The 57,671-nt window shown below is 59.1% G+C and carries 48 protein-coding genes and 6 pseudogenes (2 of these 54 running past the window's edge); 30 read left to right on the forward strand and 24 right to left on the reverse strand.

What is annotated here, in order from left to right; genetic code table 11:
• Nucleotides 1-734, forward strand: the 3' portion of a protein-coding gene (locus D3Y57_RS20040) for a DUF2853 family protein (RefSeq protein WP_162986967.1). 349 nt of this gene lie to the left of the window's left edge; 734 of the gene's 1,083 nt are visible here — the last part of the coding sequence; the start codon falls outside the window, past its left edge; the stop codon is at nt 732-734.
• A 305-nt stretch (nt 735-1,039) separates the two neighbouring features.
• Here the strand turns inward: D3Y57_RS20040 and D3Y57_RS04880 are convergent, their stop codons facing one another.
• Entirely contained in the window at nt 1,040-1,507 is a 468-nt protein-coding gene (locus tag D3Y57_RS04880) for a TonB-dependent receptor (RefSeq protein ID WP_121151860.1), read from the reverse strand.
• A 119-nt stretch (nt 1,508-1,626) separates the two neighbouring features.
• Between D3Y57_RS04880 and D3Y57_RS04885 the strand changes: the two genes are divergently transcribed.
• From D3Y57_RS04885 to D3Y57_RS04900, 5 genes and pseudogenes are all read left to right on the forward strand, one after another.
• Nucleotides 1,627-1,866: a hypothetical protein gene (locus tag D3Y57_RS04885; RefSeq protein ID WP_162986968.1), complete on the forward strand. Its 240-nt coding sequence runs from the start codon at nt 1,627-1,629 to the stop codon at nt 1,864-1,866.
• A gap of 1 nt (nt 1,867) precedes the next feature.
• The gene (locus tag D3Y57_RS04890) at nt 1,868-2,638 is read left to right on the forward strand and encodes an enoyl-CoA hydratase/isomerase family protein (protein WP_121151864.1); all 771 of its coding nucleotides are present in this window, start codon (nt 1,868-1,870) and stop codon (nt 2,636-2,638) included.
• An 80-nt stretch (nt 2,639-2,718) separates the two neighbouring features.
• Nucleotides 2,719-3,149, forward strand: a pseudogene (locus D3Y57_RS04895) (flavin reductase family protein).
• Between the two features lie 1,283 nt (nt 3,150-4,432).
• Nucleotides 4,433-4,891: pseudogene (locus tag D3Y57_RS20735) on the forward strand (autotransporter outer membrane beta-barrel domain-containing protein); the annotation flags it as partial.
• 95 nt (nt 4,892-4,986) lie between these two features.
• On the forward strand, nt 4,987-6,168 hold the full coding sequence (locus D3Y57_RS04900) for an autotransporter family protein (protein WP_162986969.1): 1,182 nt from the start codon (nt 4,987-4,989) through the stop codon (nt 6,166-6,168).
• Nucleotides 6,169-6,281: 113 nt separating this feature from the next.
• On the opposite strand, the gene D3Y57_RS04905 is transcribed toward D3Y57_RS04900, so the two are convergent.
• Nucleotides 6,282-6,890 carry a DUF4126 domain-containing protein gene (locus D3Y57_RS04905; protein WP_121151868.1) on the reverse strand — a complete coding sequence of 203 codons (609 nt, stop codon included), beginning with the start codon at nt 6,888-6,890 and terminating at the stop codon, nt 6,282-6,284.
• A gap of 94 nt (nt 6,891-6,984) precedes the next feature.
• Between D3Y57_RS04905 and D3Y57_RS04910 the strand changes: the two genes are divergently transcribed.
• Together D3Y57_RS04910 and D3Y57_RS04915 are read left to right on the forward strand one after the other, a co-directional pair.
• Nucleotides 6,985-7,230, forward strand: coding sequence for a hypothetical protein (locus D3Y57_RS04910; RefSeq protein WP_239025743.1), 246 nt, complete (start codon nt 6,985-6,987; stop codon nt 7,228-7,230).
• Between the two features lie 142 nt (nt 7,231-7,372).
• Nucleotides 7,373-7,852, forward strand: coding sequence for a GNAT family N-acetyltransferase (locus tag D3Y57_RS04915; RefSeq protein WP_239025744.1), 480 nt, complete (start codon nt 7,373-7,375; stop codon nt 7,850-7,852).
• 301 nt (nt 7,853-8,153) lie between these two features.
• Here the strand turns inward: D3Y57_RS04915 and D3Y57_RS04920 are convergent, their stop codons facing one another.
• Entirely contained in the window at nt 8,154-9,020 is an 867-nt protein-coding gene (locus tag D3Y57_RS04920) for a cytochrome-c peroxidase (RefSeq protein ID WP_239025745.1), read from the reverse strand.
• 125 nt (nt 9,021-9,145) lie between these two features.
• Nucleotides 9,146-9,664 carry a homogentisate 1,2-dioxygenase gene (locus D3Y57_RS04925; protein ID WP_121152124.1) on the reverse strand — a complete coding sequence of 173 codons (519 nt, stop codon included), beginning with the start codon at nt 9,662-9,664 and terminating at the stop codon, nt 9,146-9,148.
• Nucleotides 9,665-9,770: 106 nt separating this feature from the next.
• On the opposite strand from D3Y57_RS04925, the gene D3Y57_RS04930 reads away from it, so the two are divergent.
• The gene (locus D3Y57_RS04930; RefSeq protein ID WP_121151872.1) at nt 9,771-11,918 is read left to right on the forward strand and encodes a TonB-dependent receptor plug domain-containing protein; all 2,148 of its coding nucleotides are present in this window, start codon (nt 9,771-9,773) and stop codon (nt 11,916-11,918) included.
• Nucleotides 11,919-12,035: 117 nt separating this feature from the next.
• Here the strand turns inward: D3Y57_RS04930 and D3Y57_RS04935 are convergent.
• From D3Y57_RS04935 to ppk2, 4 genes and pseudogenes are all read right to left on the reverse strand, one after another.
• Nucleotides 12,036-12,247, reverse strand: a pseudogene (locus D3Y57_RS04935) (transposase); the annotation flags it as partial.
• 374 nt (nt 12,248-12,621) lie between these two features.
• On the reverse strand, nt 12,622-13,176 hold the full coding sequence (locus D3Y57_RS04940) for a DUF1003 domain-containing protein (protein WP_121151874.1): 555 nt from the start codon (nt 13,174-13,176) through the stop codon (nt 12,622-12,624).
• An 806-nt stretch (nt 13,177-13,982) separates the two neighbouring features.
• Nucleotides 13,983-16,202 carry a TonB-dependent receptor gene (locus D3Y57_RS04945; RefSeq protein WP_430739001.1) on the reverse strand — a complete coding sequence of 740 codons (2,220 nt, stop codon included), beginning with the start codon at nt 16,200-16,202 and terminating at the stop codon, nt 13,983-13,985.
• 565 nt (nt 16,203-16,767) lie between these two features.
• On the reverse strand, nt 16,768-17,694 hold the full coding sequence (ppk2, locus tag D3Y57_RS04950) for a polyphosphate kinase 2 (protein ID WP_239025746.1): 927 nt from the start codon (nt 17,692-17,694) through the stop codon (nt 16,768-16,770).
• 142 nt (nt 17,695-17,836) lie between these two features.
• Here ppk2 and D3Y57_RS04955 point away from each other — a divergent pair, with 142 nt between their 5' ends.
• The 5 genes from D3Y57_RS04955 to D3Y57_RS04975 all read left to right on the forward strand — a co-directional run bounded on the left by D3Y57_RS04955 (nt 17,837) and on the right by D3Y57_RS04975 (nt 27,927).
• Nucleotides 17,837-19,447, forward strand: coding sequence for an inorganic phosphate transporter (locus tag D3Y57_RS04955; protein WP_430738986.1), 1,611 nt, complete (start codon nt 17,837-17,839; stop codon nt 19,445-19,447).
• A gap of 631 nt (nt 19,448-20,078) precedes the next feature.
• The gene (locus tag D3Y57_RS20045; RefSeq protein ID WP_162986971.1) at nt 20,079-20,495 is read left to right on the forward strand and encodes a hypothetical protein; all 417 of its coding nucleotides are present in this window, start codon (nt 20,079-20,081) and stop codon (nt 20,493-20,495) included.
• Nucleotides 20,473-21,927 carry a Y-family DNA polymerase gene (locus D3Y57_RS04965; protein WP_239025823.1) on the forward strand — a complete coding sequence of 485 codons (1,455 nt, stop codon included), beginning with the start codon at nt 20,473-20,475 and terminating at the stop codon, nt 21,925-21,927. The genes D3Y57_RS20045 and D3Y57_RS04965 overlap by 23 nt, the downstream gene beginning before the upstream one ends.
• A complete protein-coding gene (locus tag D3Y57_RS04970; RefSeq protein WP_121151880.1) occupies nt 21,924-25,271 on the forward strand; it encodes an error-prone DNA polymerase in 3,348 nt (1,115 codons plus the stop codon). Before D3Y57_RS04965 ends, D3Y57_RS04970 begins: the two co-directional genes overlap by 4 nt.
• A gap of 379 nt (nt 25,272-25,650) precedes the next feature.
• Nucleotides 25,651-27,927: a glycoside hydrolase family 3 N-terminal domain-containing protein gene (locus D3Y57_RS04975; protein ID WP_121152128.1), complete on the forward strand. Its 2,277-nt coding sequence runs from the start codon at nt 25,651-25,653 to the stop codon at nt 27,925-27,927.
• Between the two features lie 9 nt (nt 27,928-27,936).
• Here D3Y57_RS04975 and mdoH read toward each other — a convergent pair whose 3' ends face one another.
• From mdoH to D3Y57_RS05000, 6 genes are all read right to left on the reverse strand, one after another.
• Nucleotides 27,937-29,772: a glucans biosynthesis glucosyltransferase MdoH gene (gene mdoH, locus D3Y57_RS04980; protein ID WP_121151882.1), complete on the reverse strand. Its 1,836-nt coding sequence runs from the start codon at nt 29,770-29,772 to the stop codon at nt 27,937-27,939.
• Entirely contained in the window at nt 29,769-31,274 is a 1,506-nt protein-coding gene (locus tag D3Y57_RS04985) for an OpgD/OpgG family glucan biosynthesis protein (protein ID WP_430738987.1), read from the reverse strand. The genes mdoH and D3Y57_RS04985 overlap by 4 nt, the downstream gene beginning before the upstream one ends.
• A gap of 88 nt (nt 31,275-31,362) precedes the next feature.
• Nucleotides 31,363-31,749 carry an efflux RND transporter periplasmic adaptor subunit gene (locus tag D3Y57_RS20740; protein WP_239025747.1) on the reverse strand — a complete coding sequence of 129 codons (387 nt, stop codon included), beginning with the start codon at nt 31,747-31,749 and terminating at the stop codon, nt 31,363-31,365.
• A complete protein-coding gene (locus D3Y57_RS04990; RefSeq protein WP_239025748.1) occupies nt 31,719-32,549 on the reverse strand; it encodes an efflux RND transporter periplasmic adaptor subunit in 831 nt (276 codons plus the stop codon). The genes D3Y57_RS20740 and D3Y57_RS04990 overlap by 31 nt, the downstream gene beginning before the upstream one ends.
• Before the next feature lie 4 nt (nt 32,550-32,553).
• Nucleotides 32,554-33,609, reverse strand: coding sequence for a TolC family protein (locus tag D3Y57_RS04995; protein WP_239025749.1), 1,056 nt, complete (start codon nt 33,607-33,609; stop codon nt 32,554-32,556).
• Between the two features lie 409 nt (nt 33,610-34,018).
• On the reverse strand, nt 34,019-35,920 hold the full coding sequence (locus D3Y57_RS05000) for an MDR family MFS transporter (protein ID WP_239025750.1): 1,902 nt from the start codon (nt 35,918-35,920) through the stop codon (nt 34,019-34,021).
• Nucleotides 35,921-36,078: 158 nt separating this feature from the next.
• Here D3Y57_RS05000 and D3Y57_RS05005 point away from each other — a divergent pair, with 158 nt between their 5' ends.
• Entirely contained in the window at nt 36,079-36,807 is a 729-nt protein-coding gene (locus D3Y57_RS05005; RefSeq protein ID WP_121151886.1) for a dienelactone hydrolase family protein, read from the forward strand.
• 161 nt (nt 36,808-36,968) lie between these two features.
• On the opposite strand, the gene D3Y57_RS05010 is transcribed toward D3Y57_RS05005, so the two are convergent.
• Nucleotides 36,969-37,757 (reverse strand): class I SAM-dependent methyltransferase, encoded by a 789-nt coding sequence (locus tag D3Y57_RS05010; protein WP_121151888.1) that lies wholly within the window; start codon nt 37,755-37,757, stop codon nt 36,969-36,971.
• A 79-nt stretch (nt 37,758-37,836) separates the two neighbouring features.
• Here D3Y57_RS05010 and D3Y57_RS05015 point away from each other — a divergent pair, with 79 nt between their 5' ends.
• Nucleotides 37,837-38,622 (forward strand): MmyB family transcriptional regulator, encoded by a 786-nt coding sequence (locus tag D3Y57_RS05015; protein WP_121152131.1) that lies wholly within the window; start codon nt 37,837-37,839, stop codon nt 38,620-38,622.
• 168 nt (nt 38,623-38,790) lie between these two features.
• Here D3Y57_RS05015 and D3Y57_RS05020 read toward each other — a convergent pair whose 3' ends face one another.
• On the reverse strand, nt 38,791-39,156 hold the full coding sequence (locus D3Y57_RS05020) for a hypothetical protein (RefSeq protein ID WP_121151890.1): 366 nt from the start codon (nt 39,154-39,156) through the stop codon (nt 38,791-38,793).
• A gap of 135 nt (nt 39,157-39,291) precedes the next feature.
• Nucleotides 39,292-40,389 (reverse strand): FUSC family protein, encoded by a 1,098-nt coding sequence (locus D3Y57_RS05025; RefSeq protein ID WP_121151892.1) that lies wholly within the window; start codon nt 40,387-40,389, stop codon nt 39,292-39,294.
• A gap of 206 nt (nt 40,390-40,595) precedes the next feature.
• On the opposite strand from D3Y57_RS05025, the gene D3Y57_RS05030 reads away from it, so the two are divergent.
• The 6 genes from D3Y57_RS05030 to D3Y57_RS05055 all read left to right on the forward strand — a co-directional run bounded on the left by D3Y57_RS05030 (nt 40,596) and on the right by D3Y57_RS05055 (nt 46,748).
• Nucleotides 40,596-41,051 (forward strand): MarR family winged helix-turn-helix transcriptional regulator, encoded by a 456-nt coding sequence (locus D3Y57_RS05030; protein ID WP_121151894.1) that lies wholly within the window; start codon nt 40,596-40,598, stop codon nt 41,049-41,051.
• A complete protein-coding gene (locus D3Y57_RS05035; protein WP_121151896.1) occupies nt 41,048-43,090 on the forward strand; it encodes an FUSC family protein in 2,043 nt (680 codons plus the stop codon). Before D3Y57_RS05030 ends, D3Y57_RS05035 begins: the two co-directional genes overlap by 4 nt.
• Nucleotides 43,087-43,293, forward strand: a complete 207-nt coding sequence (locus tag D3Y57_RS05040) for a DUF1656 domain-containing protein (protein WP_121151898.1) — start codon at nt 43,087-43,089, stop codon at nt 43,291-43,293. Before D3Y57_RS05035 ends, D3Y57_RS05040 begins: the two co-directional genes overlap by 4 nt.
• Complete coding sequence (locus tag D3Y57_RS05045) at nt 43,290-44,165, forward strand: efflux RND transporter periplasmic adaptor subunit (protein ID WP_121151900.1); 876 nt, start codon at nt 43,290-43,292, stop codon at nt 44,163-44,165. The genes D3Y57_RS05040 and D3Y57_RS05045 overlap by 4 nt, the downstream gene beginning before the upstream one ends.
• Nucleotides 44,162-45,556: an efflux transporter outer membrane subunit gene (locus D3Y57_RS05050; protein WP_121151902.1), complete on the forward strand. Its 1,395-nt coding sequence runs from the start codon at nt 44,162-44,164 to the stop codon at nt 45,554-45,556. Before D3Y57_RS05045 ends, D3Y57_RS05050 begins: the two co-directional genes overlap by 4 nt.
• A 247-nt stretch (nt 45,557-45,803) precedes the next feature.
• Complete coding sequence (locus D3Y57_RS05055; RefSeq protein WP_121151904.1) at nt 45,804-46,748, forward strand: DMT family transporter; 945 nt, start codon at nt 45,804-45,806, stop codon at nt 46,746-46,748.
• A gap of 30 nt (nt 46,749-46,778) precedes the next feature.
• Here the strand turns inward: D3Y57_RS05055 and D3Y57_RS05060 are convergent, their stop codons facing one another.
• On the reverse strand, nt 46,779-46,925 hold the full coding sequence (locus D3Y57_RS05060; RefSeq protein WP_162986972.1) for a hypothetical protein: 147 nt from the start codon (nt 46,923-46,925) through the stop codon (nt 46,779-46,781).
• A 53-nt stretch (nt 46,926-46,978) separates the two neighbouring features.
• Here D3Y57_RS05060 and D3Y57_RS20050 point away from each other — a divergent pair, with 53 nt between their 5' ends.
• A complete protein-coding gene (locus D3Y57_RS20050; RefSeq protein ID WP_162986863.1) occupies nt 46,979-47,140 on the forward strand; it encodes a hypothetical protein in 162 nt (53 codons plus the stop codon).
• A gap of 164 nt (nt 47,141-47,304) precedes the next feature.
• Nucleotides 47,305-47,674 (forward strand): annotated as a pseudogene (locus D3Y57_RS05065) (transposase); the annotation flags it as partial.
• A gap of 415 nt (nt 47,675-48,089) precedes the next feature.
• Here D3Y57_RS05065 and D3Y57_RS05070 read toward each other — a convergent pair.
• Nucleotides 48,090-48,602, reverse strand: a pseudogene (locus D3Y57_RS05070) (transposase); the annotation flags it as partial.
• A gap of 123 nt (nt 48,603-48,725) precedes the next feature.
• Here D3Y57_RS05070 and D3Y57_RS05075 point away from each other — a divergent pair.
• Together D3Y57_RS05075 and D3Y57_RS21540 are read left to right on the forward strand one after the other, a co-directional pair.
• A complete protein-coding gene (locus D3Y57_RS05075) occupies nt 48,726-49,736 on the forward strand; it encodes a GSU2403 family nucleotidyltransferase fold protein (RefSeq protein ID WP_121151908.1) in 1,011 nt (336 codons plus the stop codon).
• Between the two features lie 532 nt (nt 49,737-50,268).
• Nucleotides 50,269-50,463 (forward strand): helix-turn-helix domain-containing protein, encoded by a 195-nt coding sequence (locus tag D3Y57_RS21540; RefSeq protein ID WP_430739002.1) that lies wholly within the window; start codon nt 50,269-50,271, stop codon nt 50,461-50,463.
• 338 nt (nt 50,464-50,801) lie between these two features.
• Here D3Y57_RS21540 and D3Y57_RS05085 read toward each other — a convergent pair whose 3' ends face one another.
• Nucleotides 50,802-51,140 (reverse strand): hypothetical protein, encoded by a 339-nt coding sequence (locus tag D3Y57_RS05085; protein ID WP_162986864.1) that lies wholly within the window; start codon nt 51,138-51,140, stop codon nt 50,802-50,804.
• On the opposite strand from D3Y57_RS05085, the pseudogene D3Y57_RS21300 reads away from it, so the two are divergent.
• Nucleotides 51,077-51,501: pseudogene (locus tag D3Y57_RS21300) on the forward strand (LysR substrate-binding domain-containing protein). The gene D3Y57_RS05085 and the pseudogene D3Y57_RS21300 sit on opposite strands and share 64 nt — an antisense overlap.
• A 123-nt stretch (nt 51,502-51,624) precedes the next feature.
• Here the strand turns inward: D3Y57_RS21300 and D3Y57_RS20755 are convergent.
• From D3Y57_RS20755 to D3Y57_RS05100, 4 genes are all read right to left on the reverse strand, one after another.
• The gene (locus D3Y57_RS20755; RefSeq protein WP_239025752.1) at nt 51,625-51,951 is read right to left on the reverse strand and encodes a site-specific integrase; all 327 of its coding nucleotides are present in this window, start codon (nt 51,949-51,951) and stop codon (nt 51,625-51,627) included.
• 180 nt (nt 51,952-52,131) lie between these two features.
• Nucleotides 52,132-52,572: a site-specific integrase gene (locus tag D3Y57_RS20760; RefSeq protein WP_239025753.1), complete on the reverse strand. Its 441-nt coding sequence runs from the start codon at nt 52,570-52,572 to the stop codon at nt 52,132-52,134.
• Nucleotides 52,550-52,852 (reverse strand): hypothetical protein, encoded by a 303-nt coding sequence (locus tag D3Y57_RS20765; protein ID WP_239025754.1) that lies wholly within the window; start codon nt 52,850-52,852, stop codon nt 52,550-52,552. Before D3Y57_RS20765 ends, D3Y57_RS20760 begins: the two co-directional genes overlap by 23 nt.
• 201 nt (nt 52,853-53,053) lie before the next feature.
• Nucleotides 53,054-55,450 carry a TonB-dependent receptor gene (locus D3Y57_RS05100; RefSeq protein WP_121151914.1) on the reverse strand — a complete coding sequence of 799 codons (2,397 nt, stop codon included), beginning with the start codon at nt 55,448-55,450 and terminating at the stop codon, nt 53,054-53,056.
• Between the two features lie 218 nt (nt 55,451-55,668).
• Between D3Y57_RS05100 and D3Y57_RS05105 the strand changes: the two genes are divergently transcribed.
• The 3 genes from D3Y57_RS05105 to D3Y57_RS05115 form a co-directional block, all read left to right on the forward strand.
• The gene (locus D3Y57_RS05105) at nt 55,669-56,448 is read left to right on the forward strand and encodes an enoyl-CoA hydratase/isomerase family protein (RefSeq protein WP_121151916.1); all 780 of its coding nucleotides are present in this window, start codon (nt 55,669-55,671) and stop codon (nt 56,446-56,448) included.
• A gap of 9 nt (nt 56,449-56,457) precedes the next feature.
• Nucleotides 56,458-57,318, forward strand: a complete 861-nt coding sequence (locus tag D3Y57_RS05110) for an SDR family oxidoreductase (protein ID WP_430739003.1) — start codon at nt 56,458-56,460, stop codon at nt 57,316-57,318.
• A 161-nt stretch (nt 57,319-57,479) separates the two neighbouring features.
• Nucleotides 57,480-57,671, forward strand: the beginning of a protein-coding gene (locus D3Y57_RS05115; protein ID WP_121151918.1) for a TetR/AcrR family transcriptional regulator. The gene runs 450 nt beyond the window's last position; the window shows 192 of its 642 coding nt (coding positions 1-192); the start codon lies at nt 57,480-57,482; its stop codon lies beyond the right edge, outside the window.

A 57,671-nucleotide genomic window follows, 5' to 3' on the forward strand; every position in this document is an offset into this window, starting at 1 on the left:
TTGTCGAAAAGAGTGAAGGACCGGGCATCGCAACCCTCGGTAAAGCGGGCCTTGCCGCAGGAGCGATGGCAGCCGCGGGAGGCTTTGGCGGAAATCCATCCTCCGCTGGCGGTGTATCGCCCTCGTCCCCGAGGGACACAGGCGGGGTGGCCGCCAGAGCCTTTGCCAGCGAGTCGGGGATTGGTGCGCCCGTCGCAAAATCCGGCCTGATGCGCTGGCTGCCCTGGCTTGTTCTGGCAGCAGCTCTTCTGCTTCTGTTTCTCTATTTGGGCATGCACATGCGGAGAGCGACAGCGGCGAGCAATACTCCTGTCGTTCCCGCCACTACGCCAGCGGCCGACCTCTCAGCTACGCCTGCAGTCACTTCTCCAGCCGCAATTCCGACTGGTGCTGGCGTGGCTACGGAGGTTCGTGATGGCAAGCCAGCTGTGATCGTATATTTTGATACTGGTAAGGCCGATGTCGTACCGGCCTTTGGGGCGGCTGCGGCGTCACTCAAATCCTATCTTGGTAACAATGCCGGTAGCAAGCTGGCGATTTCAGGATTCAACGACAAGACCGGAAATGCTGCTGCCAATGCTGAGTTGTCTAAAAACCGGGCAAAGGCTGTTCAAACCGCGTTGGTTTCTGCGGACATTCCGGCCAGTTCGATCGAGTTGATCAAACCGTCTGATGCGACCGACACCGGCGCAATAAATGCCGAAGCGCGACGGGTCGAGGTCGTCGTCAAATAGAAAGTGCGAGGCAGTCGAACCGGCGTGTCGTTGGTTTGGCTGCCTACTTCGGCGATCAACTGGAGGGCGGGCACAAAAATAACTCTTTTCGTCAAGAAAAACCGCCCCATGTTACTTCGAACTGTACAGTGGTGCGCACCGGAAAGCGGGTCGCCCGCGCGATCCATGCGACACGCGTTCGGAATATGCGCTGTTCTTCAAAAGTGCTTGCGGAGAGTCTGTCTCAATTTTTTACCGTCTATCGCTGGCATTAACACAACTTGGCCGGCGCTTTTCGAAAAGCGCCGGCCAGTCTGCATTTGGTTTTAAAACTTGACCGAGAGCTCTGCGCCAAAGGTCTGCGGTTCACCTGGGATGACCGTGTTAAAACCGCCCGATGCACCTTCAACATAGCCAGCCTGATAATAGCCGCGGTTCAGCAAGTTTTTCGCATAGACACCGGCAGACACTTTGCTGCCCATGATTTCATTCCAGCTTAGGCGGAGTGAAACCATGGTGTAGCCTTTAATCTGGGTGCCCGGTGTGATTGAGTAATTGTTGTTCGAAAAGAATGACGATGTCTGCGAGAAAGTGTCACCGCGCAGATGGACGTTGCCCCAGTCTGTTGGCACTGGAAGGGTAACGTCGGCATATACCGATCCCGACCATTTCGGTGCGTCGGGATAAGAGTCGAATGGTACGATGAAGCCCGGTGTTCCTGTCTGCACTGAAAGATCGACCAAATTTTTCGTGTATTTGGCGTCGGTATAGGCACCGGCAAATCCGACCAGCAACCAGTCGGCAGGCTTGAAATCGCCATCCGCTTCCCGCCCTTGATCTTTGCCTGAGGTACGTTGACTGTGAATGCCGAAGGGGCTCCCGCTACCTCGACGAGAGCGAAAACACCAATGCGATGGACCTCGATATTCGACGGAGCAAGGTCACCCATTCCACTTTTGGTGGTGGTCCACATCGTTGCGCCGGACTCCATCTGGCCAGGATGGAAGCGATTGTGACGCTGCAGGAGTGGCTGGCCCGCATTCCTGCATTTCACGTCAAAGCGGGAACGAACCCCGTGTTTCGCTCGGGTATCATTGCGGCCGTGGACGATGTCCATTTCGAATGGGCACCAATAGCAGCGGCGGTAGGCTGAGTTGGCCGAGGTCGATTTCTGGTGTGAGGGGAGGGTGGCGCAGGTTCGGCTCAACCGTCCCGATCATCTGAATGCCATTACCGACACGATGGACGATCTTCTTGCGGAAGCCTGGGAGCGGATCAATGACGATCCTGACATCTGGTGCGCGATCCTGTCGGCGGAAGGTGAACGCTCCTTTTCGATTGGGGCCGATGTGTCGGGTGGCGGTGATCGCCAGCGACGAATGGCCTTTGGCGGCGGGCTGACCGGCATCGGCGGGCCACTTGTTACGTTGAAGAAACCTTTGATAGCCGCGGTTCAGGGCTTCTGCGTTGGCGGCGGGTTTGAGATGGCGATGTGCGCGGACATCATTATCGCCGCCGATACGACAGAGTTCGGACTGCCTGAAACAAAGGTCGGGATCATCGGCGAATGTGGGGTCGTGCACCGCATCGTCCGTCAGCTTCCTCACCACATAGCGATGGCGATGATCCTGACAGGCGAGCGTATGAGAGCTGAAGCTGCGGAACGGTTTGGCCTCGTTAATGAGGTCGTACCTCTTAGCGATCTGCCTGTAGCAGCGATCAGGTGGGCCGCGAAAATTAATGCAGCATCGCCGCTCGCTAATCAGGCAGCCAAGGCTGCGGCGTTAAGCCGACTGGACTATCCGCTCGAAGTCGCACTCGACACACAGTTCGAGGGAATCGAGCGCTATGCTCTGAGTACCGACAAGCGGGAAGGCGAGATGGCCATGAAAGAGAAGAGGAAACCAGTGTGGACGGGACGATAAAACTAGCCGAACCGATCGACGGAGCAACTTATCGGCGTGTGCTGGGACATTATCCAACGGGCGTGTGCGTCGTCACAGCCGTGGAAGCCGATGGGAAATGCGCGGCACTTGTGGTTGGATCATTCACTTCAGTATCCCTCGTCCCGCCGCTGGTCGCCTTTTCCCGGATCGCAGTTCGACAAGCTGGCCGCGCATCGAGCGTGCGGGCAAATTTTGCGTCAATGTGCTTGGTAGCCATCAGCAGGATCTCTGCCGCCGCTTTTCGGCCAAGGGCGACGACAAGTTCGTCGGGCTTGATTACGGGCTCTCTGCGAACGGGTCTCCGGTCCTCCAAGACGTTGTTGCATGGATCGATTGCACGCTCGAGGCCGTCCACGAAGCCGGCGACCACTTTATCGTTTTGGGTCATGTGCGTGAACTCGACATCGTTCGCGCCGAGCAACCTCTTGTTTTCTTTCGTGGAAAATACGGCGACTTTTCTCCTCTGCCTGGGGGCGAACCGGCCGCCTAGCGTTCCTCATCTACAATTTGAGACAGTTTTATAAAGAATGGCGGGTATCGAACTTTGAGGAACGGTTTTCCGACGTCGGTCACTTTAGAGACGGCCGCGAAGAATAGGCAGTTCTGCCAAAGACTTGACCACGACGGCATTCCGGGTTCAATGTCGTAGTCGCTGTTTAAAGGGAGCGGGCAGTGAAGGTATATTTCGATGCAGCCGTCGAAACCTTTTCGGAAGCAGGTTCGTCACCTTTGAAGCTTTTGCTTTCGGGGGCGGCTTTCACAGGTAGCCTGTTCTTCATTGCCGAACCGGCGTGGGCATCCTGCGATAATTATACGCCGACCGCGGGTCAGACCGTCACCTGCAATACTTCATCGCCCAACCCGACGACCATCAACGTCCTTGCCGCCACCGGCAGTACAAATGTCACCGTTACGAACGGGGCAGCGTCCAGCGTCACCATTTCGCGCACTACCAACCCCACAGCAATATCGGTCGACAGCAGCAGCGTAATCACCAACAATGGCATGATCTCGTTGGCAGGCGGCGGGGGCACCGGGGGTAATCGCGGTGCAGCGCTGGTCGGTACAGGTAACAACAACCAGATTACCAACGGTGCGCAAGGCGTCGTCAGCACAACCGGCACCTATAATGACGGTATGGCTGCTAATGGCAGCGGCAATATCCTCATCAACAACGGCGCGATCACCACCACCGGGCCGAACGCCTATGGAATGACCGCCGCCTGGGGGCAGACCAATACCGGCCAGTTGAACAACATGCTCGTCAACACCGGCTCCGTCGCGACCACCGGCAGTAACGCGCGCGCGGCCTCGATCCTGGGCGGGAGCGGCACGGTCAACAACAGCGGCACCCTGACCACCAACGGCAACAGCAGCACTGCGGTCTATATGCAGGGAAACAACGATCATCTTATCAACAGCGGCATCATTCATGCGACAGGTGCCGGTTCCGAGGGCGTATTCTCGAACACACTGAGCGCCAGCTTCACCGCGACGATCGACAATCTCGCAGGCGCCCAGATCATCAGCGATCAGGATGCTGCGCTGCGGACTCTGAACGGCAGCACGACGATTACCAATGCCGGCCTTATCCAGGGAACGAATGGCACCGCGCTGAACGGCGGCAACAGCGCGAACAGTAAGGTCACTCTCATCCTGCAAACCGGATCACAGATCGTCGGCCTCGCCGATGGCGGGGGTGGCACCAATCAGGTCCAGCTTCAGGGGACGGGAACGATCACCAACACCTTCGCCCGCTTCCAGACGCTTTATATGCAGGGCACGGACTGGACGTGGAATGGCAGCGGCACCTTTGCGGATAGCTATATCCAGAGCGGCACGTTCCGCTTGCAAAGCAACCTGACCGGTAATGTCTCGATCGCGACTGGCACCAGCTTGCTGGCTGGTAATGGTGCCAATCCGTCGATCACGCCCTATCCGGGCGGCCCTGCAATCACTGTGACCAATGCTGGCACTATTGATCTGACCAATGGCGGATCGGCGACCGCCAACAGCCTGACGATCCAGGGCAGTTATGTCGGTTCGAATGGAGCGCTGCTGCTGCGCACTCGACTTGGCGACGATAGCTCGCCGTCCGACCGACTGGTGATTTCAGGTGGTGCGGCATCGGGCACCACCGGCATCGGTGTTACCAATGTGGGCGGCGGTGGTGCCGCGACCGTCCAGAACGGCATAATGCTGGTGCAGGCAACCAACGGTGCGACGACGACGGCAAGCGCTTTTTCACTCAACGGGGGTTCGTTGTCAGTCGGCGCACATGAATATGTCCTGTTCCGGGGTGGAGTAACCAGCGGTACTGCGGACAATTGGTATTTGCGTTCGGAAATCATCGCATCGCCAATGCCCGCGATAATCCCGACCCCGACGCCGGCGCCGGGATCTCCGTCATTGCCGTTGCCCACGCCAGTTCCTCTCGCACCAACACCGCCGACGACGGAAAATCCCAATCCGCCACCCCGGTCGAGCCGACACCGATCATCCAGCCAGCACCGCCAACCCCCGGCGCGACCGCTCCTGTTGCCGCCGTCATCCAGATCTACCGACCGGAAGCGCCTGCGTATGCGGTGGTGCCGCTTGCTGCGCACCAACTGGCGCTGACCTCACTTGGCACCTTCCACGAGCGCCAGGGTGAACAAGCATCTCTGTCAGGGAACGGCGTGGTGTCTGCGATTTGGGGGCGCGTGTTCGGGCAGAAACTGGATCAGAAGTGGGGAGGCACCGTCAGTCCCGCTTTCGACGGAACGCAGGGCGGTTTTCAACTGGGAGTCGATCTTTTCGGCAAGACCTCGGATGGCGGCAAGGGGGATCATTTCGGCGTCTTCGCCGGCCGCGCATGGATGACCGGCGACATCCGGGGTTTCGCGCTTGGATGGAACAATCTGACCGTCGGCCGTCTTAAGCTCAATGGCACCAGCGTGGGCGGTTATTGGACACATGTCGGGCCGGGCGGATGGTATATTGACGCCGTCGCCATGGGTAGCTGGTATGGCGGGAGTTCGTTGTCGAGCCGTGGCGTTGGGATCGATACCGATGGTAAAAGCGTCACCTTATCGCTGGAAAGCGGCTATCCTATCAACCTTGCCCCAGGCTTGACCTTTGAACCGCAAGCGCAAATCATCTGGCAGCGGATGATGCTGGACAATACTAACGACGCCTTCTCGACCGTCGACTTTTCGACGACCAGCGCCTTCACCGGCCGGATTGGCGGACGCCTGCTGACGAGCGCCCATATCGGCGCGACGCTGCTTCAGCCCTATTTCAAAATGAACCTGTGGCGGGATTTCAACGCGCAGGATAGCATTCTGTTTGGGGGCAGTGATGCCGTGGTCACCCAGCGGGCGGCGACCGCCGTAGAACTTGGCGGCGGCCTTGGCGTACAATTCAATTCCTCTGTCAGCCTGAATGCCACGGGTGGCTATTCCACAGCGTTCGACCACAACAAACGTGAAGGCTTTCAGGGAACTATCGGCTTTCGCGTGGCTTGGTGATGCTACTGCTTGAGCCGTTTGATGACGGGGCGGAACTAAGGTCGATCCACGAACATCTTTCCGACGAAGAGGCCACGCAACAGTTAGGAAACTCGGTGGGGCAGATTATCGTTTCATTCCGTTACGGCTGGTAACGTCGTGGCAACGCGTCTTAGTCGACGCAGCACACGACGGAGCCAGATAATTGCCACTACGGCCATTGCGGCAAGAGCAACGGCAACAAATGCTGCCGAGGCCGGATGGCTATAGGCAAACCAAAGAAGTCCGGTGCTCGTCAGATCTTCGCCGGTAGAGAGGGCGACGTTGCTAAACGGCTCAGGAACGGTGTTGGCTATCGCGCGCGTTCCAGCTTTTGCTGTATGGGTCAAAAGCGACGCCCCGCCGCCTAGAATGAAAGCAATTACCTGAGTTGAGGGATCACGGGGGTCGATCAGCGCCAGCGCCAGCATCGCTCCGCCCAATGGACGGATGATCGTGTGAACAGCATCCCATATGCTGTCGATCCAAACCACTTTATCGGCAAGGAATTCGGCCAGGGCGGCACCCCCCGCAACGCCGAGCACTACAGGGTTCGCCAACACCTGCGGGGCGTGCAAATGTTCAGGGAGAGGCCAAATGCCGAACCGCAGGGCTAGCCCAGTCACAAAGATGCAAAGATAGAGCCGCCACCCGGAAAGCAGGCTGACGCTGGCGGCCATGCCAAGGATCTCGACGATACTCATCGGACAAGAGGTTGCATGGCAAACATCCAGAGGCAATCTAAACAATCTGTAATTGGGCTGTCATCACGTCATCGCTATCGTTGGATCACTATTCATGTGCGGCATTGATGCTGCAAGGAGACTCCCAATGGGTATTTTAGATATTGCCGAAGAAGCTGCCGGCGCATTTGCCGCCGATAAAGCTTTGGAAGCTGTCGATCCAAATGCAGGCTTTCTGGCTAAATCGGTTGCGGCTGTCGCAGGCTTCGAAGGCGTGTCCAAGGTGAAGGAATATATGGATCAAGGCGATGCCCCAGCAGCGGATGCTGAAGCGCCGGCTGATCCTCAATCCGACACTTAAAAGTGACGGGAGCCGGGGCCATTTGCTCCGGCTCTCCGGCCATGCGAGCCAAGTCCGTTCGCCCAATATTGATGGCTTTCCCCAGATATTACGGGCAACCACGGATGCTATGAGCCACGCCATAACGCAAATTCAGCCAATCGTGAGCAAGGCGACGGATGCGGATCTTGATGGGATCCTTGCGTTGCAGGCCAGCAATCAGATCGACCGGGGTGGAACGCTGTCGGCGAGTCTATCGCGTTCGCGCGTTTCTGCGATGATGCATGAGATGCCGTTAATCGTTGCGCGGCGCGAGGAACGTATCACCGGCTTTCTGATGACGACGACGAGAGAGATGAACGCCGACCTCCCCATCGTCCAGTCGATGTTCAAAGCATATCTGGGGGCGCCGGACGCCTATGTTTACGGCCCCGTCTGCGTCGATGCAGAGGAGCGTGGGAAGCGGTTGGCGCAGGTCATGTTCGAGGAACTGCGTGCGCTCGAACTGGGTCGCGAAGGCATATTGTTCATCCGAAGCGATAACGAAGCGTCATTAAGGGCGCATATTCGCATGGGAATGCGCGAGGTCGCCGAATTCGAGTTCAACGGCTTTGTTTTCTCGGTTTTTTCTTTCATTGGATGATTGGCTCTGACGATGATCCGCGTTTTCAGCTTATAGTTTACTGCGATGGCCCACGGCCACGTATCATATTGTGAAAGCTCGCTCATTTCCTGCGCGCTTCATCTTGCGGCCTCCGTGGGAATGCCGATCTAACGCTAATCCCCGTCTAAAGCCCTGCTACTTCGTACATTAACTTCACAATGCGCATTTCGTCGCGACAGACAGAAAGGAGATTGCCGTGTCCTGAGCTCTTGAAAACGATCATAAGAACCCGCCGAAGCTCGTTGCATGGAACTTCAATACTTTCCAGGTAGGGTAATTGTCATAGACGTTTACCACAGGCCTCGGTTGGCAGAGAAAAACGCTCATCCTTTACAAGACGGTAATCCGTCAGAGCGTTCATGAACGCGGATAAAGAGTCCATTTTCGATGCGGATAAAGTGGCCGTCCGGGGATGTCGACGCACGGCGTCCACCACCGTCTTTGCTGAGCCGTCGTGCAGATAAGGGCCGGTTAGCGCGACGTTCCTGAGGCTTGGCGTGCGGAAACGTCCGACATCGGCGAGGCGCCCCGTGATTTCGCCGAGACCCGGATCCGACGCCGAAGATGCGACCACCCTGTGGTATTTTCCATCACTCAGCAGCAGACCCGAATGACAAGCGCTGCAGTCGTGCGCAAAGAGCGAGGCCCCCCGCTGAGCATCTGGTGACAAAACGGCGCGATTGCCCCGTCGCCAGGCATCATATGGCGTATCGAGCGACACCAACGTCCGCTCGAACGCGGCCAGCGCCTTGGCGACCTGCGCAAAATCGATGGCTGTCTCGCCCGGAAAAGCACGCGCGAACATCGTGCGATAGCAGCTATCCTTGCCGAGACGACGAGCAATCTCATTCTCGTGTCCAGCCATGCCCATCTCGACCGGCTTCTTGCCGGTAATGGGTACCGCTGCCTGTCGTTCAAGCGATTGAATCTTCGGATTTCCCCACGTCAGCACCTTCATCCAGGCGACGTTGGCGAGTCCCGGTACATTGCGCCGACCGGGGTCGCCGTGCACCCCGCTGTGCGTTGCATTGCCGTCGGCAAAGGCGCGATGCTGCTCGTGGCATGTCGCACATGACATCGTGCCATCGATCGACAAATCGGCGTCGTAGAAAAGCCGCCGACCGAGTTCGGTTTTTTCTGCAGACATCGGGTTATCGTAAGGGACGTACGGCGGACGGACGTCTGCTGGCAAAACCCACTGCCACGATTGTGCTGTGGCTGCCATGAGCAGCGCCGCAGCCCCCAACAGAGCGAGGCGGGAGAAAGGACCGATCAGGGCAGCTTGGTGATTAACAGCGGAAGGTTTGCCGTGCCATTTCCGGCAATCTGCAAAACATAGTCGCCGGGCTGCAGCGTGAAATCGACCATCTTGCGAATGCCCGAACAATTGGGGCCATGACCATGACCGACCGACTCTAGAGACGTCGACCCTTTCAGTAGATCAAGCCAGGCACCCGATCCGATCGCAACCCGGTAGGTCCCAGGGCGATCGATAGTGAAGGCAATCAGGCCACCGTGACTGACAGATCCGCCCGGGTGTGCTGGGCGAACGGGATATGTTACCGCAGGTGTATCGGCTAGCGTGAGATTGACGGCGACCCCCGGTATTGCTCGCGCCGCCCCAAGCGATGCCGATGTCGTTGCGGCGATGAGTGGTTTTTTGTTTGGCCAGCTCGCCAATTCAGTCGGGATTGGCTGCGCATCCGCGGGGCAAAGCGGGGTCATTGGCACGGTCTGCGCCACTGCCGGTATCGCAGCCAACATCACAAACGCGAGTGTGAGGGTTTTCATGAATTGGTCATCCACTAGTAGGTCTATATCTGATGGTATACAGACTATCATCTCCGTCATATAGGCCGCGCGATACGCAAACAATGCATCGCAAATAAGGGGTTATATGCGCACGATCCTTCTCGCCACCGCAGCCGTTGTACTGTCTCCCGCACTGGCTTTTGCTGAGGACGCCACCCCCGCTGCGGGCGCGACCGCGCGTGCCGATGATGGCACAGCTTTTGGTTTGGGGCAGATTGTCGTCACGGCAACGCGTCCCGAGGGTATCGCAATCGGTGGCAACATACTTGGGCAAGAGGCAATCTATAGTTTCGACCGGGCCAGCCTCGACGAAGCTGCCAGCCTGATACCCGGTGTCACTTCTGGAAATAGCGGTGGATCACGCAATGAGCGGCTGATCTTCGTGCGCGGATTCAATCGGTTTCAGGTGCCACTGACGGTCGATGGCATTCGCGTCTATCTGCCCGCCGACAACCGGCTCGATTACGGGCGCTTTCTCACTCCCGACATTGCCGAGATCCAGGTGGCCAAGGGCTATGTGTCGGTTCTGAACGGTCCCGACGGGATGGGCGGCGCGGTCAATCTTGTCACGCGCAAGCCGACCAAAGACCTTGAGATCGAGGTCCGCGCTACGTTGAACCTTGGTCATGACGCCGAATATGCCGGTTACAATGTATTCGGGCTGGTCGGTACAAAGCATGATCAATGGTATGCGCAGGTCAGCTATGCCCGCAATTTCCAGGATCATTGGGACGTAGCCGAGGGCTTCAAACCGACCTCGATCGAAAATGGCGGCCACCGCGATCTGTCGCGCATCGAGGACTGGCGCGTGAACGCCAAGCTCGGCTTCACGCCTAACACTACCGACGAATATTCGATCAGCTACACCCGACAGGAAGGCACCAAACTCGCGCCGCTTCACATCACCGATCCGATTGCCGCACAACGCTATTGGACTTGGCCCGCGTGGAATCTCGACAGCATTTATTTCCTGTCGACGACTGCGCTGGGCGACTTCGCGACGCTGAAGACGCGTATCTACAGGAACACATTTTACAACCTACTCAGTTCGTTCAGCACGGCAGCCGAAAATACCCAGGCGACGCCAAAGGCCTTCAACAGTCCCTATCATGACAACGCGTTCGGCGGTTCTGCTGAGCTGGCACTCGACGTCTCGGCAATTGATCGCTTCACGTTTGCCGCCCAGTATCGCCGCGACGAGCACAATGAATCGCAGCAAAGCTTTTCGGCCACGACACTTCCCAACGGAACGACCGAGCCGAACCAGCGCGACCTTGAGGATACCTACAGTCTCGCCGCCGAAAATCGCCTGACGATAACACCCGACCTGACCTTCACCGCGGGCGTCGGCTACGACTGGCGCAACCTGATCAAGGCCGAGGAATATGGCGCACCGCTGGGCACAAACCCCAACACGACGCCAAGCACGCTTTACTCGTACCCGCTGAAGAACAGCAGTGCATGGAGCGCGCAGGGACAATTTGTCTGGCAGGCCGATGATGCGACCAGCCTGCACGTCAGTATCTCGTCACGCGCGCGCTTTCCCACGATTTTCGAACGTTTCAGCCAGAAGTTCGGGACCTCGATCCCAAACCCCGACCTGCGTCCTGAACGCGCGACTAACTACGAGATTGGCGGCGGCCGTGTCTTTGGTCCAGTGCGTGCTGAGGGGGCGGTCTTCTACAGTCACATCGACGATGCGATCGTTTCCTTCCCCACGCTTGCCTATAGCTGCACTGGCAGCGTCGCGGCGCCAACGACCGGTGCCTGTCCGCAGGTCAGTCTCGTTCAGAGCCGCAATCTTAGTGATGGCAACTACTATGGGGTTGAATTTTCGCTGTCCGCGCAGATCAGTTCGGCGATTCTCGTCGGTGGAAATTACACCTATACGCACCGCAAGCTAAACGACCCATCGAACGCAGCCTTCCGCCCAATCGACGTGCCCACGCACAAGGCATTCTTATATGCCGATGTCGCTCCGGTGTCCCGCCTGCACATCATCCCGAGCTTGGAAATTGCGTCGGAACGCTGGACCGTCACCGACGTGGCACCGATCGTCTATTATCGCACCGGTTCCTATATGAACGGTGGATTACGCGTTGACCTGGCGGTGTTAGACAAGGTCACAGTCGGGGTCGGCGTGAAGAACCTGTTCGACGACAATTACAGCCTGGTCGATGGCTTTCCGGAGCCCGGCCGCAGTTTCTTTGCGAGCCTTCGCGCAAAGTATTAAATGCGGATATCATACGCTTTTGGGGTGATAGGCTACTCTCGCTTAGGCGCGCATGACATGATCCCAATCCTGTTTTATCCACAAGTACGATGACATTTTGAACGGGTTGTTCGATACCCGCAACTCCGAAAACCATCGATAAACTGCACGCCAGGGCGGAAAGCTGTCGGACAGAAACCGCCATGGGCAGCCAGTCCGCAGCACATAGGAAATCGCCTCGACAATTTGGCGCATCGACCAGCGACGCCGTCGGCCACGGGGTCGGGGCGGCGGCCATACGGCTCGATCAGTTGCCACTCCGCATCTGTAAGATCACTTACATAGCGCAGGTTCGTGCGGCCATGCGGCGCTCGGGCGGGCGGGGGTCACATCGGTTCTTTTAGATCAGGTGTCGCAATCCTCTGGAATCATACCGGAGCCCGATCGCCCAGCCTCGTGACACCGCCGTTTCGAGACAGCCTCTAAGCTAAGCTAAGCTAAGCTAAGCTAAGCTAAGCTAAGCTAAGCTAAGCTAAGCTAAGCTAAGGCGAGCGCGACGAAGTGCGCTTGATGGGAACGGATTATGGGTGCAGGCGGCATCGATCCTTCCGGCGGTGGCGCGCATCGGCCCAGTAGCGACGGTGGCAATACGGGCACACGTCATCACATCAACCGATATCACGGAAATTGCAGCGCGAATGTGTCGCTGAATGTCAGTCCGCAACTAGGCTAGGGGCTCGGCTGCAGCGGGCGGGCTGCATATGCCAGAACGATTCAGGAGGTCAGTCAAATCCTGCACGGCCTTGGTAAGATAGATAACCTCAGTTTCGCGCAGTGCGTCGAGTTTCTGGTGAAGGGACTCGATTTCGAGTTCGGCCTTGACGTTGATCTGGTGGTCGGTTGCCGCTGCCAGCCGGTCGATGTCCTGCTGCCGGTTCTGGCTCATCATGATGAAGGGCGCTGCATAGGCAGCTTGAAATGAAAGCGCGAGATTGAGCAGGATAAATGGGTAAGGATCCCATTGTTTGATATAGGCGGTTACGTTTAGGATGATCCAAAAGAGCAGTATTGACGATTGAATGATGATAAATCGCCACGATCCCATTGCGGAGGCGACCTTGTCGGCAATACGCTGCCCCATGGTCAAAGCAGGCGCGGGGCGTGTTTCCCTGTCCGTGCCGAACGTGGCTCTCAACGCGCGCCTTGCTTCACGCAACTCTTTGAGAAGTCTGTCCTCCTTTTGATGAATCAGTCTTCCAGTCTCAGACGCGTTTTTCATCAGTCGGACTTTCAGTCATTAGGTCATAGAAGGTCGGCATTAAGATGGCGGACAACACGAGCCAACAGATACGATAAATCAGCTGTCACGATCGTCTCTCCCAAATGAAAACTCTTTAACCTGCCGGTCGGTTCAGGTTCATTTGGTCCACCACGCTACCCTCTCAAGCGGTGTCATTCCGTGTCATAATTATCTGTTTTATACCGGCCGATCCGGTACGCCCAACGTAAGCTAATCCCGTCAGTTCACCTCTCTCGTAAACGGCCATAGAGGTGCCCCCCGTCAATGCAGGCGCTCTATAGCCTCTAAATCCTGTTGTACCTCTGACAGCACCGATACGAGATCGGTTTGCGCCGGCACTAGAAATAAGGAGTCATACGGAAGTCCATCCGTTCGCGAGTGCGACGGGCGCCTAATCGGACAGCTCCCAAGCCTGGATAAGGCCGAAGCGTTGGCTCTCGTGAGTCCCGATCTCCCGCTCGCCAATCCATAGTTTAAGGTGGCGATCTAAGCGCCCGAAAATGCTGGTGCGTTCGCTACGGTTCCCTCCGGTACGCTCGTGCACCACACTCTGATGAGGGGATTGCGGTCGCCGAGGACATATAATCCGTTCCCAGCTTTTGGCTTCCTTCAGTTGTGGGTGGCGTCTCTCATCATCTCCATTTGACCCCTTTGATGCCGTCTAGTGCAAGTAACGGGGGATTTAATAACGCTTCCAGCGCGATGTCGCTTTCAATAGCGCGGAGCCTTCCCCGGGATGAGGAAACTTCTTCGCGAAGCTGGCATGCCTGACATCGACCAGGCCTTCAAAACTCATATCGCACATTGGCGAAAATACGCCGGGGCGGATTGTAATAGGCTTCGACAAAACCAAACGAGCCACGAGAGTCAAAACCCTCCTTGATAACTTGTCGGTTCGTCAGATTCTGGGCTTCCACTCCGAAGGACATTCCATTGTCGACCTTGAAATTGATACTGGCATTCAAGATAACATTGGGCCGCGCCTCCAGAAGCGAGGTATTCTGCACGTCGACGAATTGACGGTCCTGATATGCACCGTCGATGCGTAATGACGCGCCGACGTGCGGACTCAATGGTGCCGTGGCCGTGGCGCCGAGGCTGGCTGACCATGGCGGCGTGTGCTTGAGCTTCAAATTGCTGTAGTCGAGAACATTGCCGGCGGCGTCGTGTGAGAAATATTGCTGATAGCGGGCATTGAGATAGCCGACCGAGCCATCGAACGTAAGCCAGTTGTTCGCGCGCAGGCGGCTCTCGAATTCGAAACCCCAAATCCGTGCCCGTCCTGCGTTTTCCGTGCGTGCGACAATCCCGGTCGGTAGGGGGAACTGAACGACCACCTGCATATCTCGGTACTGATTGTAGAACCCGCTGATGTTGATCCGCAGCTTGCGTGAGAACAGGTCGGACTTGATGCCCGCTTCATAGCTCGTCAGTTTCTCGGGATCGAACCCGCCAATGGCCTCGGCCGATGTAGGGCGCCCATTGAATCCGCCGCTGCGGAACCCTTGCGAAACGAGGGCGTAAAGAAGCACATCGGAATCGATCTTGTAGTTGAGTGTGACCTTGGGCGAGAAATTGTGCCAAGTGTTTTGCAGATGATACCCTGGAATACCGGGTATTAAAGGAACATCAGCAAAAATGCGGCGCGCGGTTTGATCGAAGTCCTTGTGTTCCCAAGTGTATCGACCGCCGATGTCGAGCGACAATGCATTGGAAAGTTCGACCGTCGCGCTCCCGAACGCGGCAAGGTTCTTGGTGGTTTGAATCTGGTCGAAATCGATGTTGAAATCCAACGCCGCAGCTAGCGCCGGATCGAAGCCGGCTGCGATCAGCTGTGGATAGAGGCCATATGCTGTGACCAGCAGCGTCTGCTGATGGGCGCGCTCATAGAATCCGTAAAGGCCCAGCAGGGTCTTGACACGCCCACCGAACAGTTCGTGAGATACTTGAAATTCTTGTGAATATTGCGTGCTGTTTATGTGCTGCCGGTCGCCAGCAAAATTGACTGCTGATGCATCACCATCCCGTGCAAACGTCACGACACTGTTCCGTATCGCCGAAATGGACTTTACATGACCGCCGAGCGCCGAAAAATCCATCGTCAGGCTGCCGTCAACGCCATCGGCATTATCAATATTGAGCAGATTCGAGGTGCCGGTCCGCTTGATGCTCGCTGGAACGGTGCAACAGGGCGTCACGAAGGTGGAGAACAGCCCCGAGAAGAAGGTCGGCTCGAACGCAATCATGCTGTGCGCCGCAGAGTTCTGGCGCTGGTGGAGGCCGTCTACACTCAGGACAGCATCAAAATCGCCGGGATGCCAGCGAAGCGCCGCCCGGCCTCCGAGCTGATTCTGATTTCCCAGCGTGCCGCCCGTGTCGAGATGCTGCCAGCCGTCGGCGCGCCGACCCAGCACCGACACGATGTAGGAAAGATCCTGGCTCAGGCTGCCGTCATACGACGCCCGGCCCTGAAGGGACGCGTAGCTGCCTGCCTGAACGTCAACCTTGCCATGGTCCGACCCGGTCGGCTTCTGTAGCACGATGTTGATCGCCCCGCCGATCGTGTTCTTGCCGAATAGCGATCCCTGCGGCCCCCGCAGGACTTCGATACGGTCGATCCCGAGCAGAGAAGTCATCGCCCCGAACGGGCGCGCCTGGTAGACGCCGTCGACGAAGACCGCCACCGCGGGATCCGACGTTATGATGTAATCATATTCACCGACGCCCCGGATATAGGCTGATATCTGGCTGGACGTTCCCCCGGTGCCCGGCGTGAAATTGAGGTTCGGCGTACTCTGCTGAATATCAACGACCGACTGATAGCCACGCGCATCGAGACTCGCGCCTGAAAAGGCGGTGACCGACACGGGCACATCCTGCAATTTTTCTTCGCGCTTGCGCGCCGTCACGATGATGTCGCCGCTTGCAACGTCCTGTGACGTGGCATTTGTTTCTGGAAGGTCCGTCGTCATCGCAGTGGATTGGCCCCATGCGGCCGCCGGCACCGCAGCAAGGATGAGCAGACTGGTGCCGCACAATCCCAGTCGGCGTACCGTTATTTTGCGAGACATTTTGACCATCGATTCCCCCCGTATGTGCGCGCCTCTTGGGGCGTCTAATTTTGCGTATATATATAATCATTTTTCTGCGCAATAGATTGATTATCGCCGCAACTCATCATATTTTGCGGCATTGTATGTGCATCTCTGTGCGTCCCTTCGGCAATAAGCGGCAGCGCTATTGCGATTGCCAAAGGCGCGGTCGAACGCAGAGCGATAGGCTCGAGCAGTCAGGCGCGCATCGTTTGGACCGATAGATGATCGCGACATCGGATCCGGCTCCACTGGCCGCCTTTGCTCCCAGCTATTGGATGTTTCACGGCTGCTCTCTTCGTAATCGGCGTTGCGGCGTTGACGTTCACCAGCCTGCCATGGTTGCGGAGCACTGCATGACGGATGAAGCGATTTCGCTATGGCAAGCTTCACGGGCCGTTCTGGTGCCGCTTGTCGAAAGGACCGGCGACAATATGACAGGTATAGCGGTCTGTTGTAGCCCCAGTGAGTACCGGGCTTAAAATCGATCCGGTACATGCATCTCGGCGGGAACCGAGTGCCGGATATAATCGTCGTGGCGAACGCGCTCGGGCAATGTCACGGCAGACTTTGGAACATCCTCATACGGAATTTGATCGAGCAGATGCGCAATGCAATTCAGGCGCGCCTTTTTCTTATCGACGGCCTCGACCACCCACCAAGGTGCCTCAGGGACATGCGTCCGTTCAAGCATTTCCTCCTTGGCTTGTGTGTAAGCTTCCCAGCGGCTGCGTGACTCGACATCCATCGGCGACAGTTTCCACTGTTTTAGCGGATCATGAATTCGCATGTTGAAGCGGAACTGCTGTTCTTCGTCGGTGATCGAAAACCAATATTTGATAAGGATGACGCCAGAACGAACCAGCATCCGTTCAAATTCGGGTGCCGACCGGAAAAACTCCTCGCACTCAGTTTCGGTGCAGAACCCCATGACGCGTTCGACACCCGCACGGTTGTACCAGCTACGGTCGAACAGGACGATCTCACCCGCTGCAGGTAGGTGCGCGGCATAACGCTGGAAATACCATTGCGTCCGCTCGCGCTCGTTGGGGGCAGGTAGCGCGGCAACCCGACAAACCCGTGGGTTCAAGCGCTGGGTAATGCGCTTGATCGCACCGCCTTTACCTGCCGAATCGCGGCCTTCGAACACGACAACGACTTTCAGCCCCTTATGCTGAACCCAGTCCTGCAAGCGCACGAGTTCATGTTGGAGTCGGAAAAGCTCCTTGAAGTAAGTCCGCCGTTCAATTTGTTCGCGCTCTGGATGATCTAGCACGTCGACAAGCAGATTATCGAGCCGCGACTCGTCGATTTCCATCTCCAGTTCTTCATCGAAACTGTCGGCTAGTTCCTGCTTGATACGCTCCATATGGGCGGCAGAATCGTAATCGAACGTAAACGCCATGCCAGAAATCCTACTATTGTATGCCGATAATGGAGTGAAACCGTGACGTACGTGTGACAATCGTCCCCAATAACTGGGTGGCTGTCACTTTAGTTTCACATGCAGAAGTTAGGCGCAGATTAATCGTTTCAGGGGAATCCATTTGACTTTGATCGCCATCGACGCAGGCGCATCGCCCAAGCGGCCGAATTTCGACAACGGTTCGGGAAAGATGGGACTAATTGTCTTCGTCGGCCTTTTGATCGTCGGTGTCGTGTTTGCGGCGTTCAGTGTTTCGAGTGACATCGCCGCAAGCCACACCGGCACTGTCGCAATCGGAGCCTATTTCCTGCTCGGGCTCGCATTGCTGATCGCGCTCGGCTTTGAATTCGTGAACGGATTTCATGACACGGCCAACGCGGTCGCAACCGTGATCTACACCAACGCCCTGCCACCGACGGTTGCCGTCCTGTGGTCCGGGCTGTGGAATTTTCTCGGCGTATTGGTGTCGTCGGGTGCCGTTGCGTTCGGTATCATCTCGCTTCTACCGGTCGAATTGATCCTGCAGGTCAGCGGCGGCACCGGCTTTGCGATGGTCTTTGCATTGTTGATTGCGGCGATCATCTGGAACCTCGGAACCTGGTGGCTGGGTTTGCCGTCCTCATCCTCGCACACGTTGATCGGGTCGATCATCGGTGTCGGCCTCGCCAATCAGCTCATGCGTCTGTCGAGCGGAACATCGGGCGTCGACTGGGGCAAAGCCAAGGACATCGGTTCGTCGCTCCTGCTCTCACCGTTGTTGGGTTTTGCCTGTGCCGCCATCCTGATGGTTGTGCTCAAGACCCTTGTGAAAGCGCCTGCGTTGTACAAGGAGCCGGTCGGTAACAAACCGCCGCCTCTGTTGATCCGCGGCCTCCTGGTTTTGACCTGCACGCTCGTTTCGTTCTTCCATGGTTCGAACGACGGTCAAAAGGGTATGGGCCTCATCATGCTCATCCTGATTGGCACGGTGCCGACGGCTTATGCACTCAACCGCGCGATGCCGCAGACCGAAGTGGCGCATTTTATCGCCATTGCTCATCAGGCCGATGCGGCACTCATCGCCAGCGGGCATGGCGTTGCCGCACCTGCCGATGCGCGCGGTGCCGTTACCGCCTATGTCCAGTCGCATACTTTGACCCCGACAACGCTGCCCGCGATCGCCGCTCTTTCCGCCTCGATTGGCGATCAGGTCCAGCGTTACGGCAATCTGGCAGCCGTTCCAGCGGGTTCGACGGCCAACGTGCGTAACGATATGTACCTGGCGTCCGAAGCATTGCGCGTCCTCGATAAATCGAGGACGGTGCCCTTCTCCGATGCACAGGCGGCTTCGCTCAAGGATTTCCGCAAATCGCTTGATGCTTCGACGAAGTTCATTCCAAACTGGGTGAAGGTTACCGTCGCCATCGCATTAGGTCTCGGCACAATGGTTGGCTGGAAGCGGATCGTGATTACAGTCGGTGAAAAGATTGGCAAAACACACCTGACCTACGCACAGGGTGCCTCGGCAGAAATCGTGGCTGCGGCAATGATCGGCGCAGCGGACGGTTTCGGCCTGCCGGTATCGACCACCCACGTCCTGTCGTCAGGTGTTGCGGGAACGATGACGGCGAATGGTTCCGGCCTGCAATGGGGGACGCTGCGCAATATGCTGACCGCATGGGTGCTGACGTTGCCGGTTTCGATCCTGCTGTCCGGCACGCTGTTCTTTGTCTTCAGCAGGGTCTTCGGATAATTGTTCCTCTATCACAGACGATGACGGCCATCGACGTTGCGCGACCCTGGCTGATTTGGGGATATGATTTAATTAGGGTCGCGCATGAGTTGTTGGGTTCGATTGATCTTCATGCGCGGGCTTTGGTGTTAAATGGTGCGCTTGCAGGCGTGTTGTCGGAGCGTTGACTCTCTCCGGTATAAAAGGAGTATAGAACAAACCAAGAACTTATGAGTCGTCCCAGCCCTTCAGTCGCCGCGTTGCGAAGCCCTTTTGCTCTCGTCCAGCAGACCGATCTCTCGTGCGCCGGCTTTGCTGCACCCCCGGTTGCCCTGGGAGTGGCGGATGTGGATGCGCGACTTGGTGGGGGCCTGGCCCGCGCCGCGCTGCACGAATTCTTTGCCGCCGGGCCTGCGGATGTCAGCGCGCTTGCGGGCTTTGCTGTGTTGCTCGCCGTCCGTGCGCAGCTTGGCTCAAAGCCGGTGATCTGGGTGCGCGAGGACCGGGGGATCGCAATAACGGGCGGCTTTATGCGCAGGGACTGGTCGAACTCGGCGCGGACCCCGATCGGTTCACTATCGTCCATGCCCCCGACACGCTGTCGCTGCTGCGAGCAAGCGCGGACATCGTTAAATGCTCGGGTGTCGGGGCTGTGTTTATCGAACCGTGGGGAAAGGCGTCCGAGTTTGACCTCACCGCATCGCGTCGCCTGTCGATGGCCGCCGCGCGGTCGGGTGTCATGACATTATTGCTGCGGGCAGGGGCGGAACCGCACCCCAGCGCCGCGCTGACCCGCTGGCGGATCGGCTGCGCGCCTTCGACTCTTTTGCCGGACGAAGAGGCGTTGGACGGCGAATTCGACGCTTACGCTCCGGGCGTGCCAGCTTTTGACATCGAAATGCTCCGCCATCGCGGTGGATTGCCCAGTTTTACCGCCCGTCTGGAGTGGAATCGTGACCAAAACAGTTTTGAAGCCGCCCCATTCTTCAATCAAACGGCGCTATCTGGCGATCTATCTGCCATTCCTGCCCTCGGAACGGATACGGATGGCGGGTCTTGCGCCGCCTGAAGGCACACCGTTTGCCCTCGTCGAGAAAATCCGCGGGGCGATGCGCCTGACGGCAGTCGATGTCGCCGCACTGCGTCTTGGTTTGGTACCCGGCCTGACCCTCGCAGACTCCCGCGCGCGCGTTCCCGAGCTGGTCGTATCGGATGCGGCACCCGCCGAAGATGCCTTATGGCTCGACTGGCTGGCAGATGCTTGCGATCGCTATAGCCCCAGCGTCGCCATCGACCCGCCACAAGCCCTTATTATCGACATTACCGGATGTGCTCTGGAGGGCGACATCGTCGAAGATCTGAAGAAACGTATTATCCGTCAGGGGTTTACAGCAAATCTGGCCTGCGCAGTAACGCCCGATGCCGCAATTGCGCTCGCCCAATACGGTATGAACGGGATACTCCATTTGCCAGTCGCAGCACTTCGAGTTGACCCGGAAATCCACACCGCCCTGCGCCGCGCCGGGTTGAAAACCATCGGCGATCTCGCCGACCGTCCCCGCGCTCCGCTGGCTGCGCGGTTCGGGACGCCGTTGCCCCATCTGCTCGCCCGGTTGCTCGGCGAACAGGATGTCCACATCATTCCCCGTCGCGTGCCATCTCCCGTTGTGGTGGAGGTGCGGTTTGCGGAACCTATTGCCCGCACTGAGGATATGCTTTCCACACTCGAAAACCTTGCTCATCAGGTCGCCGGTGCTCTCATCGAACAGAGTGTTGGCGGTCGCTGTTTCGAGGCGGCATTGTTTCGCAGCGACGGGCATGTCGCGCGGCTGAAAGTCGAAACCGCAGGGCCGGTCCGCGACCCCGCAATTCTTGACCGGCTGTTCCGCGAACGGATCGATGCGTTGTCCGACCCCCTCGATCCGGGCTTTGGTTATGACCTGATCCGTCTTGCCGTTAGGGTCACCGAACCGCTTGCGCCCGAGCAGTTACGACTGGAAGGCGGTGCGCTTACTGACATTGAACTTGGGCTGCTGATCGACCGGCTCGGTACGCGACTGGGCAAAACGCGTATTCGTAAATTTGCGGCGGCCGACACCCATATTCCGGAGCAAGCCGCGTTCGAATTGCCGATTGTCGAGGTTGCCCCGGTTAGCGGATGGGTCCGTTCAGAGGAAGGCGAGCCGCCGTTGCGTCCCATCCATTTGTTCGACCCGCCGCACCGGATAGAGGTCATGGCGGGACTTCCAGATGGGCCGCCGCGCCGATTTCGGTGGAGACGCACCAGCCATGATATCACCCGCTACGAAGGCCCAGAACGCATCGCTGCCGAATGGTGGCGGCGGCGCGGCGGCCATGATCTTGGCGGTGGCGGCTTGACTCGCGATTATTACCGGGTCGAGGATATGCGCGGCCGACGGTTCTGGGTGTTCCGCCACGGTCTGCAAGGCGGCAGCGAAAAGGTTGATCCCGGCTGGTTCCTGCACGGCATATTTGCGTGACCGATTTTGCTGAACTCATCGCCGCGACCAACTATTCGTTTCTTCGCGGTGCCTCGCACGCGAAGGATATGGTCGGTACGGCGATAGAGTTGGGTTATCCGGGTATCGGCATTGCCGACCGCAATAGCGTGGCAGGGGTAGTCCGCGCTTACGTTGCCCTCAAGAATGCGCGCGAAAAGCGAACCGAAGAAGCTCTCCCCGATTTTGACTTCAAACTGATCGTCGGTGCGCGCCTCGTCTTTGCTGACGGGACACCCGACATCATTGCCTATCCCATGACCCGCAAAGGCTGGGGTCGCCTGACGCGGCTTCTGACAACGGGCAATCTGCGGGCGGAAAAGGGCGGTTGTATCCTTCGGTTCGACGATCTGCTGAACTATCTCGAGGATCTGTTGCTGATTGTCATGCCGGTCTGCACCGCGACGGAAGACAAGGCGAAAGCCAAGCCCCCCGAGTATGATTCAGGGCTGGATGCCAAACCCGCCCCTCTGCTTAGGCTGGTTCTCCCGCCGCTTCCTCACGGGCTTGGTTCCACGCTCTCTCGCCTTGCAGGCCATGCTCCCGACCGTGTTTGGCTGGGAGCAACCGCCGCTTATCGTGGAGATGATGCCCGCCAACTTGCCCGGTTAAATCGTATTGCACGAATTGCGGGTGTTTGCATGATCGCCACCAACGAGGCTCTCTATGCGACGCCCAAACAGCGACCACTCCACGACATCCTGACCTGTATCCTCAACGGCACCACCATTACGAATGCCGGTTACAAGCTTGAACCCAATGCAGAGCGCCATCTGAAATCGCCTGCCGAAATGAAACGTCTTTTCCGCAAATATCCGCAGGCGATTGTGGAAACGACACGATTGCTGTCACGCATCGACTTCACTCTCGAAGACCTGAAATACGAATATCCGCACGAACCGGTTCCACTGGGCAAAACGCCCAATGGCTGGCTGGTCCGCCTCACGATGCGAGCGGCGCGCGACCGCTATAAAAGAGAGCGTCTTCCCGAAAAATTGCGCGGCTTGCTCAGGGAAGAATTCAAACTGATCCGTAAGCAGAATTACGCCTATTATTTCCTGACCGTCCATGACGTTGTCGCCTTTGCGCGCCGCAAGGGAATATATTGTCAGGGTCGCGGATCGGCAGCCAATTCGGTGGTGTGCTTCATGCTCGACATCACTTCGGTTGACCCGATGGAGCACAGTCTCTTGTTTTCCCGATTTGTGTCGGAGGAGCGCAAGGAACCGCCCGATATCGACGTTGATTTCGAACACGAACGTCGTGAAGAAGTGATGCAATATGTCTATGATCGCTATGGCCGACACCGTGCGGGGATTGCCGCAACTGTAGCCCATTACCGTCCGCGCAGTGCGGTTCGGGAAGTGGGCAAAGTGCTTGGGCTAACCGAGGATATCACCAATCGTCTGACCTCGACCGTATGGGGCAGCTATACGACGTCGATGGACGAAAAACGGCTCCGCGAAGCTGGATTTGAGACCAACAATGTTGAAATCACAAGGCTGAACGGGCTGGTCCGGCAACTGATGAATTTTCCGCGCCATTTGTCGCAGCATGTCGGCGGTTTCGTACTGACCGAAGACCGTCTGGATGAAACGGTGCCGATCCATAATGCCGCGATGATCGACCGCACTTTCATCGAATGGGACAAGGACGATATCGACGCGCTGTGTCTGATGAAGGTCGATATATTGGCGCTCGGGATGCTGACCTGCATCCACAAGGCGTTCGACATGATGCGCGCCAATGGGCTGGGCGATCATAATCTGGAAGTGGACCTCCCTGCCGACGATCCGGAAGTTTATAAGATGCTGTGCAAGGGTGACAGTGTCGGCGTGTTTCAGGTCGAGAGCCGTGCACAGATGAATATGCTGCCGCGCCTGCGTCCCAAGGAACTCTACGATCTGGTTATTCAGGTCGCCATCGTCCGACCGGGGCCGATTCAGGGCAATATGGTGCATCCATATCTGCGGCGGCGACAGGGGATCGAGGAATGGAGTTTTCCGTCGCCTGCCAAACCTCATCCGCAGAACGAACTGCACGAAATCTTGGCCAAGACGCTCGGCGTGCCGCTGTTTCAGGAACAGGCGATGAAACTGGCTATCGTTGCGGCGGAATTCACACCAGCGGAAGCAAACAAATTGCGGCGTGCAATGGCGACGTTCCGTAATGTCGGCACGATGCCGCAGTTCGAGGAGAAGATGGTCGGTGGCATGATGCGGCGCGGCTATGAGGAGGAGTTTGCGCGACGCTGTTTCGAACAGATCAAGGGGTTTGGCAGCTATGGCTTCCCCGAAAGCCACGCTTTGTCGTTCGCGCGGCTGGTCTATGTTTCGTCATGGATCAAATGCCATTTTCCTAACGTATTCTGCGCGGCGCTGCTCAATTCGCAGCCGATGGGATTTTACGCGCCTGCTCAGATCGTTCGCGACGCGCAGGAACATGGGGTCGAGGTTTTGCCGGTCGATGTAAATTTCAGTATTTGGGACACTGAACTGGAGAGTGGCGCGGTCCGCTTGGGGTTCCGTCAGATCGAGGGCTTTCGAGGGGAGTGGGCGGAGCGCATTGTCGATACCCGGCCATTTGTCAGTATAGAAGGACTGGCGCGCGATACCATGATTCCGGGGCGTGCATTGCAGCTGTTGGCCGATGCCGACGCGCTTCGATCGCTGGCACTGGATCGGCGCGAGGGGCTTTGGGAGGTGCGCCGCACGCACAGCGATACGCTGCCACTGTTTGCTGCGGCTGATGCTCGTGAGCTTGCCGCCGAGCCCGAGGCAAACCTGCCTGTCATGCCGATGAGCGAGCATGTTGCCGCCGACTATCAGACGGCTCGTTTGTCGCTGAAGGGGCATCCGATGGCGTTTTTGCGTGAGACTTTCGCAGCGGAAAACATCCTGACTTGTGCCGCGACATCAGCGACGAAAAACGGCGCACGAGTGAAGACGGCGGGCGTGGTTCTGGTTCGCCAGCGTCCGGGCAAAGGCAATGCGATTTTCGTCACGATCGAGGATGAGACCGGAGTGACGAACATTGTAATTTGGGCGCGGCTTTTCGAACTTCAGCGGCGTGAAGTGATGGCTGCGCGGCTGATGATGGTCGAGGGGGAGCTTCAGCGTAGCTCCGAAGGTGTCGTCCATTTGATGGCCAGCCGGGTTTATGACCGGACTGACGAACTGAAGCAGCTATCCGAGGCGCATGATCCGATTTCGCTATTGTCGCAGGCCGACGAGTTCCTGCACCCTCAGCATCCACGCCATGCGGTCCCTCGTGGTTCGCACCCGCGCGATGCCCGGATTTTGCCGAAATCGCGGGATTTTCACTAATAACCTAAATAACCACGATTATCATTTTACTCAGACGAAAATAGTAATCGATCCGTTCAATCGAGCGAAGCGTCCCGGCTGCGGTGATCTCCCCTTTTAATTTATCGTTGCGTTAGGAGCGTAAAGAAGCGTTCTCCTTGATTGACCATGATCTGCTGCACTGTCGAGACCAACAGGCCGCTCGCCCGTCCACGTTGCGCGAATTCAAATGGGTCGTACCGGGCGGGAGGTTTTCGAGCGTCCGGGTGATCATGCCTTTGATCCGGACATCATTAAGCGCGCTATGAGGCCGCCCAAGCGCCGCTACGGCGCGGTTTGGACTCGGGTAGTCCATTTCCGATACGGTGCGTTCATCACTCCACTGATAGTCATGCAACCTATGAAATTGAATCGACGCGAGATCATATTAACGGCCACCGCGGGCGCCATGACTCTTGGTTTCCGAAGCAAGGCAATGGCTGCGACGGATGTGGAACGGGTTAACGACCTTATCGCGCGTATGACGGTTGAAGAGAAAGCGGGTCAAATGACTTGCCTCGCCGATTCATTTCGCCCCTTTAATCCGCCCAATCCTCAGGCCGGCATTCGAGACGAAGGACGGCTTGCCGCTGAAGTAAAGCGTGGTCGGGTCGGGTGCCTGTTCAATGGCTATGGTGTGGCCGGCGCGCGAAGGGCGCAGGATATTGCTGTAAAAGAGAGCCGACTTGGCATCCCGCTGCTTTTCGCGGGGGATGTAATCCACGGCTTGAAAACGGTATTTCCTGTACCGCTGGGAGAGGCATCCAGCTTTGATCCCGAGCTTGCGGAAAGAACAGCGCGAGCGGCCGCTGAGGAGGCAACGGCGGCAGGGCTTCACCTTACCTTTGCGCCGATGGTGGATATCGCGCGTGACCAGCGCTGGGGCCGCGTGGTGGAAGGGGCAGGGGAGGATGTGTATCTCGGTCGATTGTTCGCTGCAGCGCGCGTGCGCGGGTTTCAGGGCCGAAACCTGCGCCGTGCCGACAGCCTCCTTGCCTGCGCGAAGCATTTCGCGGCGTATGGAGCGGTGTCGGCCGGTCTGGAATATGGCAGCGTGGATATCTCCGACGAGACATTGCGCGAAGTCCACTTGCCGCCCTTCGGAGCAGCCTTTGCCGCAGGGGCGGTCATGACGATGGCGGCGTTCAATGAAATCAACGGCGTTCCCGCGACCGGCGATCGCGAGCTGTTGACCGACATCTTACGCGGCGAGATGCATTTCCGCGGTTTCGTATTTTCCGATTATACCGCCGATGAGGAACTGATAGCCGGCGGCTTTGCCCATGATGCGCGTGATGCGGCTCGCCTCGCCGTGCAGGCGGGCGTCGACATGAGCATGCAAAGTGGCCTTTACATCGATCATTTACCCGAACTCGTGAAATCGGGTGCTGTCCCGATGCAGGTTGTGGACGTCGCGGTGCGCCGCATTCTTTATGTGAAAACCATGATCGGCCTGTTCGACAACCCTTATCGGTCGCTCGACCCGGCTATCCAGAAAACGAGAATAGCGACATCGGAGAAACGCGACCTTGCGAGAGAGGCTGCGGGACGATCTATCGTCCTTTTGAGTAATGCTGGCATATTACCTTTATCACCGATCTCCAATCAGCGGATCGCGCTGATCGGTCCGTTCTCCGAAGATCGCGATAATCTGTTTGGGCCGTGGGCGTTTTACGCGGATCAGGGGAGCGGGATCGATATTGCCAATGGGTTGCGCGCGGCACTGCAAAATCCCGATAGCCTGACGGTGACGCCGGGATGCCATGTCGAGGCGGAGATCAGCGGCGGACTGGCAAAGGCCGTCGCCGCAGCAAAGGCTGCCGATATCGTCATACTCGCCATCGGTGAATCGCAAATGATGTCGGGCGAGGCGCAGAGTCATACGGTGATAGAAATCCCTGCCGCCCAGCAGGCCTTGGCCGAAGCGGTCGCGGCGACAGGGAAGCCAGTCATAATTATACTCTGTCATGGCCGTGCGCTCGCCCTGAATGGCGCAGTCGCTAATGCGCAGGCAATTCTGGCAACATGGTTTCTCGGTAGCGAAGCGGGGAACGGCATAGCCGATGTCTTGTTTGGGAAAGTCGATCCGTCGGCCAAGCTACCCGTCAGCTTTCCCTGGGAGTCCGGGCAGGAGCCTTTTTTCTATAACCGGAAATCGACGGGTCGACCGGTGGTATCCAATGTGACCGAATATAAGGCGCGTTACAGCACGACCGACAACAGTGCGCGTTTTCCCTTCGGTCACGGCCTGACGTATGCCGATTTCGTTCTGGATAACCTGCATCTGAGCGACACCGCTTTGCGATGGAACGATTCAATCGAAGTCCGGGCACGGCTGACCAATCGGAGTACCCGACGTGCCTCGGAGGTCGTCCAGCTTTATATCCGCGACCGCGTTGCCAGCCGCACGCGCCCAATCCGTGAATTAAAGGGCATAAAGCGTGTGACCTTGAGCGGCGGCGAAAGCATTTTTGTGCGATTTTCGCTTTCCCGATTCGACTTACAGTTTGTGGGCTATCGCAACCAGGTCATTGCAGAACCCGGCGTGTTTGACGTTTGGGTGGGTCAATCGTCCGCAGATGGGTTGCATGCAGAATTTACCTTATATGCTGAGGCGGATAATAAGGGACAGAAGTAACGCCGAGCATTAAAGTTCGCCGAACAAGTTCCGATCCATTAGGGGCACTTGCGGCTCAGGGCTTGGCACGCGCGGGGCTTCGGTAATGCCCGGCTCTGGCACGCGGAAGAAGCGCGCGGCCGCCGCCCGGCTGCCCAATGCCTCGCTCGAGGTCAGACTGATCAGCCAGGGCGAAATAAGCAGACCGACGATGATCGGCGAAAGCCACAGCGCGGTCGTCGTGTCGAAAAAGGCGGTCGCGGCGAGCGCGGTGCCCAGCAACAAATGTTCGCGCAAGTCCGGCAACACCTCACGCACGGTGATGCGCCGCGCGCCGCGGACCTGGGTGTTCCAGCTCGCCGATATGCCAAGTAGCAGGCCGAGCAGCGCCTTGGTCTGCGTGACCATCGTAATGGGCGCGAGCAGCATGCCGAGCACAATCTCAACCGGCACCGTGCGCAGGATCGCCCCCGCGCCGCCAAAGCTGCGCCGCCGGTCGCGGTCGGCCAGCATCCATATCGTTCCCATCAGCTTGGGGCCGAACAGCAGCAGCACCGTCAGCGCCAGTACGCTGGGCGGCGCCAACGTAACGAAACTGCCAGTGCCGCGTGTTGCCATCTGGCCGATCATCGTCAGGATCAGGAGCAGCCAGCCCGGCGAGGTGAGGTAGGCCGATGCGCCGATCAGCAGGTGGAGGCGACTGGCCCAGTGCAGGCCGAATGATCCGAGCAGTTGCAGGTGCTGCAAATTGCCCTGCATCCAGCGCCGGTCGCGGATCGCCATATCGACGATGGTGGGTGGGAACTCCTCGTAGCTGCCGCCGATCATCACCATGTGCACAGCCCACCCGCGTCGCCGCAGCAGTGCCGATTCGAGCATGTCGTGGCTCAGGACATGGCCCCCGAACGGCGCCTTGCCGGGAAGTTCGGGCAGGCCGCAGGATTCGGCGAAGGCGCGCGTGCGCACGATCGCGTTGTGGCCCCAGAAGTTTGCTTCCGAACCCGACCACCATAGCAGTCCAGCGCTGGCGATTGGACCGTAGGCCTCGCTCGAGAACTGCATCCAGCGCTGGAAGAGGGTGCGCGCGTGGGTGATCATCGGCACCGTCTGTAGCAGGCCAATCGAGGGGCGCTCCTCCATGATCGAGGCCATGCCGACGATGGCGTCGCCGCTCATCATCGAATCGGCGTCGAGGATTAGCATGCACTCGTAAGACGCGCCAAAGCGGCGGACCCATTCCGCGATGTTACCGGGCTTGCGCGCGACGTTCTTCTCGCGGCGGCGGTAATAGAGTTTGATCGGTGCTTCGGCCGCGAGCTCGCGCCAGGCGGCTTCCTCGCGTTTGCCGTGGAAGGGGTTGGAATCGCTCAGGATGAAGAAGTCGATCCAAGGTGCGCCACCGGACGCGGCGATGGAGTTCGTCATGGCGCGAGCACGAGCGAAGACCTCCTCGACGCTCTCGTTATAGACAGGCATCAAAACGGCGATGCGATGGCGCAGGCTGGAGGCAGGACTGGGCAGGACGGTGAAGCCGGGATGCTCGCCGGTAATGAGCTTGAGGAAGCCGATTGCGGAGGAAACGAAGCCGAAGGTGATCCAGCAAAAGAGAGGCACGAAGAATACCAGCAACGTGACTTCGACCCAATCGAGCCCGTCACGCGATAGCTCCATACGCACTGTGCTGGAGGCGGCAAGGCCGATCACTGCGGTCAGCGCCAGCAACAGCAAACGTTTGACCAGCATTCCGTGCGGGCTGGTCAGAACTTCGCGTGCGCCGGGCGGGTTGCCGTAAAGGTTCTGCACCGGCATCACGAGGGGCGCTTCGGCGGGCAGCATCGGCGGGCTTGGCAGAGCGGTCATGCTCATGTCTCGATCGCCTTGATCACGGTTTCGCTGAGTGCGGTGTTCCCACGCTTGAGAAACACGCGAAACTGGGGCTGGCTTACGTCTTTGCTTCTCACGTCGATCATGACGCGCCAACGCGCGGCGGCATGCGCGATTGGGTAAGCGGCGGCGGATACAATCGCTCCTGTGGGAAGGTCGGTTTCGGGGACAACGCCGCTGGTGCGATCCAGCCCGGTGAGCGCCGGTCCCGCGAAATCGAAGACGAATTTACGCACGCCGGCCGCGGGAGGAGCGCCGGGGATGCCGCCGGGTCCGTCGTAGATATCGACACAGCGCGAGGCCAGGTCGGCGGTCGGGTCTTTTGATGTCCAAGTTAGCCGATAGGCGAAGTCGCGTCTTTCCCCCGCGCGAGCCGGCCGGTCGCCCCGCCAGAACATTGCGATATTGTCCATCGTCTCACTCTGCGTCGGCATCTCGTAGAGGCACACCGCGCCGGCGCCCCAGTTGCCCTTGGGCTCGACCCAGAGCGAGGGGCGGCGATCGTAGAACACACCATCGTCCTGATAATGGTCGAAGGTCTGATCACGCTGCAGCAGGCCGAAGCCTTTCGGAGATGACGCACGCAGCGAATGCAGTTTGGCGACCTGTGGATTCTCGAGCGGTCGCCAGATGCGCTCGCCATTGCCGGCCCAGATCGCGAGACCGTCGGAATCATGGATCTCGGGCCGCCAGTCGCGTCGGCCCGGCGGGGTCGACTGGTCGTACCAGAACATGCTGGAGGCAGCGGCGAGGCCCAACTGCTCGACGTTCTTGCGCAGGAACAGCGTCGCGGTGACGTCCTGTGTCACGCCGTTCTGGCCCTTGCGGCAGTCGAAGGCATAGGCACCGACAAGGCTCGGGCCGTCTAGAAGGGCATGAACGCGGATCGTATCGGCCCCGGTCTGCTCGATCCAGAAGTGGGTAAAACCTGGAAACTCCTCACCCTTGGCAAGGCCGGTGTCGATGGCGATGGCGCGGGCCGACAGGCCGTATTGATCGCGCGATCCCGAGGTGCGGAAATAGCTCGCCCCCTGAAAGGCGAGCCAGTCGCTATGGTTCGAGGAGTCCATGACGCGAAAGCCGACCGGGTCGGTGTTCTGGTTGCCGATGAACAGGCCGTCGGTGTCCACGATCTCGCGCGCCTGGCCGCTTTCCACCACGGCGATGCGCACCGGCTTGGGTGCCGTACCCCTGGTCGCCGGAAACAGACGAACGTTGCCAGCGATGGCCTGCGCGTCACCGTACGTTAGCCGAACGGCGGCGTCGTAATCGGCAGCGGCACGCGGGGAATCTGGCGTTTCCGCAAAGGGTATGCGCGAAAGAGCCTGAGCGCGGGCAACCAGCCAGTCCCAGGAAAACGGCGTTGGCGCGCCCAGTCGACCGGCTGCGGCAGTGGCGATTCCGCCGGGCAAGGCGCTTGCCGCCGCGAGCGCCGCGAAAAGTCTGACAGCCGTACGGCGCGTTATCTGCGCGTTGTTTAACAAAACGGATTCCCTCTTGTATCGCCGCAATGTCGACGTGGTGGCCTGATGCGATACGCCCGAAAGGCCCTATTGTTGCACGGTAAACCTGTCAGTGGTGTGACCGTTCCGAACCGCTCCTTGCGTCTCGCCAACCGATGATCGCCCGATCGCCGGGCTTGAGGTCGTTGGCGAAGACTTCGACGCGCTTGCCGTCGCTTCCTCCTACGGTGACGTATATCCGCCGCGGGTCGCCATGTTCGAGCACGTATATCCGCTCGCGCCGTGCTTCCCGCCGATCTTCCTGCCGATCGACCGGCTCGAACGCAAGCGCAGCTTCTGGCACGAGCAGAACGTTGCGCCGCTCGGGTAGGTCGACCTCCACCGTCGCGGCCATGCCGGGGCGGACCCATGGGTCGGGGCGTTCTATGGTGAAGAGCGGGCGCGGCGGGTTGCCCTGCAGCGGTGTCAGCGTGGCCGATTGCGGGGCGTCGGGCATGGTATCGAAGCGCACCTGTGCCAGAGCGCTCGCCTCGATCGGCGCGCCTGGCCGGGGGTCAGCGGCACTTCGATAGTCAGCGGCGCGAGTCCTGCGGCGATGGTGAACAGCGGTTGGTTCTCGGTGACCGTTTGCCCCGCCTGAACTTCGCGCATGACCAGCGTGCCCGTGATCGGCGCGCGCACTTCGGCGCTGGCCAGCTGCGTCTGTTGGTCCTTGAGCTGGAGCTTTGCCGCTTTGACCTCGGCCCGCGCGGTTTCGACGCCGAGTTCGGTTCGCCGGGCTTCCACGCGTGCGCCTTCGATTTCGTTCAGCGACGGCGCGCGACCGCCCGACCGCTTCCACACGCTCTCAAAGCGGGCGAGGCGTGCGCTGGCATCCAGGGTGGATATTTTCGCGGCCTCCAACGAGGACTGCGCCACAAGCAGGCGCGACCGCCCGATCGCAACTGCGCTCGCGACTTGACTGGCATCGAGCATTGCCAGCACTTCGCCCTTCTCGACCTTGCCGTCGCTCTTGCCAGTAATCCATGTGACTCGCCCGCGGATGGCGGCCGTGACCGTGACTTCGCCCGAGCCGCGCACCTGCCCACGTTCGGACACCCGGGGCACGAGGTTCCCCATTTCCACTGGGGCGGAGTAGTATGGCGAATCCTCGCCGGTGACGAAACGCACGAAAAATGCCAGTGTCCCCAAGGCCGCCAGCGCCAGCACCAGCAGACTGAGCCAGTGGCGCATGGCACCGCGTGGCGCGGCATCGAGCAGCGCGTCGAGCGGAGAATGCCTGTCTTGCTTGCTCACAATATCAGTCACAGTCGGCAGTCACCGTGATCGTTTCGTCCTTGGTGGGCGGCTCGGCGGCGACCGTCGGAGCGAGGCCCTTGCGAGCCCACGCGGGGTCTTGTTCGGACCACAAGTCCAGCGTCGCCATCACTCGGCTTGCCCTGGCATTGACGAACGCGAGGTTCACCGCCGTGACAGCGGCTTCCGCGACGTAGAGCGTGGCAAATTCGCCGGCTCCCTGTCGATAGGCTCCGCGCGCATCCCTGACAGTCCGGCGCGCGTCCTCCAGGGCCTTCGCTAGACGGGCTTCCCGCGCCACGTCATCGGCCAGCGCGACGCGGCGCGGATTGCCGGGGTCCGTTGTCGCCAGCAGGTCGATAGGTGAGGTGAGGATCGTGCCGGGCGTCCCCAGCTTGCCAGCGAGAGCCTCGGGCGTATCGCCAATCATGCCGGCCAGTTGCGATATGGCGTCGCTCAAGCGGCTTTGCGCGAAGCCCAATTCGCCTTCCGCTGCTTGGTCTTGCGATCGCGCCAATGCGCCGTCGATGGCCGAAACCAGTCCAGCCTCGCGACGGAACTGGGCAACTTCAGCATTGTCTTTGTACTGATAGCGCAAGCCGCTGCGCAGGGTGACTTCCTCCTGAAGGCGTCGAACCTCCACATAGGCGAGCGCGATCTGCCGAGCCAGATGGGCGCGCCGCACGACTACGCGTTGGACCCGCTCTTCGCGGGCATTGGCGCGGGCCTCTGCCGGCGCCTTCTGGTCGGCGCCCAGCAGGTGGTCCAGCCTCGCCCCGATCCATTTTGCCTCCTGTGCGACTTGAAGATCGTATCGCCGCAGCCCGGAGACGCGGCAGGTAATCTCTTGGTTGAAAGCGAGTCCTTGTTGCACGAGCGTCGCGAGAACCGGATCGCCCGCTTCTCGCCACCACTCCGGGGCTGCGGGCACATCCTGCCTGAGAGCGGTCGTCGCGAAAGGGGAACTGGCGACGCCGCGCGGCTGAGTGCATCCCGCGCTCGCAAGAACGAGCATCGCGCCCGTGGCGGCCAGAGGCAGTGTTTTAAATTTGGTCGTCACGGACAACGCGATAGCACCTGAAACCTGCGAAGCAATCTCGCTTCGACAGCGCACGTCGCAATGGGCCACTGACTGCACCGCGTCGACCTTGTTGGATGATCGTCATACAGCCGCCCATCGATTGCGCTATAGCGATTTTGATCGGATTAACCATCGCCGGAAAAGCGTCGGGCAGCGTCAAAGGCGGTATAATCCAGTTTCGCGACGTCATGAATGCTGGAAGTACCCACACCGAGATTATCGACCGAAATCAAGAACCAGCCACGAGCCGCCCGGTTGCTTGAATAAATGTCGATGTGCCTGAGCACTTCGCTTTACCAGACATCAAACCTGACGTTGCGTATAGCGGATATCTCTTGCCAAACTTATCTGTGTTGATGTGACATGATCGATCGCCAGTTGGATCGGGTTACGAAATTGCCGCCCGGGAGCTGGCCGGCAGTTCGGCGACCAACTCGCGCGCCAGGCCGTTGAGCATCGCCCTGACTTCGTCGTGATCTTCCGGTGACCAGCGTTTGAGGATTTCCGCGAGCCGCGCGCGATAACCCGCGACGACCTGCTCGAAAGTCTGGAGACCTGCTTTTGAGACCACCATCTTGCCGTCGCCTTCGTACGTCAGAAGACCTCGATCGATGAGACGAGAGGCGATCGGCTCAAGCTCTCCATCCGCGAGATCTTTAGGCGATCTGTCCGCATCCCGACAGAGCTGTGCCAAGAGCCAGATCTCATCGGGCGCAAGCGAGACATTGGCTTGTTCAGCGATACGCCGATAGGTCTCCCAGCGATGCTCGCGCAGACCCAGTCGCGTGACGATCTGCTCCAGTTCCTCGAGCGAGGTCGCGTCGTGTGGCATCGCGAAGCTCTCCCCAATCGTCTCCGATCGTTCGCCGCCCTGCAACGGAACTTCCTTGAGAAACCAGGTAAGCAAGAACGCAAATGCTGCAATCACCGCCGCCGAGAGGAACACCGGTTGGAGCGCGGCGGTGAACACCTCTAAATACACGCTGCGGACTGCGGGTGTCAGCGCCGCCATGCCCGCTGCGTTGCTTGCGTTGGGCAGTACGGCTCCGGCCGGCATCCGACTGGCGAGGCCGCTCGCAAGGTTCGCGGCGAAAATTGCGCCGAACAGCGATACACCGACCGAGCCCCCGGTCGAACGGAACAGGGTCGTGCCCGAGGTGGCGACGCCCAGATTGCGGTAGTCGACGGCGTTCTGCACGGCCATAACCAGCACTTGCATGACCATACCGAGACCGAGGCCCAGCACCAGCATGTAAGCGGGGGCTGCCCATAAGCTGCTGGTCGTTCCCAGCGTAGAGAGCAGGCCCAGACCAATTGTCATAACCGCAGTGCCAATGATCGGAAACAGCCGGTAGCGGCCAATCCGACTGATGATTTGTCCGCTGACGATTGAAGTGACGAGCACGCCACCCATCATCGGCGTCAACTGAAGGCCGGCGGTGGAGGGGCTGACTCCCTTCACCACCTGCAGGTAGATGGGCATGTATGTGACCGACCCGAACATCGCCAGCCCGACAATGAACCCGACTGCGCACGCGACGAGGAAGGTTGGATTGGTGAAGAGGGGCAATGGCAAGATCGGCTCAGATGCCCGCTGCTCGACCATGATAAAGCCGACCAGCGCCGCAAGAGCGAGTGCCGCCAGCCCAAGGATCATGGGGGAGTTCCAGGGATAAGTATGGCCACCGAGGCTGGTGAACAGGACGAGCGCAGTCAGTAGGACCGCCATCAGCGCTGCACCGGCTACGTCGATCGCCGGTCGCCGCCGCTCGGCCGGCGACGTGAAGGCAATGGCAATCACACTCAGAGCGACGAGTCCGAGCGGCAGATTGATGTAGAATATCCAGCGCCAGTTAAGATGCTCGACGAAGAAGCCGCCGATCAAAGGTCCGAGCACGGTCGAGACTCCGAACACGCCCCCGAAAAAGCCCTGATAGCGGCCGCGGTCACGCGGTGGGATGATGTCGGCGATAGCTGCCATGGTCGTCACCATCAATCCACCGCCGCCTAATCCTTGAATTGCGCGAAAAGCAATCAGCTCGCCCATCGAGCGACTGAGGCCGCACAGTGCCGAGCCAGCCAGGAACAACAGGATCGCACCCTGCAGCACGATCTTGCGTCCGAACAGGTCCCCGAGCTTGCCATAGAGCGGCGTGACGATGGTGGTCGCCAGCATATAGGCGGTGACGATCCACGAGAGATGCTCCAGTCCACCGAACTCGCCCACGATCGTAGGTAGCGCCGTAGACACGATCGTTTGGTCGAGTGAGGCCAGCAGCATCACCAGCATGAGTGCGCCAAAAATTAGCCGCACCGATTGCGGCATGGGGAGTGACGGAGGCGCGACCGATGTTTCCTTGGACATTCTGACGCGATCCTCTCCGTTGCTCGCTGCATCCTTGCGGTCTAACCTCCGTCGAACAAGAACTGGTTCGAGGCAAGCCGCAGATGCACACCACAATCCTGACCTACGACGCCGATGCTCTCCAGATGGAGAGCCATCTGTATATTGACGCTGCGCGCGAGGGACGCCGCCCGGGCGTGCTTGTGTTTCCGGAGGCCTTCGGCCTTGGCGATCATGCAAAGTCGCGCGCCGAGCGTCTCGCTGGACTTGGCTATGTCACGTTGGCGTGCGATCTTCACGGAAACGGCAAGGTTTACAATGAACTTGACGCAGTGATGGGATTGATAAATCCGCTGCGCGAGGATCCAAAACGCACCCGTGCACGCGCGCGGGGCGGCTTGGACGCTCTCCTTGCCCGACCGGAAGTCGATCCTGCACGGGTGGCGGCGATCGGCTATTGTTTCGGCGGCACGATGGCCCTCGAACTCGCGCGTGGCGGGGGCGCAATCGCCGGCGTGGTCGGCTTCCATAGCGGGCTGGCGACCGTTTCGCCGGACGATGCGAAGGCGATCACGGGCAAAGTGCTTGTCTGTACTGGGGCCGACGATCCGGGCATTGACGCCGCACAGCGTACGGCTTTCGAAGAGGAAATGCGCGCTGGTGGCGTCGACTGGCAGATGAACGTTTATGGCGGTGTTGTGCACAGCTTTACCAATCCAGCCGCCGATCGGCTCGGGCGCCCGAACTTCGCGCGCTACGATGCCAAGGCGGACGCGCGGTCCTGGACGGAGATGCAGGCGTTCTTCGATGAAATCTTCGCCGTGGCTGCCTGATGGCTACATTGGTGTAGTGGCTTGCCATCCAGACTTCACTCGTTGCCGGCAATGCCTGAAACGGGAAAGCCGCTTTCGATCAAAACAGAGCCGGTCGTGGCGCGTTTTTTTGCCCACAAAGCCGGACACCGCGAGACAAAACCTTCGATCCGTGTCCCAACTCAAGCGGCGGAACTCCACCTTGCTCTGCAAGCAGCAGCCTCGATCTGTATTGTGTCGAGTGTGAAGGAACCGTCCGATTCAATCTCGTAATATGTCGTAGTTTCGGTCGAGGCGCTCTGTTGAAGTGATCGAATTGCCGCTCGATGTGGTTCGAGTGTTTGCATACGCTCGACCCAAGTCGCATAGTCCATGCGAAGCCGCCGCGTTTGTGTGTTCCGCACGCGGAAACCGGCACGCGCCAGTGCAGCCTCCCATTCGAACCCTGTATAATTGCGAACATGAGAGGGATCGCGAAGTAACTCCACGGCTTGCAGATGGGTGTCGAGCACAGCAAACCCTGGGGACACCACGTCGATGAACACGGCGGTCGAACCGGGTTTCAATACCCGCCTTGCCTGTCGCAACCCAGCCTCGAAATTGTGCCAGTGATGGGCGGAAAAGCGGCAGGCCAGGAAGTTGAACGACGCGTCATCGAACGGAAGATTTTCGGCCGACGCGACGCACGTCTCGATGTTTGACAAGCCCCGTTCGCGGGCGGCGTCGGATACGGCAATCATCATCTCGGCCGAAAGATCGACGGCCTTCACTGAGACTGCATGGGACGCAAGCCGATAGGCGACATGCCCCCCTCCCGCTCCAAGGTCTATCGCCCGCTCGGGATTTTCACGGCGGGCCACAGTCTCCAGCGCAGCGAGATCGTCGCCGCCAGCATGGACGGCGCTTTGCACATAAGCATCGGCGCGAGAACCGAACTGATCCTGAACAACAACATTATGCAAACGGGTCATGGGCATCCTCCTTAACTCTTAGAGAGCGCCTCCATCAGCCTATTACAATATGCAATCTTATCCTGTTATAATGTATCCCATGAAGAGCGAGGAACAGCGTCGGCTACTCGGACAGTTTGTCCGCTCACACCGCGAGCGTGTCGTTCCGGACCTACCGACACGTAGACGCCGGACGCCCGGATTAAGGCGAGAGGAACTTGCAGTGCGTGCCGGCATCGGTGTTACCTGGTGCGCTTGGATCGAGCAGGGACGTGATGTCAGCGCGTCACCCGAGGCGCTGGCCAGACTGGCTGCTGCTCTCGCATTGACCCCGGCGGAACGAGCTTATCTCTTCGAACTGGCAGGGCGCCGCGATCCCGACACATCGCCACCGGGTCCAATTTCCGAGGCACCGGAATCTGTGGCGGCGCTGGTCAAGGCATTGGTTTACCCAGCCTATGGACTGGACAGGTTGTGGAATGCCCGCTGCTGGAACAAGGCTGCTGAACATCTATTTGACGGCTGGTTGGGCGAAGGACAGCAGAAAAACCTGCTACGCTACACTTTCACCATCCTGTCGGTCCGCGATCTGCTTCCCGATTGGGAGGGTAGCGCCCGCCGGTTGCTTGCCGAATTTCGCGCCGATTATGGCCATGCGCTGAACGATAGGAACATGGGCGAGTTTGTCGATCAGATGAAAGACGAATCCGATCTTTTCGCTCGCGAGTGGGATGATCAGTCCGTCATGGCGCGCGAAGGAGGTTCGCGAACCTTCCTTCACCCCACGGACGGCCCGCTCACCTACGAGCAGCACACTTTCAGTCCGGCGGAGCGCCCCGATTACAAGCTGGTGACGCTAATTCCGAACACGCAACGTCAGTTTTGACAAGGGTTGCGCCTGAAAGCTGACTGACTGAAATCCACCCCCTGCCGCTATTCGTCCACTCCGGTCAAAGGCGGGCCAAAATGAATAACTTCTTCGGGCGGCGCGAATTTTGACCTGAAGAGTAAAGATTGAGCGCTGCACGATCTTAGTTAAGCCGGTTCAATCGGGTTAAGAAAACGCCAACGCTGCCGCCACCATTGCAAGTCCAATCAGGATGGCACCCGCAATCCAGCGGCCTGCTGAGATAATGGCCGCACGGGAATCTCCGTTCGTGACCGGGGGATCAGCCTCCAGGCGGCGCATTGCCGCCCGCACCAGACGTGGGCCGTCATCGCCAATTTTTGCGAGTTCCCAGGCCAGCGTTTGCACCGTGGGTGTCCCACGCTCGGGCGAGAGTCTCGCCCGCACGATCCGCACGGTTGCACGACGTATCGCTGCCGAAAACAGAGTGCTAAGTCCAAAGGTGGAAGCAATCTGCAAAATTTCGGTTAAGCGATTTCGATCACGCGTGGCCGCGATGAGGGTTTTGATCATTTTTTCCTAGATAGAGACGCAACGACCAAATCGCGAACATTCGCGCTCTGGATGGCGCAAACCGTGCGACCGAAGCAGAACCTCCAGTGTGTTATTCGAGCGAGCGTTGCGGGCGGTATCGAATAACCGGAAGTTTCAGATTACGCCTGGTTCTTCGGAAGGGGGTGGCGGACCGATGGCCGTGCGTGATGGGCTAAAGACATGCCACAGGATCAGGACTGGCTCGAGCACGGCCATGCCGATCAGGATACCGGACAAGCGTTCGAGTGCGGGTGCGATGGCCACATTGGCATAACTGTCCGGCACAAGGGTAATGAGGATCGCCAACGTGAATTGCATACCGAAATAGCGATAGGCGTGATGGCCATTTTCCAGATGGCGTCCGATAGCGACGCCGACAATTGTTCCGAAAACGAGCACCGCCGCTGACCCCTGAGCTGTGAACAGGAAACACGCTGCGAGCACAGCGCCGGCGATACAGCCAACGAAACGCTGCAATATCCGTATGTTCACTGGCCGGAAGGCACTTGGTCCGATGCCCCCGACAGGCACCAGCATCACTGCCATGATTGTGACGGCCGACTGCGCAAGGGCTGGGACGTGCAGCCATGCCGAAAGGATGATGAGGGTCGCCAGCGCCGTGCCACCTTGTGCCGCATGACGAAAAGCATTCGGATGCCAGCCGGGCTGTTGCTGGGCGGCAGTTCGGCTCGCTGGCCAATAACGGCGCAAGGTGAAGCCCGATGCAAGGCTGACCACCATGCACGCCAGTGTCCCCGCGACCGTTTCCAAAATCCGTGTCTCGACGAATTCGATGAGCGCGATTTGAGGGTGTTCGATTTTGTCGAACAGTACCATTGCGAAAGTCAGCCCGAAGAATAGCCACGCATAGGCGCGTTTTGCGGTGATTGCGGCATAAAGGCTGGCCGTTCCGACCAGCATCAAAGCCAGAGCCGCAAATGGCCAGTGGGGGGCGAGCATCGGAGTTACCAGCAGCGCCAGCAACCCGCCGCCGACCGTTCCTACAACCCGCAACGTGCCGCGTGAAAGTGTGTCGACCACATGGCCTCGCATCACCATGTAACCGGCAAAGGCCGCCCAGGAAATATTCGTGGCACCGATCAAATGCGCAACCAGAATGGCCAACAGGACCGAAAACACGCATTCGAACTCATCGACCCTCCGGGCGTCGATGTGGCGGGTCAACGTCGCTATCAGCTTCCCCTTGGTCATGTTTCTCAGTGGTAGGAAGCTGGACGAAGGTCAACGTACCAACGGCAGAATAGCGATGAAGCACGGCACTGCGGAACCCGCCTCACGACTTGAGGCTACCGCGATGTTAGCGCATGAGAATGGGCTGGCCGTCGTTTAGCACAATACCGATCCACATCCATCATGAGGGATTGCGTAAATCCCCGATTTTATTACTTAGGATGCTAATGACATCCAAACGATTCCAGCTCGAGTCGAACTATTCGCGGACGCTGCTTCCGCTTGCCCGATTGTGGCGGCAGGCCGCGGATCGAGCGCTGAGCGGAATGGGCGTATCCGCAGCATCCGGCTGGGCGTTAGTTCAACTCGGACGGCTTGGCGACGATGCGCGCCAGACCGATCTCGCGCGGGAACTGGATGTTACCGGCGCTTCGCTCGTCCGTGTCGTTGATCAGCTTGTCGCGGCCACGCTCGTGAACCGCCGTCCAGATGAGATCGATGGCCGGGTGACACGTGTATATCTTACGCAAAAAGGGCTCGATCTGTTTGCTGAGATCGAACGCGTATTTGCAGATCTGCGGAAGGATATGCTGATCGGCGTTTCCGATAGTGATCTGGCGATTGCGATTGACGTGGCTGAGCGTCTTGCTGCCCGCTTTACGCGCCAGCGGATAGTAAAGTGACCAATCGATTCGGCGCAGCCGAAGCCCTTTTTACAACAAAATGCTTCATTGCGGCGATGCTCGCCTATTATGTAGCGCTCCGCATTGGCCTGACCCGGCCTTACTGGGCGGTGACGACCTCGTATATCGTCGCGCAGCCGCTGGCAGGTGCGGTGTTGTCGAAGGCGGTGTTCCGGGTTGCAGGAACAGTACTGGGCGCGATCGCTGCAGTCGTACTCGTACCAAATCTGGTCAATGCGCCTGAGCTGTTATCGCTGGGACTCGCGCTATGGCTGGGCTTATGCCTTTACATATCGTTGCTCGATCGGACGCCACGCGCCTATGTGTTTCTACTTGCTGGATATACGGCCAGCATTATCGGTTTCCCATCGGTTCTGGCACCGAACGACATTTTCCCGACTGCGATTTTGCGCGTTCAGGAGATCACGATCGGCATATTATGCGGTAGCTTGATTCACGGTTTTGTCTTTCCACAGACGGTTACGGCGACATTGCTGGCACGGATCGACGCTATTCTAACTGATGCTGAGCAGTGGTCGCGGGATTCTCTGGCAGGTGTTTCCGATGTCGCGCTGGATCAGGATCGGCGGCGACTGGCGCTCGATATCAATGAGCTTCACCAGCTTTCCATTCATTTGCCGTTTGATACCGCGCGCCTGTTGCCGCGCGTTCGCACGTTGCGGGCATTGCAAGCCGAACTTTCGATGCTGTTGCCGCTCGCGAGTGCGGTCGACGATCGGATTGTCGAACTGATGCGCGGCGCGGATGCTCCCCGGCCCGAGGCGATGGACCTGATCGAAGATGTGCGAGCATGGCTACTCGATCCACGCAAGGCGATCGAACGGGGCGCGATTGCCGACGCGCTGATCGAACGCGCGCGCTTATTGGAGCCTGTCGTCGGCGATACTCTTATCTGGCGAGATGCGCTGCGCCTCAGCCTGTTGGCGCGGCTTGCCGATTTGATCGACGCACACCGTAACGCCCGCGATCTGCGCGATCAAATGCGTTCTCCATCCCGAAACCCGGTGATGCCGGGGGTGGCCATCTTACTGGCCCGCAGCGCGCGGCGACCGCTGCATCGTGATCACGGGATCGCGCTGCGGGCAGCGGCCGGCACGGTTGTAACGATTCTGCTGGGATGCACTTTCTGGATTGGGACCGGATGGGCGGACGGAGCAGGGGCGGTGCTCATCGCTGGGGTGTGTTGCGCGTTGTTCGGCAATAGCGACGATCCCGCACCATCGATCCTGATGTTCTTCTATGGCACGCTCATCGGTCTGCTAATGGCTGCGATCTATGCATTTGCGATCCTCCCGCGCGTGACCGATTTCGTGACGCTCGTCGCGGTTCTAGCGCCTGCGCTGCTGCTCATCGGCAAGTTCCTTGCGCGACCGAAGACAATGCTGCTGGCGCTTGGTATCGTGCTTGGCGGGTTGAACACGGTTGGCCTGAACGACCGCTATGGCGGTGGCTTCGATACGTTCCTCAATGGCGGCATTTCGCAGTTGGTCGGGACGTTGTTCGCGGCTGTAACCGTCGGATTGTTTCAGACGATCGGTGCCGAGGCCAGCGCGCTAAGGCTGATTCGAGCCGGATGGCGCGAACTGGCCGAGCGCAGCGATGCACCCGGTCCACCAGACGCCGCGGGATGGATTGCGCGGATGCTCGACCGGATCGGATTGCTGGCACCGCGCCTTGCGTTGCGCGGCGAAGATCCCGGTAAGCCGGTGCTCGATGCCCTCGCCGATTTGCGCGTGGGTGTATCCGTCGGCGAATTGCGGCAATTGCGGTTGGACGGGACGGCAGAAGAAGCCGCGACGATCACGCCAGTCCTGCGCGGCGTCGGCGCGCATTATCGCGCGCTTCGTCCCGGCGAGCCTATGATTCCCGAAGAGCCGCTGCTGGCCGGAATTGATGAGGCGATCAGAGAGCTTTCTCATAGTGACGTGCCTGACAGTCGCCGTGCAGGCGTATTGGCGTTGACATCGCTCCGGCGAAACCTGTTCCCAATGGCCCCTGGCTACGGAGTGGCGACATGACGGGGGAGATTTCCATCGCCGGGGTGTATCTGCCGACGCTGTTGTTGCTTAGCGTCGCGGCAGTGATGTTGACGGGTCTTACCACGCGTCTGCTATCGTTTTTCGGAGCCTATCGCGTGGTCACATATCGGCCGCTCTTCGACCTAGCTTTGTTTGTCATCATCCTCGGTCTGTTGTCCCTTTTCACCGGAACCTCGTCATGAAACCGCTGCCCGCCGCGCTTGCCCGTTCCGCTGTTACGTTGCTGATCGTTATCCTCGCCGTGCTGGTCGCCCTGTGGCTGTGGCGGCGATACGAGACCGATCCGTGGACGCGCGACGGGCATATTCGCGCCGATGTGGTACGTGTGACGCCAGATGTGGCAGGCCTCATCACTCAGGTGGCAGTTCACGACAATCAGTTGGTGAAGCCCGGCGACATATTGTTCGTGGTCGATCGCCCGCGCTTCGAATTGACGCTCGCCCAGTCCGACGCAGCGATTGCGAGCGCGCGCGCGACGTTGTTGCAGGCGGGCAGGGAGGCTCAGCGCGATCTGGCTCTGGGTGATCTGGTTGCCAAGGAAACGCACGAGCAGAACGTCGCACGCGTCGCGACTGCGTCGGCCGCCCTCGCGCAGGCGCAAAGTGCGCGATCAACTGCGGCGCTGAATCTGGCTCGCACGACGGTGCGCGCGACGGTCAACGGGGTCGTCACCAATCTGGACCTGCATCCGGGTGACTATATCGCGGCGGGGACACAGGCGATGGCACTCGTCGACAATGACTCCCGGCGCGTCGAAGGCTATTTCGAGGAAACCAAGCTCGGCAGCATCCACATCGGAGATCCAGTCATCGTCCATCTTATGGGAGAGGCGCAGGCGTTGCACGGTCGTGTCGACAGCATTGCCGCCGCCATTAATGATAGCGAGCGTACTAATACGACCAACCTGCTGCCCAACGTTAATCCCACCTTTAACTGGGTGCGACTGGCTCAGCGTATCCCGGTTCGGGTGAAACTGCTTCAGGTGCCCAAGGGCGTGCCGTTGATTGTCGGACGCACGGCAACGGTGACGATCCTTCCACGGGTGCGGACATGAAGCGGATTGCCGGCCTACTGACGCTTGCCCTGGCAGGATGTACTGCAGTGGGACCAAATTATCGGTTGCCGAACCTCGCTGCCGTTAACAAACCGGCGGCCACGGGAAAGTTCGCGAGCGGTAGCGAGAAGGCGTTTGCCGAAGTTCCGCTGCCTGATCACTGGTGGCAGCTTTACGGCGACAGTCGGCTCGACGGTTTTGTAACCGAGGCGTTGGCGGCGAACACCGACCTGCGCGCGGCCGATGCGAATTTGCGCCGCGCCGATGCCGTGGTCACAGAGGTCGCTGCGGGGCGTAGTTTGTCGACATTGCTTGGTGGCGGGACGTCGCTCGACCGCCTCTATACGACGGGCGGTAAACTGCCCGGAAAGCTCGATTATAATTTGGGTATTTCGCTTGCCTATCCGCTTGATCTTGCGGGCCGCATCCACCGCGCGATCGAGGCTGCACAGGGCGATGCAGAGGCCGTTACCGCCGCGCGCGACAATGTGCGCGTGATGGTCGCGGCCGAAACCGCGCGCAGCTATGCCGCAGCGTGTATGGCCAACGTGGTGCTGGCAGCCAACAATCGCGTATTGACCTTGCAACGCCAGACATTGAACGTGACCCAGCGATTGCAACGTGGCGGACGCGGGACCGCCTTTGACGTAACACGCGCGCGCAGCGCGGTGGATCAAAGCGAGGCGCTTATCCCGGCGGCGATCGCGACGCGCACGGCCGCGCTCTATCGTCTGGCGACGTTGATGGGCCGCGCGCCTGCGAACTATCCAAGGGATGTCGAGACTTGCGCTCGCCCACCGGCTTTGACTCGTCCGTTGCCGATCGGGGACGGTGCCGGGCTGATCCGCCGCCGTCCCGACATCCGCGCGGCTGAACGTGCTCTGGCGGCGGCAACCGCACGAATTGGCGTGGCAATGGCATCGCTGTTTCCCGATGTCTCTCTCGGCGGATCAGCAGGGTTCATCGGACCACTGTCGTCTCTGGGTTCGGGCAATGCGTTTAATCTGAGCCTTGGGCCGTTGATCAGCTGGAGCTTTCCAAATCGGCCCGTCGTGCGAGCGCAAATTGTGGAAAGCGGTGCCGCCGCAGACGCGGCGCTTGCTCAGTTCGATTCGACAACTTTGGAGGCCCTGCGTCAGGCAGAAACCGCGCTGTCGGCCTATGCACGCGAAGGTGACCGCAACGCATCGCTGACGCGCGCGCTGGCAAGTGCAACGACCGCAGCCAGCCAGGCCGGTCGACTTTATACCTTTGGGCGCACCGACTTCCTTTCCCTCCTCACTGCCCAGGCCGTTTTGACCACAGCGCAGGCAAATCTCGCCGCATCGGACGCGCTGCTGATCGATCGGCAGGTCGATGTATTTAAAGCGCTTGGTGGGGGCTGGCAGTGAGTGCTTGTCGTCGATGGTGCCCCCGAACGGGCGGCCTTATCGTTTAAGTATGGTAAAAGGGCTGGTGATGGACCGATCCCTTCGATCGCGGTGGGGCGACGCTACCATCAGCACTTTGACCTCCACGGAATCAATAGGTGAGCCGTCTGGCGCGCAATGGGGACAGACTTGCGCACACGAGCAACCCAAGAGGGGGCCTACAAGGTATTTTCTCGACACCTCTCGCAGCGGTCTCCAAAGGCGTCACATGCTCACCGTCGCCCCAATATTATTCGTGCTGATGTGGTCGACCGGCTTTGTCGCCGCACGCGCGACAGTACCACATGCCGCGCCCGAGTTGATCCTCGCCGTTCGGATGCTGCTCTCTGCTGCGCTACTCGGAACGCTGGTGGCGTTCGCGCGCGAGAGCCTGCCGCGAGGCAGGCAGCTGGCGCTGCACCTGGTGGCGGGTGTGCTGCTCAATGGTGTCTACCTGTGCACCAGTTGGTGGGCAATCCAGCGCGGCATGCCTGCCGGCATTATGGCGCTCCTCGGCGCGCTGCAGCCGCTTGTAGTTGCAGTCGCCTCCTTTGGTCTGCTCGGCGAACGATTGGTGGCGCGCGCCTGGATGGGACTGGGTATTGGACTTGTCGGCGTTGCGTTAGTGCTGGCACCGCTGTTGATGCACGGCGGGCACACTGCGGTGCCATTTGTCGTGGCCGCTGCCGCGGTGGCATCAATCGTTGCCATGGCAGCAGGCACGATGATTCAGCGCGGATCGATCTGCGGCGACCCGATGCGCATTTCGGGTGCAGTGCAAAATCTCGGCGGCGCGATCGTTGCCACCTTGGCGACGGTCGCGATCGGCGACTATCGCTGGGATGGCGCCTTGGCATTATGGCTGGGGCTTGGCTGGTCGGTGCTTGTGCTTTCGGTCGGCGCGCTATCGTTGCTGGTGTGGATGACGCGCCACCACGGTGCGACGCGGGTTAGCGTGCTGTTGCTTTTGGTGCCGCCGCTGGCGGCTGTAGAGGCGTGGATCCTGTTCGGTGAGCGACTGGTGTCGGTTCAACTCGTCGGCTTTGCTCTGGCGCTGGGAGGAGTGTTGCTCGCGCGAATGAAGATGACGCGCCGCACTTTAGGCGCGCCTGTCGTTGCAGATCAGGCAGATGAACAGCGCCAGCCTATTACTCCTGCCACAGGGATTTATTGACCTTCTTGCTTCGTTTACGTTGCCGCAGTTTCACTCAGCAACGTCGGGCAGATAGCGTCGCCCGGTGCTGCTCGACAGCAGCAATTCTCCGAACCAATAAGGGCCGCTTTCCAGGATATCGAATGCAACGGCATGGAGCGTAAAGCGGACAAAGTACTTCAGTTTTAGGCGATACACAGATCGTTCATGTGAATAACGCGAGATGGCAACTTCCACTTGGGAGAATGTAAATGCGTATGTTGAAAATTGTTGGCTTGTCGATCGCTGCTGCTGCCACGCTGACGGCCGGTATCGCTCCGGCAGTAGCCCGCCCCAATCATAAGCCACACAAGGTCTGCAAGGTCGAGCGTCATCATGGTCACGCGCAGCGCGTCTGCCACTGGGTCCGTTGAACTATCGGGTGCCCGGTTCAAGCCGGGCGCTTCAGAGTGCGCCGATCCGGCGAATGACCACAAACTGGTCAGAACGTGCGAAAAGTTGGTTTGGGATTCCGTCAGGGTTGTGACCGGTGTATGCTTTCATCATAGCGTATATCGATGATCATGCGCGGGATCAGATGCTGCTCTTGCCGACAGTAGTCGATGATTATGTAGCAGCAGATAACCGGTTCGGTTCATCGAAGCATTTGTCGATGAGCTGGATTTGAAGGAAACAGGCTTCCTTCGATCGCGACCCAAGACGACCGGTCGCCCCGGTATGATCCGGGCGATCTGCCCAAGCTTTACCTGTACGGCTATCTGAACCGGGTTCGGTCGAGCCGGCGTCTGGAAGCCGAAGCGGTCCGCAACTTCGAAGTCATAGGGCTGCTGCGTGGGATCCGGCCGGACTTTAAGACCATCGCCGATTTCCGCCGCGACAACCGGGGTGCCTTAGAGGCGGTGTTCCGGTCGTTTGTACTGCTGTGTCGCCGGCTCGATCTGTTCGGGTGCGCTAATCGGGGGTGCCGAAATGCGGACGAATTTGAAAACGGACCGTCTGTTTTTCGGACGTCGGCGCGGCAGCTTGAAAGCGGAATGTCCGACTTTGGTAATCGAGAGTCAGCTTGTGTGAAGGGTTTCGAGCGCTTGCGTACAAAAGCCTCCAATGCAGGAACCCGCGGGCCGCAAGAGCGGTGTTATGGGGAAAGAGGATTTTGGTTGGTCTTAGTCGTGCTACGCGCGGCGCGGCTGCGCGAGCGGAGGGTGGCGTAACCGGGTGTTTTGGACACGAACGATGGGCCCATGCAGACTATCACGGTGGAACATTGGGTGATCGGCGCAACGTCCCCGGGACCGGGCACGAGCGATCCCATTGACCGTCGCGTGGTAATCGCGGTCATATTGCCGAGCGGTCCATGCCGGGTCATGGTGCCAGCTCCCGGGCTTGTGCGGTCGATTGCGGCGGTGCGCGCGGCTGACACCAGCGGGCGAAGGACTCGATGATCGTCATGTGTCCACCGCAACATGGGCATGGTGAACGGGCGTCGGCAGGCGCGTCGGGTTCGGGATCGTCTGTTGGTAGTGGGACGGCCAGCAGCGTGCGAGCGAGCGCGAGGCTGTCTTTGCGCGCCGGCTTGGCATAGACAACCCATGGCTTTTTTCTGACCGGCGCAATGTGACGCAAGAAGGCGCGACGATCGGACCAATGCGCCATGCTGCCGTAAAAACGTAACTTGTCCGCGCCGTAGAGCGCCAGCAATCGGGTAAGGAACAGACGGCGGAACAGCTTGCCCAGCACGCGCACCGGCAGGAGGAAGGCGGGACGCGAAAATATCCAGCGCGTGCCATCCGGAGCAATGCCACCGCCCGGCACAATCATGTGCACGTGGGGGTGGTGGGTCAGTGCCGATCCCCAGGTGTGATGCACGGCGGCGATGGTATCCCGCAATTTTACGGTTTAGCAAAATGTAGGATATCCTCATTTTAGATTTGATAATGCCCAGTCGAGATGTAGTATTTATCCCACATATTTTTAATAGTATAATTCGTGGGATAATCTATGACGATCGTGACATCATATACCGACGAGCAGGCGCGAGCCCTCATCAATGTGAGGCAGCGTTATGAGGTGTGGATGGACGTTGAACGGGAACTTGCGCAGCTTCCCTATGATCTGCGACGAAAAGTAATCAGCGGTCGCGCCTATCTTTATAAAATTCACGATCGTGGTGGAAACGGAACAAGCCTTGGGCCGTGGTCAGACGACAACGAGGCACTTTTCGAAACGTACCGCTCCAAAAAGCAACAGGCCAAAGTTCGCCGGGAAATAAGCAAGGCCGCGCTCGATGAGTCCGGTCGCCTGGCCCGTGCTTTGCGGCTGCCAATGCTGGCCAGCGCTGCAGGACCGATCCTGCGTGAGGCGGACCGGCGTCGGCTCCTTGGGACAACAGTGCTCATCGTGGGCACAAACACAATGGCGGCATATGCCAGCGAGGCGGGTGGAATTATCCGGACCATGCCTGACGAAACCGAAGATTTAGACATGGCCTGGACCGAGAGCGATATCAACGCAAACAACGATCAGGTCCTCTGGCAACTCCTGAAAGCGGTCGATCCCACCTTTACCGTGAACACAGAAAGGACCTTTCAAGCGCGCAATGCCAAGGCCTATGAGGTTGAAATCCTCGTTGCACCTTCCAGGGCCGCCACTATGGCCCGAACCGATCGTCCGCGACCAGTTCCATTGCCTGAACAAGAATGGCTGCTTGAGGGCCGGTATGTTGATCAGGTTGTTATCTGTCGAGACGGAAGTCCGGCGCGGATCGTCGCTCCAGATCCTCGATGGTTTGCGCTTCAGAAGCTGTGGATGTCGGAGCAGTCCAAACGTAATCCCTTGAAGCGGAGCAAGGACTGGAAGCAAGGCCTGCTGTTGCTCGACGCTATTGCTGAGGCCATGCCGCATTATCTACTCGATGCGGAATTTGAGGCGAGACTGCCGGGCGAGCTTGCACCATATTTTGTGCGCTGGCACGATCAGCGAAAAATTACACACGCTCCGGCCTGGAGGTAAGAAGGGCAGGGGCCATCGAGTTGTTGCCAAAGTGCTGAATTTCGAACGAGGCTTCGTGCCCGTTTCGCGGATGACACGTGGGCTAAACCGCTTGGGCGCGCGCATGAATCTGCTTCAAGATGGCGGCTTTGCGATCGGAAACATCATCGGACATGATTCTGGAACAGGGAACGAACGAAATTGTAACGCACGTCCTTCAAGACGGTTAGCCAGGCTTTACAGTAGGTTTTATGTGACTCTCTTGCGATGCACCGGCGAATACCATGAGACTGTTGAGGCGTAATTGGCTTAGGCGATTGCGCGAACGCACGCATCGCCCTTATGTCATTAATAAAATTTAACATAACATATATTATCGGACTTGATGTATGTAAGCGCTAGATAGAAATGTCACAGTTGCGCAAGATAGAGATGTCTCACTTGGGCTACCGTGCCCTCCGGCTGTTCGGAGGTATTTGGCATGGCGGTGTTGCATATGAGTACCGAGGAGCTTTCGCGGGTTGAGACGTTGATGCATGTGGTTTCAGGTCGCATGACAGTTATCGAGGCAGCAAGGCTGATGAGCGTCAGCCGCCGCCACGCCCATCGATTGTTGACGCGTTACCTTGATGACGGATCATCCGGGCTTTTGTCGCGCCGCCGTGGTCGACCAAGCAACCGGCGCTTGGATGACGCCATCAGAGACCAGAGAACGAGGAAGACCGGATCGTCTTCGTCGGTCGGCTAAGTCCTATCACCACCGATCGTCAAACGAACAAGGCGGTTCCCCTCCCCCAGTTGTTGTTGGAGAAATTGCGCAGTTATAGCGCCGGCAACGCCCTTCCGGCGGACGCCGTCGTCGTCAAGCGGTAATGGACACCAGGCGGGGGCGGACGAAAGCCCCGTCCTATACCTGAACCACCGCGCCCTCTTGTCCGGCCGAGGCGCGAATGGCCTCAATCACCTTCATGCCCGCGATGCCGTCGGCGAATGTCGCAAGTTTTACCGGCCCCGGAGGTGAGCCGCCCTCAATCAGCGACCGGAAATGCAGGCAAAGCTGGGAATAGGGAGCCAGTTCCGCGGTCGTCAGGCGTTGCCATTCGGCGCTTTGCTGGCGAGGGTCGTTCCGGCATTCGATCGGGGCAGGGAAAGATCGGCGGGCAATTCCAGTTCGCGTGTTTCCAACCTGGTCGCCAACCCCACTTTGTTTCCTTCGGTCCAGATCGAACCTTCGGTGCCGGCGACACGGAAAAAGCTGGCTGGACCGCCTATGGCACCGCCGGTCTGCTGAACGGTGCCCTCGGCCCCATTGACGAGCCGCATCCGGATTACGAAGGAATCCTCGACGTCAGGCGCACCGGTTGAAACCTGAGGAAGCGCAGCGCTGCGCGGCACGCGATTATCTCGCCCGACGTGGAACGCCACACCATGTGTCCGAGCTTGGCCAACATGAATGCCTGGCCGGCACCGCGACAGCCTGGCACTTCAAGGTGGGCGACGAGGAATTCTTCCATCGCCCGCGCGGCCGATGGCGCTGCAACAGCGGAACCGCTGTCGTCGATGCGGCGCTGGCGGGGATGGGTATCTGCCAGCTGCCCGAGTTCTATCTTTTGCCTATATCGACTCCGGTGAACTGAATCCGGTGCTCGATGACTTCCAGCCGGACGAGGAGCCGATATGGGCGGTCTACCCGCAGCGGCGGCATTTGCTACCGAAGATCAGCCGGCTGGTCGAAGCGCTGCGCGACGAACTGCCAGCCGCGATGGGAAACTCGCGGGACAGTTGAAAAATGGCACGGCAGCGAGATCGTTTTAGGCGACCAATGGGTTGCCTCGCAAAGAGCTTCGCTGCCGCACCACTTCTGCAGAATATCCGTTCATTCTATCGGGACGTCAGCAAAGCATCTCCGCTATCCAATTTTTGCCATGAGTCGACCCGCCGCCCCCTGTTCTGCCGCCAGGTTGCGATTGTAGGCCAGCGGCATGCGCGGCGACTTCCACCGCAACGCATCCATAATCCCCACCAAATCCTCGCCGCTGGCAAATAGGTCCTGGTTCAAGTCCACCCGCGTCGAATGCGCGCTGATCCCCTTGAGCAGTCGCGCAAGATCGTCCGTTGTCAGGTCCGCCAGCACGCTGGAATCGAATGCCCGCTGGATCATCGACTGGTAGATCGGCCCGACCGACGCGGGATGAGGTGCCGCCTCTCCCACGTCATATTCGACCCGCGCCGGCACGGCGGGTTTCGACAGCGTCTTGCGCAGGTCCAGGCCTCGCGACCCGAGAGGCTGTCGAGCCGGCAGCCGCGCACTGTGGGACGCGCCTTGTAGCGACGGACGTGACGCGGCGGAACACCGGCCCCGCTTCGATGCCGGCTACCTCCAGCCAAGCCGCGATCGCGCGAACAGTGCGGGGGCTCAGATAGGCGGTCGCCCCCTCCCCTCCTGATCACCTTTGGTGCGCGGGATGCTCAGCAGCCGCGCGTCCGGATCGATCGCCTCAAAGATATGCTCGACCTCGATCGCCACCAACTCGGAGGCACGAAGACCGGTGTCATAGCCGGCGGAGAGAAGCGCGCGATCACGAAAGCCGGGCAGATCTTCCGCGCAGCTTTCCAGGAGCGCCCGCACATTGAGCCCGCGTGGCTCGTCGCGCTCGACATTGCGCACCGGCCCTTTGAACCGCAGCGGCCGCGCCTGTTTCTGCGCCGTGCCAAGACGGCGACGGATCGCCTGCAGGCGCAGCTTCACCAGCGAGGCCGGCGTCGGATCCTTCAGGTCGAGCAGGAGGTGGATTTTGGCGATCGAGGCCTTGTAGCGGCCGAGCGACGCTGGCTTACTCTCCTTCTCCGCGCGCATCGAGATAATCCGCCACGATCTCCGGGGTTGCGGGGAGCGATATGCGGTTGTGGCGACGGCACCAGAAGTCGAACGTCTCAAGGTCGGACTTGAGCGCACGGATGCTGTGCGGCGAAGACGCGGACTGGTACGCAGCGATCAGCGGCTCGATGACGACGATGCGCTCGACCGCGCGCATGTTCACCACCGCCCAGGAAAGATCGTCAGGCGACACCATCAGCGCTGGCGCCGTTTCCCCCGCAATCAGGGCGTTGTCCTCGAGGTGCGCAGGGTTATCCATCGGCGGTGAAGCTCACTTTATAAAGAGAGATCAAATATGGACCCGTGATAAGGGCAATTATCACAGGTCCATATTTTGACCGTATAAGGATGGTAAACTAACGATTCTGATTGAACATCCTGAAATAATCAAATCCCAGGCAATGGCGGTGGGCCCGTTACACAACCCTGAAGTTGCGGATAAACAACTGGCCGCCGGGTGTTAAAAGTGAACGCGTGCTTCGACAGTCACCATCCGTGGCGGCCCGAACGATGCTTCCTCGAACCCGAATACATATATTCCGGTGCCGCCGGTCTTGAAGGTCTTGTCGAAGATGTTGTTAACGTTGGCGGCCAGATCGAATTTCGATCCTCCGATTCTGTTCCATTCGATACGGGCGTCGGCCAGTTTATAGCCGGGTGCATAATTGGCTCCGAACGATGCCGCGTTGAGTTGCTGCCCACCGAGGAACAGCAACGCTGCTGAATTCGGTTGTCGGAACGACTGATCGTTGAAATAGAAGCGCGATTGATAGCTGATCGTCGGTGCAAAGGCGATTTCGCTGCCATCGCCCAGTTCGGTATGGAAGCGCGCGGTAGCGCTTAATTTGTGCTTTGAAACAAGGCCCACCGGATTGACTGACAGATCGGTCGATGGATCGGCCAGCAGCGCCAGTTGCGCAGGATTCGTGAGCGAAACGTCGGTGTATTTATTATAATAGGCATCGACGAACGTGTAATTGCCACTCAGCGATAGCCAGTGCGCCGGATCGATCACGAAATCGGCGTCAAAGCCCCGGTACGTCGATTTCTCGGCATTGTTGACCACAGTGGCCAGCGCCACCGTCTGCCCGTTCGCGACCAGTGTCAGATAGCTGCGCTGTGCACCTTTATAGATGTCCCAAAAGCCTTCGATGTTGAAATGCCCCGGCATACCGAGGAAGTTCAGGCCCTTTTTCAAACCGACGTAGAAATTGTCGACCTTTTCCGGTCCGAACAACGCGGTATCCGCGCTTGGCGGCCGAGCGTTGAAGCCGCCACGTTTGAAGCCTCGCCGATAGCCGCCATAAACCATGCTGTCCTGGTCGATCCGCCATTCCAGCCCGGCATTATAGCTCCAGCCCTTGAATTTGACCTGTTTTGTTTCAAAGGGGAGAGCCAGATTTGCAACCAGATCAGGAAGCGCGGTGACATATTCGAGCGTCTTTTCCTGTATATTGTCATAAGAGCGGCGAACGCCCGCAGTTGCGCTGATCGCATTCGTGAAATGATAGGTCAGCGATCCGAACACCGATTTCGACGTAAACCGCGACTGGCGGTATTGCTCATCATACCCGAGCGGTACCGTGGGGCTGCTGGCTGGATAGGACATTGTGGCGATGTTGATGGTGTCCCGCGCTCCCGGCTGCCGTGTAAGATCGAGCAGACCACCGACGATATAGTCGAGCTTGTCGCTCAACAGGCTGCCCTGAAACTGCACTTCATTGGTATATTGGCGATTGTGCAGGTAACGGGGTGGCCGCACGACATCGACTGCGGCGAGCGCGCTGCCGTCGGCATCGGACGGATTATTCCCCCAGCCCTCCGCATTGATATAGCCGAAGATGTTCTTCATTGTGATCCAGTCGGCGATCTCGATCGTCGTGGTATTGATGACGCCAAAGGTGTTTGATGGCGGCCTCGTCAGATCGACATCGGTATCAAGGACGCGCGGATTTGCTGCCTGACCTGTAAGGGGGATCGGCACGCCACCTGGCCCTTTGAAGAACAACAGCTGTGGGGTGCCCCGGTTCTTGTCCGTATGATAGGTGAAGATCGTGCTGTTCGTGATGCCTTCGGTCGGCTGGACGAGCAGCGTCGCCCGGAACTCCGTGATGTCCTGATTGTCGTAGCGCTGGGAGGGAAGCACATGGCCGTAACCGTCGGTCGCCCCGCCAATCGTCCGGCTGTAACCCCTGCGGGTCCATTCATAGCCCGCAACGCGTAACGCGATTTTGTCGGTCAGGGGAAGGTTGACGGCTGCCTCGACCTGCAGGTTGCGATAGTTGCCGACCTGAACCCGGGCATAGCCTTCGATGCCGTCAAGGCTGGCTGGAGCCGGCACGAACAGGACCGCGCCGCCGGTCGAGTTACGGCCGAACAGGGTTCCCTGTGGTCCCTTCAATACCTGTATCGAGGCCAGGTCGAAGAATTGCGGCGGCAGGCTGGGTACCTGAAACGGTGCGCTCAGGGGCACGTCGGCGAAATAGGTTTCCACGCTGCCCGATGCGGCACCAAAGAACTGGCCGCGACCGCGAATGCTGAACGATGGCAGCGTACTGGTTCCGGAATCTGCCGAAGTGGTCAGCCCCGGCACTGCCTTGTTCAGATCGAAGGCATTGGAGATTGATTTCTCCTGCAACATCTTTTGCGAAAAGGCTGTGATTGCGACGGGCACGCTCTGAAGACTTTCCGCGCGACGCCGTGCGGTCACAACGATATCCGCCTCGCTGGGCTGCGCATTTTCCACATCTGCAGGCGCTGTTGTCGCAGCCTGCGCTAATGCCGGCATTTGGCTGGAGAGTGCCAAAACGCCGAACGCACAGGTGCTTACGAGATAACGAGATATTTTTAGCGGCATGATGCCCCTTCCCTGATTTCACGATCTATCCGTCGCAACGATCAAAATATGATCTCCTTGACAGTATGTCAACCAATATAGAGAACTGATTGGATGGTGTTGCGTAATGGGCGATCGCTGTCGGTTCCCGTAATTTGGACCGCTTTTTATGGCGCCATATTGAGTTATGTAGACAGGTCATCCGACGACGGCCGACCCTTAAAGGAGCGAGATACGACATGACCGAATACATCACCTACGCGGTTCGCGATCAGGTGGGCATCATTTCGCTGAACCGCCCCGACAAGATGAATGCCATCAATGACGACATGGCCGATCAAATCGGTGACCGGTTTCGGACGGCACTCAACGACCCCCGCGCCCGCGTCCTTCTGGTTCGCGCGGAGGGAAAGTCTTTCTGCGCCGGTCGGGATACCACGCAGCTGGGCCATCGCCGCGACGACGAGAGCGACTATCATCACGTACTTGGTGCGCAGCAGCGCAACCTGACATTGATCGACCATGCGAAGCCAGTCGTTGCCGCCGTTCAGGGGCATGCGATCGGCGGCGGTTTCGAGATCGCGCTGGCCGCCGATATTCGCGTTGCGTCGGACGATGCGAAAATCGCCATTCCGGAAATCAAATATGGGCTGCTTCCCGACACCGGGGCCAGCCAGTTGCTGTCGGCCCTGATCGGTCCCTCCAGGACGAAGATCATGATGCTGACCGGTCGCACGATCGACGCCGCACAGGCCGAACGCTGGGGCGCGGTCGATATGGTGGTGCCGCGCGATGAACTTGATGACGTGGCATTCGCTCTTGCTCGCGACATGGCATCCCGCCCGCCCATCGCACTCGCCATGGGCAAGCAGCTTGCCAACCATCTGTGGAACGGTCGCATTCGTGAGGGGATCGGCATGGAATTGCTCGCCCAGAGCGTGCTGTTCCGAACCGACGATTATGTCGAAGCCAGAACCGCTCTTCGCGAAAAGCGGGAACCATTGTTCAAGGGACGCTAGACAATGACGATGCAGGGTACGCGCAACGCGCCGCCGCTTGGTAATCGGATGCTGCCGGAAGGCACATTTGCAAATGATGTGGTCATCGTGACTGGTGGTGGATCAGGGATTGGCAAGGGCATTGCCACCGAATTCGGGCGCTGCGGCGCTGCGGTCGTGATCCTCGGGCGCGACCCCGGTCGTCGCCAGCACGGGATCGAAGCGGTGGAGGCAGTCGGTGGTCGGGCGATCGGGGTTTCCTGTGATGTGCGGGACGCCGCCCAGATCAAGGCAGCATTTGACGAGGCAGAGGCGGCGTTCGGCCCGGTCACCGTCCTCGTCAATAACGCCGCGGGCAACTTTCCGGCTGCGGCCGAAGATATCAGCGCAAACGGATTTCGCGCCGTGACATCGATCGTGCTGGACGGGACGTTCCTGATGTCGACGGAATTCGCGCGCCGCCGGATTGCGGACGAACGTGGGGGTGCCATCCTGAACATTGCGGCCACCTACGCCTGGACGGGGGGACCCGGCACGGCTCATTCCGCCGCTGCAAAGGCTGGTGTCGTCAACCTGACGCAATCGCTCGCGGTTGAATGGGGGCCGCACGACATTCGCGTCAACGCCATTGCACCCGGCCTCTACAAACACGGGGACATGGGCGATCATATGCGTCTGGATGAGCCGGAATCGGTAGAGGGCCATCAGCCTGCGCTGCGTACCGGACAGGTTCATGAACTTGGATGGGCCGCCACCTATCTATGTTCCGACTATGCTGCATTTTGTTCCGGGCATACATTCGTACTCGACGGTGCAAACTGGCTAAGGCGCTCACTGCGTATGCCCAAATTCGAGCCGGTGCGTAGCTGGCTTCCCGAGCGCGCATCATGACGATACCGGACTATCGCATCCCTGCCTGCCCCCTTGTCGTCGAGGCACCTTCGCTTCTCTTTTATAACCCGTCCTATTAGTTGACAGATGAAAACGATGTTTTGACATTGTCTTAACGCCACAACCGGGGCACGGTTGTTCAGGGTAGCTTAGGAACGTGCGTGACCGGTGTGGACGAAGCGGAACGGAACCAGCAGGATAACGCGGATACGCTGGTCCGCAATCGCGAAAATACGCGCACACGCCTGTTAAAGGCCGGTCGCAAACTCTTTTTCTCGCGCGATTACACCGCGATTTCAGTCGATATGATCGCGCGCGAGGCTGGCTTTACGCGGGCCGCTTTTTATCTGCAT

Origin of the sequence: Sphingomonas paeninsulae, from assembly GCF_003660165.1 — a bacterium.
GTDB lineage: Bacteria > Pseudomonadota > Alphaproteobacteria > Sphingomonadales > Sphingomonadaceae > Sphingomonas_O > Sphingomonas_O paeninsulae.

Excerpts from the sequence above, each read along its gene's own strand:
- D3Y57_RS05025 (WP_121151892.1), bottom strand. The coding sequence starts at position 40,389 with ATGACCAAGGGGAAGCTGATAGCGACGTTGACCCGCCACATCGACGCC.
- D3Y57_RS05030 (WP_121151894.1), top strand. The coding sequence starts at position 40,596 with ATGACATCCAAACGATTCCAGCTCGAGTCGAACTATTCGCGGACGCTG.
- D3Y57_RS04905 (WP_121151868.1), bottom strand. The coding sequence starts at position 6,890 with ATGAGTATCGTCGAGATCCTTGGCATGGCCGCCAGCGTCAGCCTGCTT.
- D3Y57_RS21540 (WP_430739002.1), top strand. The coding sequence starts at position 50,269 with ATGACAGTTATCGAGGCAGCAAGGCTGATGAGCGTCAGCCGCCGCCAC.
- D3Y57_RS05015 (WP_121152131.1), top strand. The coding sequence starts at position 37,837 with ATGAAGAGCGAGGAACAGCGTCGGCTACTCGGACAGTTTGTCCGCTCA.
- ppk2 (WP_239025746.1), bottom strand. The coding sequence starts at position 17,694 with ATGGCGTTTACGTTCGATTACGATTCTGCCGCCCATATGGAGCGTATC.
- D3Y57_RS04975 (WP_121152128.1), top strand. The coding sequence starts at position 25,651 with ATGAAATTGAATCGACGCGAGATCATATTAACGGCCACCGCGGGCGCC.
- D3Y57_RS20765 (WP_239025754.1), bottom strand. The coding sequence starts at position 52,852 with ATGGATAACCCTGCGCACCTCGAGGACAACGCCCTGATTGCGGGGGAA.
- D3Y57_RS05100 (WP_121151914.1), bottom strand. The coding sequence starts at position 55,450 with ATGCCGCTAAAAATATCTCGTTATCTCGTAAGCACCTGTGCGTTCGGC.
- D3Y57_RS04885 (WP_162986968.1), top strand. The coding sequence starts at position 1,627 with ATGGACCTCGATATTCGACGGAGCAAGGTCACCCATTCCACTTTTGGT.
- D3Y57_RS04920 (WP_239025745.1), bottom strand. The coding sequence starts at position 9,020 with ATGTCTGCAGAAAAAACCGAACTCGGTCGGCGGCTTTTCTACGACGCC.
- D3Y57_RS05040 (WP_121151898.1), top strand. The coding sequence starts at position 43,087 with ATGACGGGGGAGATTTCCATCGCCGGGGTGTATCTGCCGACGCTGTTG.
- D3Y57_RS05005 (WP_121151886.1), top strand. The coding sequence starts at position 36,079 with ATGCACACCACAATCCTGACCTACGACGCCGATGCTCTCCAGATGGAG.
- D3Y57_RS04930 (WP_121151872.1), top strand. The coding sequence starts at position 9,771 with ATGCGCACGATCCTTCTCGCCACCGCAGCCGTTGTACTGTCTCCCGCA.
- D3Y57_RS05075 (WP_121151908.1), top strand. The coding sequence starts at position 48,726 with ATGACGATCGTGACATCATATACCGACGAGCAGGCGCGAGCCCTCATC.
- D3Y57_RS20760 (WP_239025753.1), bottom strand. The coding sequence starts at position 52,572 with ATGCGCGCGGAGAAGGAGAGTAAGCCAGCGTCGCTCGGCCGCTACAAG.
- mdoH (WP_121151882.1), bottom strand. The coding sequence starts at position 29,772 with ATGAGCATGACCGCTCTGCCAAGCCCGCCGATGCTGCCCGCCGAAGCG.
- D3Y57_RS05110 (WP_430739003.1), top strand. The coding sequence starts at position 56,458 with ATGCAGGGTACGCGCAACGCGCCGCCGCTTGGTAATCGGATGCTGCCG.
- D3Y57_RS05105 (WP_121151916.1), top strand. The coding sequence starts at position 55,669 with ATGACCGAATACATCACCTACGCGGTTCGCGATCAGGTGGGCATCATT.
- D3Y57_RS04925 (WP_121152124.1), bottom strand. The coding sequence starts at position 9,664 with ATGAAAACCCTCACACTCGCGTTTGTGATGTTGGCTGCGATACCGGCA.
- D3Y57_RS04910 (WP_239025743.1), top strand. The coding sequence starts at position 6,985 with ATGTGCGGCATTGATGCTGCAAGGAGACTCCCAATGGGTATTTTAGAT.
- D3Y57_RS05000 (WP_239025750.1), bottom strand. The coding sequence starts at position 35,920 with ATGCTGGTGATGCTGCTGGCCTCACTCGACCAAACGATCGTGTCTACG.
- D3Y57_RS20740 (WP_239025747.1), bottom strand. The coding sequence starts at position 31,749 with ATGCCCGACGCCCCGCAATCGGCCACGCTGACACCGCTGCAGGGCAAC.
- D3Y57_RS05045 (WP_121151900.1), top strand. The coding sequence starts at position 43,290 with ATGAAACCGCTGCCCGCCGCGCTTGCCCGTTCCGCTGTTACGTTGCTG.
- D3Y57_RS05050 (WP_121151902.1), top strand. The coding sequence starts at position 44,162 with ATGAAGCGGATTGCCGGCCTACTGACGCTTGCCCTGGCAGGATGTACT.
- D3Y57_RS04965 (WP_239025823.1), top strand. The coding sequence starts at position 20,473 with ATGGCGGGTCTTGCGCCGCCTGAAGGCACACCGTTTGCCCTCGTCGAG.
- D3Y57_RS20050 (WP_162986863.1), top strand. The coding sequence starts at position 46,979 with ATGCGTATGTTGAAAATTGTTGGCTTGTCGATCGCTGCTGCTGCCACG.
- D3Y57_RS05010 (WP_121151888.1), bottom strand. The coding sequence starts at position 37,757 with ATGACCCGTTTGCATAATGTTGTTGTTCAGGATCAGTTCGGTTCTCGC.
- D3Y57_RS04940 (WP_121151874.1), bottom strand. The coding sequence starts at position 13,176 with ATGAAAAACGCGTCTGAGACTGGAAGACTGATTCATCAAAAGGAGGAC.
- D3Y57_RS05055 (WP_121151904.1), top strand. The coding sequence starts at position 45,804 with ATGCTCACCGTCGCCCCAATATTATTCGTGCTGATGTGGTCGACCGGC.
- D3Y57_RS05020 (WP_121151890.1), bottom strand. The coding sequence starts at position 39,156 with ATGATCAAAACCCTCATCGCGGCCACGCGTGATCGAAATCGCTTAACC.